General features: G+C 46.6%; 49 protein-coding genes and 1 other annotated feature. Of the genes, 14 read left to right on the forward strand and 35 right to left on the reverse strand.

Annotation, left to right across the window (positions count from 1 at the left end; translation table 11 throughout):
* Positions 1-158: 158 nt before the first annotated feature.
* Complete coding sequence (locus tag VN379_RS03575; protein ID WP_325530872.1) at positions 159-2,327, forward strand: HelD family protein; 2,169 nt, start codon at positions 159-161, stop codon at positions 2,325-2,327.
* 78 nt (positions 2,328-2,405) lie between these two features.
* Here the strand turns inward: VN379_RS03575 and VN379_RS03580 are convergent, their stop codons facing one another.
* The 4 genes from VN379_RS03580 to VN379_RS03595 all read right to left on the reverse strand — a co-directional run bounded on the left by VN379_RS03580 (position 2,406) and on the right by VN379_RS03595 (position 7,771).
* A complete protein-coding gene (locus VN379_RS03580) occupies positions 2,406-3,140 on the reverse strand; it encodes an HD domain-containing protein (protein WP_325530874.1) in 735 nt (244 codons plus the stop codon).
* Positions 3,141-3,219: 79 nt separating this feature from the next.
* Complete coding sequence (locus VN379_RS03585) at positions 3,220-4,590, reverse strand: sodium-dependent transporter (RefSeq protein ID WP_325530876.1); 1,371 nt, start codon at positions 4,588-4,590, stop codon at positions 3,220-3,222.
* A 95-nt stretch (positions 4,591-4,685) separates the two neighbouring features.
* Positions 4,686-6,257 carry a DUF3369 domain-containing protein gene (locus VN379_RS03590; protein ID WP_325530878.1) on the reverse strand — a complete coding sequence of 524 codons (1,572 nt, stop codon included), beginning with the start codon at positions 6,255-6,257 and terminating at the stop codon, positions 4,686-4,688.
* Entirely contained in the window at positions 6,254-7,771 is a 1,518-nt protein-coding gene (locus tag VN379_RS03595) for a HAMP domain-containing sensor histidine kinase (RefSeq protein WP_325530880.1), read from the reverse strand. Before VN379_RS03595 ends, VN379_RS03590 begins: the two co-directional genes overlap by 4 nt.
* Positions 7,772-8,006: 235 nt before the next feature.
* Here VN379_RS03595 and VN379_RS03600 point away from each other — a divergent pair, with 235 nt between their 5' ends.
* The 5 genes from VN379_RS03600 (at position 8,007) to VN379_RS03620 (ending at position 12,536) form a co-directional block, all read left to right on the forward strand.
* Complete coding sequence (locus VN379_RS03600; protein ID WP_325530882.1) at positions 8,007-8,762, forward strand: ABC transporter permease; 756 nt, start codon at positions 8,007-8,009, stop codon at positions 8,760-8,762.
* Positions 8,759-9,481, forward strand: a complete 723-nt coding sequence (locus VN379_RS03605; RefSeq protein WP_325530884.1) for an ABC transporter ATP-binding protein — start codon at positions 8,759-8,761, stop codon at positions 9,479-9,481. Before VN379_RS03600 ends, VN379_RS03605 begins: the two co-directional genes overlap by 4 nt.
* Before the next feature lie 33 nt (positions 9,482-9,514).
* A complete protein-coding gene (locus VN379_RS03610) occupies positions 9,515-10,486 on the forward strand; it encodes an NrtA/SsuA/CpmA family ABC transporter substrate-binding protein (protein WP_325530886.1) in 972 nt (323 codons plus the stop codon).
* A gap of 78 nt (positions 10,487-10,564) precedes the next feature.
* Positions 10,565-10,776, forward strand: a binding site (T-box leader).
* A 117-nt stretch (positions 10,777-10,893) separates the two neighbouring features.
* A complete protein-coding gene (locus VN379_RS03615) occupies positions 10,894-11,373 on the forward strand; it encodes an Lrp/AsnC family transcriptional regulator (protein WP_325530888.1) in 480 nt (159 codons plus the stop codon).
* The gene (locus VN379_RS03620; RefSeq protein ID WP_325530890.1) at positions 11,370-12,536 is read left to right on the forward strand and encodes an aminotransferase class I/II-fold pyridoxal phosphate-dependent enzyme; all 1,167 of its coding nucleotides are present in this window, start codon (positions 11,370-11,372) and stop codon (positions 12,534-12,536) included. Before VN379_RS03615 ends, VN379_RS03620 begins: the two co-directional genes overlap by 4 nt.
* 85 nt (positions 12,537-12,621) lie before the next feature.
* Here VN379_RS03620 and VN379_RS03625 read toward each other — a convergent pair whose 3' ends face one another.
* From VN379_RS03625 to VN379_RS03640, 4 genes are all read right to left on the reverse strand, one after another.
* The gene (locus tag VN379_RS03625; RefSeq protein WP_325530892.1) at positions 12,622-13,587 is read right to left on the reverse strand and encodes a P1 family peptidase; all 966 of its coding nucleotides are present in this window, start codon (positions 13,585-13,587) and stop codon (positions 12,622-12,624) included.
* On the reverse strand, positions 13,571-14,206 hold the full coding sequence (locus VN379_RS03630; RefSeq protein ID WP_325530894.1) for a purine/pyrimidine permease: 636 nt from the start codon (positions 14,204-14,206) through the stop codon (positions 13,571-13,573). The genes VN379_RS03625 and VN379_RS03630 overlap by 17 nt, the downstream gene beginning before the upstream one ends.
* 10 nt (positions 14,207-14,216) lie before the next feature.
* Complete coding sequence (locus tag VN379_RS03635; RefSeq protein WP_325530896.1) at positions 14,217-14,876, reverse strand: solute carrier family 23 protein; 660 nt, start codon at positions 14,874-14,876, stop codon at positions 14,217-14,219.
* 334 nt (positions 14,877-15,210) lie between these two features.
* Positions 15,211-17,118 (reverse strand): [Fe-Fe] hydrogenase large subunit C-terminal domain-containing protein, encoded by a 1,908-nt coding sequence (locus VN379_RS03640; RefSeq protein ID WP_325530898.1) that lies wholly within the window; start codon positions 17,116-17,118, stop codon positions 15,211-15,213.
* A gap of 322 nt (positions 17,119-17,440) precedes the next feature.
* On the opposite strand from VN379_RS03640, the gene VN379_RS03645 reads away from it, so the two are divergent.
* A complete protein-coding gene (locus VN379_RS03645; RefSeq protein ID WP_325530900.1) occupies positions 17,441-18,907 on the forward strand; it encodes a sigma-54 dependent transcriptional regulator in 1,467 nt (488 codons plus the stop codon).
* Positions 18,908-18,933: 26 nt separating this feature from the next.
* On the opposite strand, the gene VN379_RS03650 is transcribed toward VN379_RS03645, so the two are convergent.
* Positions 18,934-20,658, reverse strand: coding sequence for a HAMP domain-containing methyl-accepting chemotaxis protein (locus VN379_RS03650; RefSeq protein ID WP_325530902.1), 1,725 nt, complete (start codon positions 20,656-20,658; stop codon positions 18,934-18,936).
* Positions 20,659-21,106: 448 nt separating this feature from the next.
* Here VN379_RS03650 and VN379_RS03655 point away from each other — a divergent pair, with 448 nt between their 5' ends.
* Complete coding sequence (locus tag VN379_RS03655) at positions 21,107-22,534, forward strand: DEAD/DEAH box helicase (protein ID WP_325530904.1); 1,428 nt, start codon at positions 21,107-21,109, stop codon at positions 22,532-22,534.
* 73 nt (positions 22,535-22,607) lie between these two features.
* On the opposite strand, the gene VN379_RS03660 is transcribed toward VN379_RS03655, so the two are convergent.
* From VN379_RS03660 to VN379_RS03720, 13 genes are all read right to left on the reverse strand, one after another.
* Positions 22,608-23,033, reverse strand: coding sequence for an energy transducer TonB (locus VN379_RS03660; RefSeq protein WP_325530906.1), 426 nt, complete (start codon positions 23,031-23,033; stop codon positions 22,608-22,610).
* Between the two features lie 164 nt (positions 23,034-23,197).
* Positions 23,198-23,719, reverse strand: a complete 522-nt coding sequence (locus VN379_RS03665) for a surface-adhesin E family protein (RefSeq protein ID WP_325530908.1) — start codon at positions 23,717-23,719, stop codon at positions 23,198-23,200.
* A 246-nt stretch (positions 23,720-23,965) separates the two neighbouring features.
* Complete coding sequence (locus VN379_RS03670; RefSeq protein ID WP_325530910.1) at positions 23,966-24,301, reverse strand: hypothetical protein; 336 nt, start codon at positions 24,299-24,301, stop codon at positions 23,966-23,968.
* Positions 24,302-24,536: 235 nt separating this feature from the next.
* Positions 24,537-25,769, reverse strand: a complete 1,233-nt coding sequence (locus VN379_RS03675; RefSeq protein WP_325530912.1) for an aminopeptidase — start codon at positions 25,767-25,769, stop codon at positions 24,537-24,539.
* A 183-nt stretch (positions 25,770-25,952) separates the two neighbouring features.
* Positions 25,953-26,273: a cupin domain-containing protein gene (locus VN379_RS03680; RefSeq protein WP_325530914.1), complete on the reverse strand. Its 321-nt coding sequence runs from the start codon at positions 26,271-26,273 to the stop codon at positions 25,953-25,955.
* A gap of 198 nt (positions 26,274-26,471) precedes the next feature.
* The gene (locus tag VN379_RS03685) at positions 26,472-26,972 is read right to left on the reverse strand and encodes a DUF134 domain-containing protein (RefSeq protein WP_325530916.1); all 501 of its coding nucleotides are present in this window, start codon (positions 26,970-26,972) and stop codon (positions 26,472-26,474) included.
* A 124-nt stretch (positions 26,973-27,096) separates the two neighbouring features.
* Entirely contained in the window at positions 27,097-27,627 is a 531-nt protein-coding gene (locus VN379_RS03690; protein WP_325530918.1) for an ECF transporter S component, read from the reverse strand.
* Between the two features lie 19 nt (positions 27,628-27,646).
* On the reverse strand, positions 27,647-28,510 hold the full coding sequence (locus VN379_RS03695) for a pyridoxamine kinase (protein ID WP_325530920.1): 864 nt from the start codon (positions 28,508-28,510) through the stop codon (positions 27,647-27,649).
* Positions 28,511-28,635: 125 nt separating this feature from the next.
* Positions 28,636-29,604: a DMT family transporter gene (locus tag VN379_RS03700; RefSeq protein WP_325530922.1), complete on the reverse strand. Its 969-nt coding sequence runs from the start codon at positions 29,602-29,604 to the stop codon at positions 28,636-28,638.
* A gap of 71 nt (positions 29,605-29,675) precedes the next feature.
* Entirely contained in the window at positions 29,676-30,476 is an 801-nt protein-coding gene (locus VN379_RS03705) for an AraC family transcriptional regulator (protein ID WP_325530924.1), read from the reverse strand.
* A gap of 38 nt (positions 30,477-30,514) precedes the next feature.
* Entirely contained in the window at positions 30,515-31,429 is a 915-nt protein-coding gene (locus VN379_RS03710; protein WP_325530926.1) for a DMT family transporter, read from the reverse strand.
* An 81-nt stretch (positions 31,430-31,510) separates the two neighbouring features.
* Entirely contained in the window at positions 31,511-32,857 is a 1,347-nt protein-coding gene (locus VN379_RS03715) for an MATE family efflux transporter (protein WP_325530928.1), read from the reverse strand.
* 70 nt (positions 32,858-32,927) lie between these two features.
* Positions 32,928-33,647, reverse strand: coding sequence for a hypothetical protein (locus tag VN379_RS03720; protein WP_325530930.1), 720 nt, complete (start codon positions 33,645-33,647; stop codon positions 32,928-32,930).
* 274 nt (positions 33,648-33,921) lie between these two features.
* Between VN379_RS03720 and VN379_RS03725 the strand changes: the two genes are divergently transcribed.
* Complete coding sequence (locus tag VN379_RS03725; RefSeq protein WP_325530932.1) at positions 33,922-35,220, forward strand: MFS transporter; 1,299 nt, start codon at positions 33,922-33,924, stop codon at positions 35,218-35,220.
* Positions 35,221-35,294: 74 nt separating this feature from the next.
* The gene (gene larA / locus VN379_RS03730; protein ID WP_325530934.1) at positions 35,295-36,593 is read left to right on the forward strand and encodes a nickel-dependent lactate racemase; all 1,299 of its coding nucleotides are present in this window, start codon (positions 35,295-35,297) and stop codon (positions 36,591-36,593) included.
* A gap of 124 nt (positions 36,594-36,717) precedes the next feature.
* Here the strand turns inward: larA (VN379_RS03730) and VN379_RS03735 are convergent, their stop codons facing one another.
* The 9 genes from VN379_RS03735 to VN379_RS03775 all read right to left on the reverse strand — a co-directional run bounded on the left by VN379_RS03735 (position 36,718) and on the right by VN379_RS03775 (position 47,113).
* Positions 36,718-37,389, reverse strand: coding sequence for a DUF1847 domain-containing protein (locus tag VN379_RS03735; RefSeq protein WP_325530936.1), 672 nt, complete (start codon positions 37,387-37,389; stop codon positions 36,718-36,720).
* A 109-nt stretch (positions 37,390-37,498) separates the two neighbouring features.
* Entirely contained in the window at positions 37,499-38,722 is a 1,224-nt protein-coding gene (locus VN379_RS03740) for a CdaR family transcriptional regulator (protein ID WP_325530938.1), read from the reverse strand.
* Positions 38,723-38,917: 195 nt separating this feature from the next.
* Positions 38,918-40,108 (reverse strand): mandelate racemase/muconate lactonizing enzyme family protein, encoded by a 1,191-nt coding sequence (locus tag VN379_RS03745; RefSeq protein ID WP_325530940.1) that lies wholly within the window; start codon positions 40,106-40,108, stop codon positions 38,918-38,920.
* A gap of 79 nt (positions 40,109-40,187) precedes the next feature.
* On the reverse strand, positions 40,188-41,483 hold the full coding sequence (locus VN379_RS03750) for an MFS transporter (protein WP_325530942.1): 1,296 nt from the start codon (positions 41,481-41,483) through the stop codon (positions 40,188-40,190).
* A gap of 64 nt (positions 41,484-41,547) precedes the next feature.
* Complete coding sequence (locus VN379_RS03755) at positions 41,548-42,708, reverse strand: UxaA family hydrolase (protein WP_325530944.1); 1,161 nt, start codon at positions 42,706-42,708, stop codon at positions 41,548-41,550.
* Between the two features lie 2 nt (positions 42,709-42,710).
* Complete coding sequence (locus tag VN379_RS03760; RefSeq protein ID WP_325530945.1) at positions 42,711-43,010, reverse strand: UxaA family hydrolase; 300 nt, start codon at positions 43,008-43,010, stop codon at positions 42,711-42,713.
* A gap of 40 nt (positions 43,011-43,050) precedes the next feature.
* Positions 43,051-44,319 (reverse strand): nickel-dependent lactate racemase, encoded by a 1,269-nt coding sequence (gene larA, locus VN379_RS03765; protein ID WP_325530946.1) that lies wholly within the window; start codon positions 44,317-44,319, stop codon positions 43,051-43,053.
* Positions 44,320-44,514: 195 nt separating this feature from the next.
* Complete coding sequence (locus VN379_RS03770) at positions 44,515-45,348, reverse strand: methyl-accepting chemotaxis protein (RefSeq protein ID WP_325530948.1); 834 nt, start codon at positions 45,346-45,348, stop codon at positions 44,515-44,517.
* Positions 45,349-45,949: 601 nt separating this feature from the next.
* Positions 45,950-47,113 carry a metallophosphoesterase gene (locus VN379_RS03775; protein WP_325530950.1) on the reverse strand — a complete coding sequence of 388 codons (1,164 nt, stop codon included), beginning with the start codon at positions 47,111-47,113 and terminating at the stop codon, positions 45,950-45,952.
* Between the two features lie 235 nt (positions 47,114-47,348).
* Here VN379_RS03775 and rbr point away from each other — a divergent pair, with 235 nt between their 5' ends.
* Positions 47,349-47,933 (forward strand): rubrerythrin, encoded by a 585-nt coding sequence (gene rbr / locus VN379_RS03780; RefSeq protein ID WP_325530952.1) that lies wholly within the window; start codon positions 47,349-47,351, stop codon positions 47,931-47,933.
* Between the two features lie 93 nt (positions 47,934-48,026).
* Here rbr and VN379_RS03785 read toward each other — a convergent pair whose 3' ends face one another.
* From VN379_RS03785 to VN379_RS03795, 3 genes are all read right to left on the reverse strand, one after another.
* Positions 48,027-48,392: a VOC family protein gene (locus VN379_RS03785; protein ID WP_325530954.1), complete on the reverse strand. Its 366-nt coding sequence runs from the start codon at positions 48,390-48,392 to the stop codon at positions 48,027-48,029.
* 28 nt (positions 48,393-48,420) lie between these two features.
* Positions 48,421-49,155 carry an MBL fold metallo-hydrolase gene (locus tag VN379_RS03790; protein WP_325530956.1) on the reverse strand — a complete coding sequence of 245 codons (735 nt, stop codon included), beginning with the start codon at positions 49,153-49,155 and terminating at the stop codon, positions 48,421-48,423.
* Between the two features lie 109 nt (positions 49,156-49,264).
* Positions 49,265-49,951, reverse strand: coding sequence for a two-component system sensor histidine kinase NtrB (locus VN379_RS03795; protein ID WP_325530966.1), 687 nt, complete (start codon positions 49,949-49,951; stop codon positions 49,265-49,267).
* A gap of 170 nt (positions 49,952-50,121) precedes the next feature.
* Between VN379_RS03795 and VN379_RS03800 the strand changes: the two genes are divergently transcribed.
* The gene (locus tag VN379_RS03800) at positions 50,122-50,514 is read left to right on the forward strand and encodes a helix-turn-helix transcriptional regulator (protein ID WP_325530958.1); all 393 of its coding nucleotides are present in this window, start codon (positions 50,122-50,124) and stop codon (positions 50,512-50,514) included.
* A 163-nt stretch (positions 50,515-50,677) separates the two neighbouring features.
* Positions 50,678-51,889, forward strand: a complete 1,212-nt coding sequence (locus tag VN379_RS03805; RefSeq protein WP_325530960.1) for a DUF401 family protein — start codon at positions 50,678-50,680, stop codon at positions 51,887-51,889.
* On the opposite strand, the gene VN379_RS03810 is transcribed toward VN379_RS03805, so the two are convergent.
* Positions 51,855-52,952: an MBL fold metallo-hydrolase gene (locus tag VN379_RS03810; protein ID WP_325530962.1), complete on the reverse strand. Its 1,098-nt coding sequence runs from the start codon at positions 52,950-52,952 to the stop codon at positions 51,855-51,857. The genes VN379_RS03805 and VN379_RS03810 overlap by 35 nt on opposite strands.
* Positions 52,953-53,128: 176 nt before the next feature.
* Between VN379_RS03810 and VN379_RS03815 the strand changes: the two genes are divergently transcribed.
* Positions 53,129-54,298, forward strand: coding sequence for an ATP-binding protein (locus tag VN379_RS03815; RefSeq protein ID WP_325530964.1), 1,170 nt, complete (start codon positions 53,129-53,131; stop codon positions 54,296-54,298).
* The last annotated feature ends 72 nt before the right edge of the window (positions 54,299-54,370 follow it).

A 54,370-nucleotide genomic window follows, 5' to 3' on the forward strand; every position in this document is an offset into this window, starting at 1 on the left:
CTTCTGTTGAATGTCATGCAAAATCCTAGACCCTTTGCTAAACAATTACCAGAAATACTTGCCAAGCATTACATCATGGCTTGCTAAACATAATAATCTAGTCCTATAATATTCTAACAACCCTGGAAAACAATGCTAAGATACGCGAGGTAACCGCCATGAGCAATCATCCTGATTTTCCCCAAGAGCAGCAGCATTTAGCTGAAACCATCCAATCTATGAAACAAATTATCAGAGATTTAGAAAACGATATGGAAGATCGTGTTCATAAGATCAGTCAGTCCCGTTCCAAGAAAGATGAAGTAAGCGCTTATGTCCACTCACTGATGAAAAGTGACCATGCCCTTAAAGCATCTGACATTGCAAGAGCCCTTGACAGCCCTTATTTTGGCCGCGTTGATTTTCGTGAAGATGGCGCCGAAGAATTTGAACACTATTATATTGGCCGGACCAAAGTCGCCAAACTGGATATTGAAACCGTTAAGGATATCCTGGTGTTTGATTGGCGGGATCCGGTATCGACAATTTTCTATGAATGCCAGGACGGACGCGCCAGTTATGAGGTGTTAGATCGCTATACCTACACAGGCGATGTCAATCTTAAGCGTCAATATAAGATCGAAGACAGCCAGCTTATCTCGATGTCCGAGGACAATATCCTGAGCAAGCTGATGAACCGCCAGCAGGAGTCGCTAATTGCCGATCCTTTTCTTTTGGAGCGCCTGTTAAAGGGTGCCGGTGACCGCCTTAAGGATATTGTTACCTCCATCCGCTCAGAACAAAACCAGATTATCCGCGAACCAATCAACCAGGTTACTATCATCCAGGGGGTAGCCGGGTCAGGCAAAAGCACCATCGGCCTGCACCGCTTATCCTACCTCTTATACAATGAAAAGCTTAACCCGGAGAAACTTGTCATTATTGCCCCCAACAAAATCTTCCTGGACTATATCTCTGACCTGCTGCCTGAGATTGATGCCCAGGACGTTAAGCAAACGACTTTCACTGATTTAGCTGCAGCAATTATGCAGTTTGAGCCGGTTATCAGCCCTGCGGCTGCTGATTCTGAACCACTGGCCACAGTGGCCAGATGGAAAGGAACGCCCGAGTTTATTAAGGTCATGGAGGTCTTCTTAGACAAACGACTGGAAAAATTCTGTCTAAAACTCAAAGACATAAACCTATTTGATAACCTGCTTGTCATCAGCCGGGAACAGCAGCTGGAGAAAGTTGTCGAAGGCGCCGGCATCCCTTATAACGAGCGACTGCGTTCACTGCAGAAATATATCAGCTTCCGGGTAAGAAACTTTGTCGAGGTTTATGAAGCAAGATATAAACGGGGTGAAGCAAGGGCAGATGAGAAAACGGCAGCCCGTTATACTGCCGAAGGCAATGAATTTATTGAACGGCATGCTGCCAAATGGCCGTTTCTTGAGCTATTAACCGGCTATGCAGAGCTAATCCAGGATAAACAGGCCTGGCGCAAAGTAAAACCCCATGGTGTCGATATCGATGTACTTGCCACCCATACCCAGGCAATTCTTGAAACAGGTCAGATTGAACGGGATGACCTGGCAGGGTTGTGTTACCTCAAACTGCTTGTAGACGGCCTCACCCATGTCGGCAAGTTTGACCATATTGCCGTTGATGAAGGCCAGGATATCAATCTCCTGGAGTATATCGTACTCTCCCGCCTGTCCCGCAACACATCCTTTACCATAATGGGCGACATGTCGCAGGCCATTCATACCGACCGGGGACTTACAAGCTGGCAGGCGCTCCTTAAAGAGGTATTTGATGAAGCCAAATGCCGTTACTATGAGGTCAACTTCAGTTACCGCTCAGCCAAAGAAATTGTTGATTTATTCAACAAAGTCATCCCCTCCGGCCGGTCGAAAGCCATCCCAGTATACGAGATTGGCCGGCAGCCGGTCATCGAGCAAGCCCCCTCAGCGCTGGCGGCACTCAACCGCACCATCGCGACAATTGAGGAATTTCAGCAGCTAGGTTGTAAATCCATCGGCATACTTACTAAAACAGAGGATGACAGCCTGAAATTATATGAAGGCCTGCAGTCTGCCGCGCCCCATCTTACCAACCTCAATCTGATTACAGGCAGCGTACTGAGCTACCATGGCGGCATTACGGTAGCCCCGATCATCCTGGCTAAAGGTCTTGAATTTGACGGTGTTATTATCTGGAATGCCTCAGAGCATAAGTTCACCGGCGATTTTCATGACGCCAAGCTGCTATATGTGGCTTTATCCCGGGCAATGTATTATCTGCACATCCTGCACCAGGGGAAGCTTACCCCGTTGCTTAAATAGCCCCTTGGCTGACTCAAGAGAACCGTCCCCGTGAGTCAAAAACACCAGCCCATCCGTTACTGCGGATGGGCTGGTGTTTTATGGCAGGGAGGATAGACTGTTACTAATATATGCTTTCATTGTTTCCTTGATTACAACACAATCCCCGGTATCAGGCAGAGCGGCCAGCTGCCGCTCCAGATGGCCTTCCGCAACCAGCTTTGCCAGTGTCCAGTCAAAGTAGATATCGTAAAACCAGCTCAGCCTGATCAGCCGTTTGTCAGCCATTGTTTTAACATCAGTATAGGATAACACCCCGCCGGTCTTTAACTGACTGATCAGTTTGGGGGAATAGTCATGATTGGCCTGGATTGGCGGCAGAATCCTAAAGATATCCAGCTTATCGGCATCGCGGATGATCTTGGCAAACAGCTCATGCTGCGGGCCGGCAGGCGGAATCAGCATTTTATTATGATTGGTAATGGCAAAGCGAATCATCCCCAGTTCGTCGTCAGTAAATCCCGCCAGCATACCGCTGTGCGCAAATTCCTCAGCCCCGGCATCGCCATGATCAAAGGACTCGGCATCAACAAAAGTGCGGTATTCAGTAACCTGGCGGAAACGGGAAAGGTCATGGACCAGGCCGATAACCTCGGCTAGCAGCGTTTGCCTGTCATCCAGCCCTAAATAAGCAGCCAGGCTGGCTGAAATGGCCGCAACCCGTTTGCTGTGCGCCTCTTTGAGCAGCACCCTGTCCATGACAAACTTATCACCGGTATAATACGCCTTAACATAGCCCTGAAACCACTCATATAGATAATCAATCTCAGACAATGCAGTCGCCTCCTAATAGAGGGGGACGGTTTTGACCAACAATGGTCAAAAACCGTCCCCGTTGTGCATTCCAGCGGTATTACAATTTTATCACACCAATGGAGTTTAAGAAAACTAAAAGCAGCAGCGCTGGCGTAATATATCGAACAATAAAGAAAAACAGGTTAAACAAGCCGGCGGCGATTTTGCCATCATTGGTCAATTCCTGGCGCAGCTCAGAGGTTTTAACAACATAACCAACAAACAGAGCTACCAACAGGCCGCCTACCGGCATTAAAATATTCGAGGATATATAATCAAAGAGATCAAAAAAGCCTTTGCCAAAAACAGTATACTGGCCCAACAGCGCTGAACTATCTGCAGATAATGCGGCCAGCACACCGAAGGATATAATAATTACAGCATTTAGCGCTACCGCTTTTTTACGGCCATAGCCCTTTTCTTCCGCGAAATAGGCAACAGGCACTTCCACCAGCGACAGCATCGCAGTGGTGGCGGCAATTGATGCCAGGAAGAAAAAAGCAACTAACAGGACACCGCCCAGCGGCATCTGGGAGAATACGAGCGGAATGGTCATAAATAACAGACCCGGGCCAGCCCCTGGCTCCATACCAAATGAAAACACTGCCGGGAATATAGCAAGACCTGCCAACATTGAGACCAGGGTATCGGAAACCGCCACTTTGGCCGCTGTGCCAAACAGGTTATTATCATGGGTAAAATAGCTGCTATAAGTAACCATTGTCCCCATCCCCAGCGACAGTTTAAAGAATGAAAGCCCCAGCGCCGTCAAAATAACTGGCGGTGTAATCTTACTGAAATCGACATTAAAGAGAAAATCAATACCGGCGCCGGCCCCAGGCAGTGTCAAGGCGCGAATATCGCACAGCACAATTAACACAAAAAAAAGCGGCATCAGTGTTTTAGTGATGCGTTCTATCCCTTTTTTAACCCCCATGATGAGGATAGCGGAAACGGTAGCCATTACGATTACCTGCCAGATAATCGGGCTTAGCGGCCCAACCACGACACTGCCAAACTGGGCTTTAGCCGCTGCAGCGGTAATACCGGCAAAGTCACCGGAGATGGCTTTAAACAGATACAGGTAGACCCAGCCGGCAACACAGCTGTAAAAGAACATAATCAAATATACACCAAATACAGCCATCACACCGGTATAGCGCCAGGCCGTTCCCGGCTTGAGCTTTTCAAAAGCACCAACGGCATTTCTGCGGGTGCTGCGCCCCAGATAAAACTCACTTAACATGACCGGCAGGCCAACTAGCACAATACAGATAAAATATACCAGCAAAAATGCCCCGCCGCCAAACTGCCCGGTAAGATAGGGAAATTTCCAGATGTTCCCCAAACCAACGGCACTGCCTAATGTGGCAAAAAAAACGGCCAGGCCTGATGAAAAGCCCTCTCTCTTTTGCTGCGAATCCCCCACAATAATTCTCCCCTCAGTAAACATTATTCCATATTGTAGTTTACTGTGAAACAAAACTATCTGTCAATGTGCAAACTTTGCAAAATTTTCTCTGCTTACAGGTCTTTAAGCGTATCTCTGATATGCAGAAATTCATCCAGGTGTTCAAGAAAGAGATCCACCAGGGTGGGGTCGAAATGCCTGCCCCGCTCACCGGCAAAGTATTCGAGGATCTTATCCAGCGGCCAGGCGTCTTTGTAGACCCGTTTACTTCCTAAAGCATCAAAGACATCGGCAATGGCGGTGATTCTGCCATAAATATCGATAGCTTCCCCTTTTAGGCCGTCCGGATAGCCTGTGCCGTCATATTTTTCGTGGTGCTGTAACGCAATCAGGGCGGCCGCCTGCATAATCTTGCGGTTTGAACTGCGCAGTATCTCATAGCCGAGAACACCATGCGCTTTGATGACCTCAAATTCCTCCGGGGCCAATTTACCAGGCTTGTTAAGGATAGAATCTGTAATACCCAGTTTACCGACATCATGCATCGGTGAAGCCAGTTTAATCAGCTCAGCTTCTTCCTCTGCCAATCCATATTTTAAAGCAAGCAGCTTGGAGTATTCTGCCACTCGCCGTACATGGTTGCCGGTCTCTTTAGAGCGCACCTCCGAGAACTCACCAAGGGTAAAGATGATTTCTTTCTGGGTATCCTCTATCTCCTGGGCGAGAAAGCTGTTATCAAAAGTAGCTGCGACTGTCATTCCAAAAATATTGATCAGATTTTTTTCCCAATCGGATAAGCTATTTAAGCCTTCTAAGTAAATAAAGCTCTCATGTTGATTTTTCCCTTTAAAGTACTGAATAAAACAGTTATCCGCATGGACGCCTTTTTTACTCTGCCGTGCTTTATCAATGATCCCATCAAGATCACCAGCAGCCATTTGCCTGGCCGGGCAGCCAACTATACCACAATATTTTTCGGTACCATCCAATATATAAAATTCACCATTAGCCTCTTTAACCGCCACCAGTCCGGAGATGGCCTCTGCCCGGTGGTTGCCGTTAATACTCAAAATAGACAACAGCTGGGTAAGTACACAGGCGGCCAGACGTTTCAGCGACTGAGCCTCTAATAAAGCAGCCGCCGATTCCAGCGTTTTTTCCAGGCCTTTTCGATTATTATCAAGGTTGACGATATCCCGGTATGATCTAAGGGAGGCAATTATGGTTGTTGTTAATTTACGGGCGGTAAGCTCGGTCTTTTCTTTATAATCGTTAATATCGTAGTCACGGATCACCGTTTCCTCAGGTGCTTCCTGCGGCTGGCCGGTCCTTAGAATAATCCGGACCAGATGATTGCTCAGATCTTCCCTGATACACCTTGCTACCTCCAGCCCGGCCTTATCGCCATCCATCATAACATCCAGCAAAATTACAGCCACATCAGCGTTGTACCGCACTAACTCCCTGGCTTCGGCCGGTGAATAAGCACTCAAAAGTTGTAAAGGTTTGCCCTCAAAGGTAAATTCCCGAAGAATTTTTCTGGTTATCTCGTGAATCCCTCTGTCATCATCGACAATAATTATTTTCCATTTAGCGCTGCCATCTGCTGTGTGTTCGGGAGCAAAAGCCACCAGGCTGTCATTGTCTTCAATATCCAAAATTAATTTGTCTGCTTCATTAGTCATTGTTTCAACTCTCCTATGGGAAACCTTATTGTAAAAATGACGCCCTTACCCTCAGTGCTGTGGCAGTCAATCGTGCCACCAAACTTTGCTGTAATTATCTCCTTAACAATACTAAGTCCAAGTCCACTACTGCCTTGCTCCCGGTTAGTCGTAAAATAAGGATCAAATATATGGGCCAGGGTATCCTCGCAGATCCCTTTGCCATCATCTGAATACTCAAGTACTGCCACCTGTTCTTCTTTTGATATTTTTAACACGATACTGCCCTGATCCCCCTGGTCGTAACCATGAATCAGCGAGTTAAGCACCAGATTGGTAATGATCTGGGTAAACAAGCCGGGAAACCCGTTGATGCTAAAGTCAGCGCCGCATACAAGCTGTATTTGATGACCGGCCTGGGTAAGGCGGGGTTTTAACGCCAGCAATACCTGTTTAGCCTGGGCTTTAACGCTAAAGACCTGCCGCCGTTCTGATCCGGCTACTGACTTCCGGAAATCGCTAACTATCTCGGCGGCAGTTTGCAGATTGGCAAGTATACTATCGGCTGATTCGCTGTACAGGTTAAGATGTTTTTCAAGATCGGACTTTTTTACAGCCCCTTGTTTAAATAACAGGGTCAGACTCTCTACTTCCTGACCGAGATAAGAGGCTGCCATAATTCCTGTACCCAATGGGGAGTTTATTTCATGGGCAAAACGGGCAATTTTGTCAGGCGAAACAGCCACGCCTGACGACTGACAGGGTGAACCGGCGGCCGGCAGCGGTTCTACCGGCAATGCAGCCCCCGGGGCCTGAACAGCCAGAGATTCTTTGCCACCAATCCCCGGACCGCTTAAGGTTCGCCAGGTCCTTGCCAGTACCCGCCTGCTGCTTACATTCTCCTCATACAACTGGTGCCGCAACAACAGCAAAAATGTCAGTATCATAATACCAAAGCCCCAATGTACCGTGTATAGCATCGGCCAAACTACGCCCCCGCCTTTAAGGAGCAGGGAGGTACCTAATAAAACCGCAACTACTATAAGGCCTGTGACAATAGTTCTTGCGGCAGAATTCCCGTAAACAGCCTTGTAGACAACAACACCGCCGGCAACTAAACCAGTGCCGGCGGTTATACCGGCAAAAACAAGGTCAACCCCGCCAGTGGCAACGATATTTGCCGACAGGCCTAACAGTGCGGCTACTGCATACACAACATGCAGCCGGACAAAGCGCTCAAGCCAGATATGCCGATAATGGCACACACACTGTTCTAACAAACGATAAAACGCTGCCGGCAGTAAACAAGTGGCAAACAGCGTGACATTGTCCCAAAAGAGCGGTACGGCAATGAATACCTGCCTTATTTCCAGTTGTGCGAATAACTGGACGCCAGTACAAAAGGCCAGCCAACTAAGCGTAAAAAATACACTGCTATTTTGTTTACCAAACAGAAAACCGGACAGCGGCATAGCTACAGCAATAGCAAAAAAGAACAAAACCAGTATGGCTCCTTCCACATTGCCATGCCCCAACACTGCCGCCTCCTTCCTAAATCGAAAATACGATTATCAGTTATCCAAATGGATTCTATTCTAGTAAATTTCTGTATAATCCTGCTAATGCATAAATAAATCAGGTCATCTAATGTAGGATAATCCACTTATTTGCAGGAATTTATATGTAACTATGTCGAAATTATCCAAGGTATATTATACCAATAGATCTGCATCCTGCTATACTAACCGCCAAAAGGAGCTAGCCGCACCCATGACTTTCATTAAAGGTCTCCTTATTCCCACTATTGTACTCTTGCTTTGGTTGGTAGTCTCCAAACTTAAGCTTGTCAGTTTCTATATCCTGCCGCCACCGGAACAAGTATTGGCCACAGGGCTCTCCCTGCTGGATAAAGGTGTACTCCTGAAACACCTCTCAGTCAGTTTTTACCGGGTTATTTCCGGCTTTTGCTTTTCTTTGCTGTTGGCGTTCCCATTAGCGGTACTGCTTGGTATAAACAGGCAGTTTGCGCCGTTCATTAACCCACCGCTCGAATTTGTCCGCCATATCCCGCCTCTGGCCTGTATCCCGCTGTTGATTCTGTGGTTTGGTATCGGCGAAGCCTCAAAGCTTGCCGTAATTATCCTGGCCGCTTTTTTCCCGATCTTCTTAAATACGCTAAACGGCATTCGTCACTGTGACGAGAAATTGCTGGAAGTAGGCGATGCTTTTGGCTTGAGCGCCGGCGAAAAATTTCTCAGGATTACTTTTCCTGCGACCTTACCCTTTATCATTATCGGCATGCGCCTGGGGCTGGGTTACAGTTGGCGGGCACTTATCGGCGCCGAGCTTGTTGCCGCATCAGCCGGTATCGGCTATATGATCCTGGACGCCGAACAAATCTCCCGCTCAGATATTGTAATCATTGGTATTCTTACCATTGGCTCCATCGGCTACATTATTGACTATCTGTTTTTAAAGCTAACTCAATATGGCATGCCCTGGGTCAAAAGGACGGCAGACTTATGATCACGTTAACGCTAAGTGGTGTTGGCAAAACCTATACCCTCGAGACGAAGCAGGTCGCGGCAGTAGCAGATGTCAACCTTACCGTTGAAACCGGTAGGTTTATCACCATTGTCGGGCGCAGCGGCTGCGGTAAAACAACCCTGCTCCGGCTTATCGCCGGCCTGGAGCCCGCAAGTTCCGGCACAATGGTCTTTAACCCGGTGAATGCTAAAATCGGCCTGGTCTTTCAAGAGCCGCGGCTGATGCCATGGCTAACCGTGGAAAAGAATATGGCCTTTGCCCTCCTAAATGTGGAAGAACGTGATCAGGTACAGCAGACAGTAGCCCATTATTTAAAAATGCTGAATCTGGAAGATTTCAGTAAGGCTTATCCGTCTCAAATCTCCGGCGGTATGGCCCAACGGACAGCCCTGGGCCGTGCCCTCTGCTACAACCCTGACATCATTTTAATGGATGAACCCTTAGGGGCATTAGATGCTTTTACCAGAGCCAGTCTCCAGAAAGAGCTTATCAACATATTCTTACTCTCCCGGAAAACAATTCTGTTTGTTACCCATGATGTCGATGAGGCAGTACTGCTGGGCCAGCAGGTAATTGTCATGGGTAACGGGCGCATTCGCGAGAGTATCCCGGTAGCCCTTGCTTATCCCCGTAACCCAGCCTCCAGGGAGTTCTACGATATCAGAACGCAAGTGCTGCAAGCCATCATGCTGGATTAACTGGCAAAACAACTAATCAAAGGAGCGTGACCTATGAAAAAAGGTATTGCCCTGGCTCTCTTATGCCTCTTCGTGTTGACAATTACAGGCTGCGGAACAAGCCAAACGAGCCCGGCGACAGCAAAAAAACTTGAAACTATTAATATTTCCTATGTTAAACTGCCGCTCAATGTACCCTCGATTATCGAGAAAAAGCTTGAGCTCTTTGAGAAAGAATTCGCCAAAGACAATACCAAAGTTGTCTTTCCCGAGATTACCGAGGGACCAAAAATGACGGCAGCGTTAGCCTCCGGCTCCCTGGACTTCTGCAATGCCCTGGGTGGTACCTCAGCCATACTGGCGGCCGCAAACGGCCTTGACATTAAAATCATCGGGATGTATAGCCGCGCCCCCAAGGCTTTTGTCATTATGACTAAAGACCCGGCGATCATAACAATAGCCGACCTCAAAGACAAAACAGTGGCCGGTCCTAAAGGAACGATACTCCATCAACTGCTTTTAGCCGCACTCAAACAGCAGCATCTGACCGGCGATGCGGTCAAATTCGTCAACATGGGCATCCCTCAAGGTGTTACAGCCATGATGTCCGGCGATGTCGCGGCAGCACTTGTTGCTGGTCCGGCTGTTCCTAAAGCCATTGAAGCCGGCGGCCGCATTATCGCCACCGGTGAAGGCCTGCTGGATGCTACCATTGTAATTGCTGTGGAAGGCAAATTCCTGCAGGAAAACACCGGGATTGTTAAGCGGTATATGAAGGTACACCAGCAGAGCCTAACCTATATGAAAGAACATCCGGACGATGTATACCGCATGTCTGCAGAAGAGACAGGCTTATCGGTTGAAGATGTCAAGCAAATGTATAGCTGGTATGACTTTAATCCGGCGATCACTGACAACGATATAAGAGATTTGGAAAAGACCCAGGACTTTTTGCTGCAAAACGGTTTACTGTCAAAGCAGATAGAGATACGAGAGTTGATCAGGGATATGAGCAAAGAAATTTAATTTCTTTTAAAAACACAAAATAGCATTATGACTTGCCTTGAGCTTTTTTTTATGATACTATATTTACAAATTAACATGATTAATGTGATGACAGGGACAGTACCAAAACAATCTTACCCCTCAGAGAGCCGGCTAGGGTGAAAACCGGCGGAAGATGGTTTGGGAAAGCCACCCTTGAGCTGTAGGCTGAAATTTAGTAAGTGCTACCGTTGCCTGGCGTTAACAGGACAGAGCGAGCCCATGTTGGCTAATCTAGGTGGTACCGCGGGAACTATAATCCCGTCCTTTTTCTAAGGACGGGATTTTTTATTTTTTATACAACGCGTTAAATATTCAGGCGAACACACCACCTGCCTGCGCCTGCAACCTTCTTTACTCGGATATAATTTAGGGAGGATTTCAACTTTATGAAAGAGCTACTGGAATTATTAGAAAAAGATTGCACCCAACCCCGTGAGCAGCTTGCTGCCCTGCTTCACATCTCCAAAGAAGAGGTAGATGCACACATTAAACGCCTTGAAGCAGAGAAAGTCATTGTCAAATACCAGCCGATTATTAATTGGGACCAGGTGGGTGAAGACCGGGTCACCGCCGTTATTGACGTTAGAATTACACCGCAGCGGGAAGTAGGCTTTGACGCGATTGCTGAACGCATCTGCCGCTTTCCCGAGGTTGTCAGCCTATACCTGATGTCAGGAGCTTATGACTTGAGCGTCATGGTTGAAGGCCACACGCTCAAAGAGGTCTCCCAGTTTGTTGCCACAAAGCTATCAACAATTGATGGCGTGATTAGCACAACAACCCATTTTATGTTAAAACGGTATAAATACGCCGGTGTTATCATTGAAGACCGCGAAGACGATCACCGGCTGGTGGTATCGCCATGAGCTGGGCTGACCGCATATCGCCTGCTGTTAAAGCAGTCCCCCCCTCAGGGATCAGACGCTTCTTCGATATTGCTGCAGAAATGAAGGGGGTTATCTCACTCGGTGTTGGCGAACCCGATTTTATCACCCCCTGGCATATCCGGGAAAGCTGTGTTCACGGCCTGCACAAAGGCTATACAACCTACACCTCAAATTATGGCCTCTTAGAGCTCAGAGAAGAGATTGCCCGTACTATTTACACCAATTATAACGTAGCCTATGACCCCCGCACAGAGGTCTTAGTCACAGTTGGTGTCAGCGAAGCACTTGATTTGGCCATACGGGCCCTGCTCAGCCCCAGGGACGAGGTGCTCATCCCCGAGCCCTGTTATGTATCATATAAAGCCTGCGTTATGCTGGCAGGCGGTGTGCCGGTACCGGTGCCAACAACCATCGAGCATGAGTTCCGCGTCACGGTAGCGCAATTGGAAAAACTGATAACCCCGCGGACCAAGGCGCTGTTAATCGGCTATCCCAACAACCCGACAGGTGCCATTATGCCTAAAAAAGACCTGGAGGCTATTGCCCGGTTTGCCCAAAAACATGATCTGATTGTTATCTCTGATGAAATATATGCTGACCTCACTTATGATGGAACCCATACCTGTTTTGCCAGTTTACCGGAAATGCGCGACCGCACCATTCTTTTAAATGGCTTTTCCAAAGCCTACGCTATGACCGGCTGGCGGATTGGCTATGCACTGTCCAATCCGGATTTTATTGCCGCCATGAATAAAATCCATCAATATACCATGCTGTGCGCCCCGATTACTGCCCAGCTGGGCGCCATTGAAGCCCTCCGGCACGGTAAAGAGAAAATGGAGAAAATGGTCGCCGAGTATAACTGTCGCCGCCAGCTGATGCTTGAGGGTCTGCACAGTATCGGTCTAACCTGCTTTGAACCCAAAGGGGCCTTTTATATCTTCCCTGCTATCAAAGAAACCGGCCTAACCTCCATGCAGTTTGCGGAGGAACTCCTGAAGGCTGAAAAAGTAGCGGTAGTTCCTGGCGATGCGTTCGGTGAGAGTGGTGAGGGTTTTATCCGCTGCTCTTATGCCTCTTCAATCAGCAACCTCTCAGAAGCTCTGGAGCGGATCAGACGGTTTGTTAAACAACACCACTAAAAAAGAAAAATGAGATTGCTCTGGCAATCTCATTTTTCTTTGCTTAATTTATACAACCCATCAACCACCTGCGCCTGAAAACGCCTTATTGAGGCATATGTATATCGCGACAGCACTTAAATCCCGCTAACGGCGTTGCCTGGCTAACAGCCCGGATTACAGCCTGCTCAACAGCCCGTGCAGCCAGTATGCCAACTGCGCTCACATCGGCTGCTACCTGGCCGGTAGCCAGTGCAAAAATAGTGTCACCATCAAAGAGGGTGTGTGCCGGGCGGATTGTCCGGGCATAACCATTGTGAGCCATTGACGCCACCTTTTGAGCCTGGCTTTTGGTTAAAACTGCGTTGGTAACGACCGTACCAATCGTGGTATTGCCGGAAAACCGACTATCCTGTTGTTTATACTGAGCAATCATACCCTCCTCACAGTTGAGGAAGGTAAAAGGAGTTTCGCTAAATGCACCGGCCAGAATTCCTCCGTCAGCAGCATTAACAACATCGCCAAGGCAATTAACAGCAACCACTGCTCCCACCAGCAGCGGGCCGGCTGCCAGGCACCAAGTGCCTATCCCGCCTTTCATGGCATGCGCCATACCAAACACCTTGCCGACAGTAGCGCCGGTACCAGCCCCCACCGAACCCTCAGCCACTTCCGGACTCCCGGCCGCCAGACAGGCAGCATACCCCATGGCTTTATCCGGTCTTACCCGGTAGTCACCGCAAGCCAGGTCAAACAGTACCGCCCCGGACACAATCGGCACCTTGGCTACACCAACATCAAAACCTGCCCCCTGTTCCTCCAGGTACTGCATAACACCAGCTGCTGCGTCAAGACCGAAGGCACTGCCGCCAGCCAGCAGCACCGCATGCACCTTGTCAACATAGTTGACCGGATTCAGCAAATCAGTTTCACGCGTGCCTGGCGCGCCGCCCCGCACATCAACACCGGCCACTGCCCCGCCCTGGCAGATGATAACCGTACAGCCCGTGGCTGCAGTAAAATCTTGTGCATGTCCAACCTTAATTCCGGCAATATCAGTCAGGCTTGCCATCGCTCTTGACACCACCTTTTTTATAGACTAAATGTTCAAGGATTAACGCCGCCGACACACCGACAACAAAGCCATTTGTCAGCAGCGGTCTAACTAATGCGGGTATACCTGCGGTCACAGAAGCTGGTAAAAAGGCCACCATTGTTCCGAGCATCAGCGAAAAGCCAATTAACAGACCTGTCTCCATTCCTGACGTTTCAAAGGACTTGCCTAACATCAGCAGCCCGCCGGACACCTGCGAACACATGGTGTAAAAGAGCAAACTGCCGGTAACCACCGCAGGTATATACGAAAAGACACTGATAATACCTGGCGTAAATGCGAGCACGATCATGCCCACCGCTGCAGCCGCAAGCGGAAACCGCGACGCACAGCCTGAGGCAATAATCACCCCACTGCTGAACGAATAATTAACAGGGCCAATTACCCCCAGGCAGCCGGCAAGGATATTGCCCAGCCCGGTCACGACCAGACCCGCATTGGTGCGTTGTTCAACATCCCTGACAGCAAGCAGATTGGCCGTACTCTGGATCGATCCCAGATCATTGGCCGTTAGCGCAAAAAAACAAAATAAGAACGAAATAACAACAACAGGATCAAAACTCAGGTTTGCAGCCAAAAGCCCCCCCTCAGCCGCAGCCTGGGATAACACCGGGGCACGCGGTAAAACAACCGGCAGCTAACCCATAATAAGCCAGGCTGCCCAGGATCAGCGCCCAAATCACAATTGTTGACTTTAGTGCGTCAGGTAACAACCGCTGGCCAGCCATTAAAACCATGATCATGGTAAATGAAAATACCAGTCGCCCAAACGGATTACCCGCTCCGGCAAGGATTAGATTTAAAATAGCAGGAAGCATGGTAAAGGCAATTAACAACAACACCACCCCGACAACACGCGGGGTGAACAGGTCACTAATACGTCGGAGCAGCTTTAAACTACTTAAGCCGGCAAGCAGTATACCACAAACAATAATCGAGAAATACGCGGCACTGCCAGTGGGTTCACCCTGACTTGCCATCAGTCCGCTTAAAAGCACAGCCGCCGGCCCAACAATAAGTGGCAGGCGATGCCCCCTTAGAACCTGGACAAGCATTGTTATTCCTGTCACAAAGAAAACCTTCTGCAGATACTGTAGTTGTAAAGCAGTCGATTCCGAGTAATGAATACCTGCCGCAATTGTGCCAAGAATGATAATATAGGGAACAACCACCAAAAACCACTGCAAGGAAAAAAGCACTAATTCAGTAAGCGGGGGGCGCTCATCAAGCCGGTATTTAAACTCCAATTGTCCCACCCCTCTCTATAGTATTATTCTCCTTAGCTTCTTTATCCAGCAGAATATTTCCTCCAGGAGCAAAAACATCTTTAACCAAAACCTCCTCTGTAGCATACAATGCAACAAATCAGCGCTGTATAAGCGTAATAGATTAAGAGGGGGATTACTCAATGAGCTGTGGGTTTGGCAAAGGAAACAATTCGAGTTCGATTATAATTATTATTATTATTCTTTTATTTTTCTGCTTCTGCGATAACGATTCGCCAAGCTGTTAGGCCTTCAATACTTAACAACCGACCGCAGTCCCCTCCGGGACTGCGGTCGGTCAATTTAGTAATTAGTTCTATTTTACCAGGCTGTCAGCTGTTGCTGCGATCTCCTGACACTTTGCCGTAACCTCTTCGATAGTCGCTGAAATACTGGTTATTTCCGAACTTACTGCATCCATTTTTGTTTCAAGGATGTTTGATATATTAAGAATGGCTTCGATTTGCTTAGCGATCGAGTCCACACTGGCCTTAGTAGAAGCAACCGTATCCTTGGACTTATCGGCCAGCAGGCGAACCTCGTTGGCAACCACAGCAAACCCTTTGCCATGCTCCCCGGCCCGGGCAGCTTCAATGGTTGCATTAAGTGACAGCAGATTAGTTTGGCCGGCGATACCGACAATCTCATCAGAGGCAGAGGTAAAGTCCTGCAGCTTAGCTTCCACCTGACGCACACTATCCCTGAGCTCATTGGCAGTCTGGAGCAAGGACAGGACATCCAGGTTGATTGTTTCAATACTCTTGGCGTTATCACTGCTGCCGAGAGATACCTCCTGAATAGCGCTGTTTATGTCTTTAACCCGTTCTTCAAGCCTGTTGGCAGCCGCAGACCTCGCCTCACTTAACGCCTTCACTTCGGCCATCATGGCTTCGATCTCCTGGGTTTTTTCGACTGTGGCCTGGTGTTCCAAGGCTAATTCATGACGATTATAGTCAATACAGTTATCCGGATGGTTAAACCCGTTAACAACTGCCTGCGCGAAATTCCGGCAATTACCAAAACCACAGGCATAACAATTTATGTTGCGTGACTCCTCAGTCGTTTTATGCAGCTTTGTAAATACCGGCGCAAGAACCGCGTCTGATGAGTCCAGCACCTTGACAGTGCCTGATTCATCCTGATACCGCCGGGAAAAATCACTAAGCCTGAGCTCTTTATCAAATCTTGCAAATAATGCGTAAACCTTTTTATAAAACCCCTTTTTACTCTGTTCTTTAACCTTATCGGCTTTCAAATCATTCATAAGATAGTCAATATCATCAATAGAGAGAGCCTTTGTTGTACCTGTTCCCTTGTTGCAGCCATAGGAACAATTGAGGATGTCAACAAGTAATGGCAGCTTCTTGCCGGCCTTCATTCTTTCAGCATATTCCTCAAGATAGTGATAAGCATGCTGCGGCCCTTCGACCTGCCTGATCCAGACGCTGCTTCCACGGGTATGATGCTCAACATTTTCCCGTAATCCGCCGGGACGGCTGAAGGTAAGGCCTATTCCACAGCTGACGCCATCAAAATCCGTGTCTTGATACTGTGACAATACAATCTGGTTGCGCTTAAGATACTCACCTAATTTTTGATAGGTAACATTATAATCGATTAACCCCTGAGTAGTTGTTTCATTTATCTCATCAATCTTGCCAATACAGGGTGACAAAAAGGCAAGCTTATCTTCAACCCCGGCATATTTTTTGAGATATACCGCAGTACACATCACAGGGCTATGGATCGGGGCAAGCCGGGGGATTAATTCCGGTTTGTACTTTTCAACATAATTGACAATCGCCGGACAGGGTTGAGCAATAATCGAATCCAGACTATATTCTTTGATTGCCTTTAAATAAGCCCAGGTAGTAATATCGGCACCAAAAGACACGTCATATATTATGTTTACCCCGGCCGACTTTAGATAACCAAACAACCTCCTATACTCGAAGTTGAACCGAACGGCCGGCGCAGCGACTACCGAGATCCTGACACCCTGCTTAAGGTCTTGAAAAAACCTTTCTGTATCGTCAGCGAAATCCCGGGCATGATGATCACAGACATCAATACATTCCCCACAATGAATACACTTAGCTTGATCAACCTTTACCTTATTCTGCCCGCCAACAGCATAAGCAATATTGGCATTAACCGGGCATTTAGCGATACATTTGTTACAACCAGCGCATTTTTCTTCACAAGTCAGTAGTATCTCTGACATGCTTCTCCCCCCAATACAAAGCTAATTAATAATATAAATACATAAGTTCATCTTATCACATAGCCGATAGATTTCGCTAATTTATGTCAATTTCCTGCTTGATATCTACTAATATTACATAATCTGGTTATTTATTTCAGTGGAGCTACTGAGTATTTAGGATAACTGCTATCTTTCCAAGGATTCATAAGGAAAAATGTCGAATAAGGGAATCAAAGATTTTGTTAGAATTTTCTATATTATGTGCTAGTCAGTATTTTCAATAACTATCATTTGAGCTGGCAACATTTCGCATCAAATAAAACAGTAAGGAGGACAGTCTTTGAAAATTCTACTTGTCGATGACGATGCTGACAACCGTATCTCTGTTGGGAATTTTCTTTACAAACTAGGCTATCAGGTAACAGAATGCTGTAATGGCGAAGAAGCATTGTCCACCTATTCAGCAGGAAGCTTCCCTATGATTTTGACTGATATCCGCATGCCAAAGATGTCTGGTGTTGATTTATTAAAGCAGGTTAAGTCTTCACCAGGTGCAGCCTATACAGATGTTGTGTTGTTTACCGGGCACGGTACAATGGAATCAGCCATTGATGCCCTGCGCATGGGGGCCTTTGATTACTTATTAAAGCCCATAAACCTTCAGGAACTGGTAATTGTCACTGAAAAAGTAGCCGAGCACCAGGGCTTATTGCGGGAGAATCATCGCCTTACCGATTATTTTGAGCAAGAGGTACGTGCCGAAACCCTGGAAACAGCCAACGAAATTTGCCGGTTAAGAAAACTGGCCGCTAAAGCCGAAGGTATCGGCGAAATTGGTATCTTTAGCGAGGCAATGCAAGATATCTACAGGCAGGCTACACAGTATCATCAAGACCGATCTATCCCTGTTCTTATCCAGGGCGAAACAGGAACAGGCAAGGAACTGATCGCCAAACGTATCCATTACGCCGATTTTGCGGTAGCCGCACCGTTTATCGATATCAACTGCGCCGCCCTGACACCAATGTTATTTGAAAGTGAATTATTTGGCTACGAGGCCGGTTCCTTTACCGGCGGCCTCGTACGTGGTCAAAAGGGTAAGCTGGATATCGCTGCAGGAGGTACACTATTTTTAGATGAAATCAGCGAAATGCCCCCTGAAATACAGGCTAAGTTACTACGGGTGCTGCAGGAAAAGGAATTTTACCGGGTAGGCGGTCTAAAAAAAATCAAATCAGACGTCCGTGTTATTTGTGCCACGAACAGCAGCCTGAACAAAGCTGTCGAGGACGGGAGATTCCGCCGCGATCTATATTATCGCCTTAATGTGGGACAAATCTTCCTGCCACCATTACGCCATCAGCCGGAATGTATCATACCGCTGGCAGAAATGTTCTTACACCACTTTTCAACGCAGAAAGAAAAAAAATTTGTCAGCATATCAAATGAGGCCGCACGAAGATTGCTTAGGCACTCCTGGCCCGGGAATGTCCGTGAGTTGAAAAATGCAATTGAATGGTCTGTTTTTATGTTCAATCACCCTGAACTCCAAGCTGACCATCTCAACATTGCTTCAGACTGCAGTTACCCGGTACAACCACAGCAACAGCCGGTAATGCTAGCTCTAGATGCTCCGCTGGCATTACCGGCTGCTCCCTTTAGCTTAAATGCATATGTTGATAAAATTATATGTGCTGCCTTAAAAATGCACGGTGGCAATAAGTCGGCAACCGCCACCTATCTGGGGTTATCACGCAGATCATTATCCTACAGAGCCGGCAAGATCAGTGAAATTGTCCCACGCTGATTTTGCCGACCACTTCTTCATTTAAATTATAGCTTAAATCTGCTAATAGCCCCTTGAAGTCCTTCAGCAAGCTTGGCCAGACTCTGACTGGAAGCCGCAATCTCTTGCATAGATGCTGATTGCTCTTGTGTTGCTGCCGAGACTGTTTGCGTTTGTCCAGCCGTATTCTTACAGATCCCTTCAATATCCTTAACAGCACTTACAATCTGGGTGCTGCCGGCAGCCATCTGCTGAATTGACCCGGAAATCTCCCTGACCTCTGATGATACCGCTGTAATCAAAGCCATGATCTCGTTAAAACTCTCACCTGTAGTATTAACAATCTGGGACCCGGACCTTACTTCACGTGTTCCCTCACTCATAGCAAAAACGGCTTTATCTGTATCGCCTTGGATTTCCGCAATAAGGTCTGCGATTTGTTTGGCAGCAGTCTGCGATTGCTCGGCCAGCTTACGAACCTCTTCAGCAACGACAGCAAATCCCCGTCCTTGCTCACCGGCACGCGCCGCTTCGATTGCAGCATTAAGAGCCAGCAAGTTAGTCTGACCTGCAATCCCGGAGATTGTATCAACGATTTGACCAATCTCTTTTGATCGTTCTCCTAACTTGGTGACGACCCGCGCGGACTCATTTACAGTTTTTTCAATACTATCCATTTGCGTAACAGCGGTAGCAACCGACTTCTCACCACCGCTGGCAGCGGCTGCTGCCTTATCGGCCATTCCAACTACACCTACAGCACTAACCGCAATCTGTTTGATGCCTGCTGCCATCTGCTCAATAGCCAGTGTTGTTTCATTGCTAGCCCGGGCTTGATTCTCAGTGCCTTGCGCAATATCGGCAATAACACCGGCAACCTGTGTTGCAGCCAGCGCCGACTCCTCGGCGCTGGCTGTCAATTCCTCTGAGGCAGCCGCGACTTGTTCTGCTGAACGGGCAATATTGGTAACAATCGTGGTTAGGTTTTCCTTCATCTTACGCAGCGAACCGGCAAGTTCTCCCAATTCATCACTTGAAGTAACGTCAGCGACAGGTCTCAGATCACCCTGAGCGTATTTTTCGGTGACGGCAGCCAGTTGCACAACCGGCTTTTTAACCATTAGTGTTAAGACCACACTTAATACGCCCCCCAGTATCAGGGCTATGGCCCCTACAATCATAGATATTGATTTAGTATCGTGAGCTGAGGTTGAAGTATAATGCAGGTTATCAGCCACAATTTTCTCATTGTCATTGGCAACAGCTTTCAGGATTTTATCCACGTCTACCGACAACGGCACAACAACCTTGGCAACCTCGTTAAGCCGGGCCTTTTGTTCCTGTGCTTTACCATAATTACCTGCGGCAATCTCCTGGTGATACAGCCTGGCCAAAGGCATATAGTCATTAAGAATAATATTGCTGTACTTTTGGGAGTTGGCAAGCATTTGCTCGATTTCAGTTCGTTTATCCGTCTGGGTGATTTTTAGAAGTTCAGTTTCAAGACGAATCGTTTCTTTCAGCTCAGCTTCTACCTTATCTGCCACCGTAGGATCGCCAAAGGCAACATATGTACGGATCGTAACAACAGCCTTCTGATACTGGTATGCAATATTGCTACCGTACGAGAGCCGCTGATTTGCTGACTCAACAATCTCGGCATTACTGGCTATGCCTGACAGCACAGATACAGAATAGAGAACATTCACAGCAATAAGTACCATCACAATACCAAATCCGACGCCAATTTTAGTTCCAATTTTTAGTTTCATAATAACCTCCATAATAATTTCAACTGCACATGTTAACATTTATTAAGCAAGATCTATGCCAAAGATCACTGACGAGATTATGGCCTTTTTTTGCCTCAATTAACTTTGATCTGTTATTTCGTCGACAAAATTCTCCAACTAAGTATACAAAGATGCACATTATTGTCCAAATAATGCCATAAACCTACAATATTTGTTACTTATCCAGAGATAAATCCAGCCAGCCTGACAATAACTCATCAAATATAACTATACTTTTCTGGAATATAATGCTATAATTATTTTTCAGGGTATAGTTACTTAATCACAGGTAGGGCTTTACCCATTATAACATAGTAATGCCATCCTGTTTAAATAGACTATTTTAGCACGCCCCCCAGCGTATACAATATATAATCTAGTGGCGATACTATGTAAAAAGACAGGAACACAAAGGAGGCAACATTCATTGGAAAAATTCAAAGAGCTAGGAATTAGTGATTTGATAATTCGGGCTCTTAGTGATATGGGCTTTGAAGAACCGACCCCAATACAAGAACAGGCTATTCCCACATTGCTCGAAGGCAGGGATTTAGTCGGACAGGCACAGACAGGCACAGGTAAGACAGCCGCGTTTGGTATTCCCTTATTACAAAACCTAAAAGACAGCATTGGTGCCATTCAGGGCATCGTGTTGACCCCGACCCGCGAACTGGCCATTCAGGTTGCTGAAGAACTGAATAAACTTGGTCAATTCTCAAACATTCGTGCTCTGCCCATCTATGGCGGCCAGGATATTCAACGCCAGATGAAAGCATTGCAAAGAAGACCACACATTATTGTCGCAACACCAGGTCGCCTGATGGATCACATGGACCGTCGTACAATCAGGCTTAACGACATCAAAATGGTGGTTCTGGATGAGGCCGACGAAATGCTCAATATGGGCTTTGTCGAGGATATTGAGAAGATTCTGAGCACCACACCGGAGACACGCCAGACATTGCTCTTTTCGGCAACTATGCCCCGGCAAATTCAAAACCTGGCTCAGAAGTTCTTAAAAGACCCGGTCCTCATCAGTACCAAATCCAAGGAAGTTACCGTTCCCCTTATTGAACAGCATTATTATGAACTGCATGACCGGCAGAAGTTTGATGTTCTTTGCCGTCTCCTTGACATCCAGTCTCCCGAGCTGGCAATCGTTTTTGGCAGAACCAAACGCCGGGTAGATGAGCTGACAGAGGCATTAAAGAAACGTGGCTATTCGTCCGAAGGCATTCATGGTGACCTTACTCAGGCCAAGCGCGACGCTGTGCTCCGGCAATTCAGAGAGGGAATCATCGATATTCTGGTTGCCACAGATGTTGCAGCCAGAGGCCTGGATGTCAGCGGCGTTACCCATGTGTACAATTTCGATATTCCCCAGGACCCGGAAAGCTATGTGCATCGCGTTGGCCGTACCGGCCGGGCTGGACAAACCGGATTGGCTACCACCTTTGTCATTCCCCGCGAACTGGAGCAACTTCGCTCAATTGAGCGAATTACCAAGCGGAAAATTATCCGCATGACTGTACCTACGGTAAACGAGGCAATCGAAGGTCAGCAACGTCTAGCAGTCGAAAAACTGCTTAACCAGATCGAAGAAGGCAATCTTGAACACTATCGTGGCCGTGCCGAGGAATTACTCGCCGAAACCGACTCTGTTTCCCTGCTGTCAGCCGCGTTAAAGTTATTAACCAAAGAGCCTGATAACACCCCAATCAAAATTACTGAAGAGGCCCCCATGCGCACCCGCTCTTTCGGCAATAAACGTAGACCGCCGGATAATAGAGATAACAGAAAAGGTGCCCCTGCCGGCAAACCCCGTTATAAAACAGGCAGCAGTTACAAAAAATAGAAAACCAGCCGATGTGCTGAAACAAAAAACAGTTCCCTCATGGGGAACTGTTTTTTGACGTATCTAAAACCCATTATTGCTGTGTGGCGGGCTGGCCTTCATTGACCGCGGCTTCTTCCTGCGGAACATCATTTTTAACCTCGACCTGCAATGGCAGAATAATGGAACTTGAAATAGCCTTGCCGTCGCGGTAGGCAGGCAGGAAAGTTGAGTTCTTAACAGCACTGATAACAGCCTGATCAATCAAGTCCTCGCCTGAGCCCTCAATGATTTTCATTTCCTCCTGCACCGCGCCCCCATCAGATAAACTAATCCGCAGTGTGACCCGAAGAACCTGGCCGGCATATTTTTCATTTATTTCCGCTGCAAAAGTGATTGGTGCCATAGTAACCAGTTTCGGCGGAATACTATTGCCGTTCTCCTTGGCCACCCCAGTCAACGGCGTCCCCAGCATCAAGAACCAGACAAGCATAATTGTGCAAAAGCGAATCATCTTCATAACACTACACCTTCCATATGTCTTTATCAAACTCTGGATCATTATCCATTTCCCATATCCTAGAAAAAAGTTTCAATATTTATAATATCTTAGGACAGGCATGCTGTAAATACCTCAAAAGAGGTACTACAGTCAGAGAACTACTTCTTTTACTTTTTTATAATTTAAATGTTCCTCTCGTAGTTTTTAGCAATAGCATACATGGAATCAGCAAAAGAATTTGGTGAAACAACAATAAATTTGGCAGTTTTCTTAGTATCTTCCAATACAGTCCCCTGTTCACTAAATACCCTGGTTTCCGTCACGGCATACGTTTTATTCTTTATCTGAAAAACCATCTGCATCTCACTGTAGGCAACCTTGTCACTTGCTTGCAGTTTTTGTTTGTACTTTTCATTCAATTTGCCGATAATCTCCGGATCAGCAAAAACGGTTTTAACTAAAACATGGACCAACTTTTTATCTGCTTCATCCATCTGCAGCGATTTATTGTCAAAAGCATACATGCCAATGTCATTTTCAAAAACACGCGACCAGCGTTCCCGCTCGATTTCTTCCGCGGTTGGCTTTTGCCGGACACTGATCTCCCAGTCCAGCGGCGATGCCCCTGTCGGTTCTGCTGCCTGCACGGGACTACCCGGGAACAGGAAACAACACAAAACAAATAGCAATAATCGTTTTTTCATGTCAGAATTCTCCTCTCAGATTCCATAGATGGAAAGAACTGTTTAAAACCATCTTTCGCCGGAACAAAGCTTCATTCCTCTTAGGTTTAGACTGTAGTCTGCCAAAACCCAATATTTTGTTGAACATACTTATAATCAAACACTCATACAGCTACTGTAAGTACCATAAATAAATAAATTGGCCCCCTACCTGCCGTCAGCAGAGTTATGGGCCAATAAGAATTAATCTTAAGTTACATGAGTAAGTTACTTAGCGCGTTTCAGCAGATTAATGTCGGCTTCCTGCTCAAATACACGGCTATTCAAAACATCCAGTTTAGATTCGATACGCGGAATAGCCTCGGTCTTGTCACCCAGGAGATGAACCATACCAGTAAGCCCTTCAAAACCACTATCAACTTTGATCTCCAGACTATTTACCTTGGTCTCCAGGCTATTCACCTTAACCTCCAGGTTATCTACCTTGATCTCCAGACGGTCCATCCGCTGACACAACTCTTCTGTAATGGTATTATTGTGCCCTACCATGTGAATCAGTTGTTCCAGCATTTTTTCCTGGTGGTCAAACCTTTCCTGACTCATGTTGTCACCTCGCGTTATAATATTTCAGTACAAACAAAGAGCTCCGGTCAATTATTCTCTGTTAAATATATTATAAGCGATTATTATCAGACAAACAACACACAGTTCTGCTGTCAATAGAAGTAAAGGGAAATTAGCCTTGAAGACACAACCTCCGTCCCCTCGTCTTCATGTAAGACAAGATCCGGGCTGTGACATTAGCCACAACCCGGATCTTGTCTGTCTTTTCCCGGTTTTAGCCGAGACTGAAATTGCCGTTCTTAAATACCGTCAAGGACTCACCCGTTGCAGTAGTACCTGTGATTTCCAGATCGGCAGTACCGATCATAAAATCAACATGCACGATCGAGTCATTTACGCCGGCCTGTTCCAGCTCGCCGGCATTCATATCGACGCCTTTTTCGATACAAATCGGATAGGCTTTGCCAATAGCCAGATGGCAGGAGGCGTTTTCATCAAAGAGGGTATTATAGAACAGGATATTCGAGTTAGAAATCGGCGAGTCATAGGGAACAAGCGCTACCTCACCAAGATAGTGCGAGCCTTCATCTGTTTCCACAAGTTTTTTCAGAACCTCATAGCCCTTGTCAGCCTTACAATCAACAATACGCCCGTCTTTGAAAGTGATCGAGAACTTGTCAATCACCGTTCCATTGTAGTTTAAGGGTTTAGAACTGACGACAATACCATTAACCCCTGTTTTCTTAGGCAGTGTAAATACCTCTTCAGTCGGCATATTGGCGACAAATTCGATGCCTCCGGCCGTATGCTCCGGGCCGCCGAGCCAGATATGACCATCAGGCAGCTCTATCTGCAGATCTGTTCCCAACGAGCTCTTATAATGGAGTACTTTGATCTTGAGGTCGTTTAAGCGCTTCATATTTTTCTTCAGCGCCTTGCTATGTTCCTTCCAGGCGGCAACCGGGTCGTCTGTGTCAACCCGGACGGCTTTCAAGATGGCTTCCCATAATTTCTCAACAGCCTGAGCCTCAGATACCTCCGGAAACACCTTTTTGGCCCAGGAGTTAGTCGGAATCGATACAATGCACCAGGCGTTCTTGTTACTCATCATCCTCTCCCGGTACTCTTTAAGTGCTGTATTACTGGCTTTTTGCACCCGCACGACCCGGTCCGGGTTTACATCCTTTAAGAGTTCGGGATCTGAAGCGGCGATACTGACAAAAGCAGCCCCCTGACGTACGTAAGACAGATAAAACTCTTTCTGCCAATCCGGGAACTCGTCAAAGATCTCTTCAGGGGCCTGTAAAAACCTAATTTTGGAGGATAATTCATCTTTCCAATTCAGAACAACCTCTCTGGCACCAGCTTGATAAGCAACCTCAGTGATTGCCCTGGCAAATGGTGCACACTCAATAGGCGAGTTAATTACAAGCGTCTGGCCTTTTTGAATGTTTACACCGGTTTTAACAACAAGTTGTGCATACTTATTGAGGATTGTAGTGTTCATTATGTCTCCTTTCATGAGCTCATCTTGCCATTATTTATTCTTATCATATAGTATGCTCTTTATCATAATATCAGTAGACATGACAACTGTAATTATATTTCTTTGTAAGGCTATCCCTCTCACTGCTGAAAATAAGAAGAAGCGCTATTAACTTTCTCAAATAGCGCTTGCCCTGCTGAGTAATTACAGAAAATCGGCACGTATCGGCGTAAAGGCATCAATAATAACAGAGTTATCCTCAAGAGCAACAACACCATGCACAGTGTTGCGTGGAGCATAGTAGGTATCGCCACTCTTTATTATCCGCTTCTCTGCACCGACAGTCAACTCAAAACTTCCCTGAGTAATATAGCCAATCTGTTCATGCTCGGCATGACTGTGCGGCTGGCCGATACCGCCTTTTTGAAAAACAAACTCTACTAACATGAGGCCTTCACCGTAACTTAATACCCGGCGTGTTGTTTTGGCATCCAGTTGAACATAAGGTAACACAGTTTCACTCATAACTATTATTCTCCTAATCATATTTAAAAACTCGCTATGAACCCAAATAAAGATTTTCTCCTAGCACGATGTTAGTAACACTCCCACTCTACTGCTGGATCTGTGCCCATACTGACATCATGCCTGAAACCCTTACTGGATACTATAGACTTAATATTAAAGTAATTAAAAGGCTTTGTCCAGTTGGAATACGCGAAATCAGCCCTGCTTTTCGTGACCGCCGCCACAGCAGCAACCGCCATGATTGTGCTGATCCTGACCACCGCCACAGGCCTGCTTCGCGCCATTTTCCAGCCTCATTTTCTTCATGCTGCCGCATTTGGGACAGGCAAGCTCATAGCCATGCTTCCCCCCCTCAGTACAGGGAGGCGCTTCCCAGACCTGGTGACAATCGGTACACTCAAAAATCCTGTTTTTCATAATATAATTTCCTCCTTCAATAATAATAGCCCGGCCTTCTACCAGAGCCATTGCAACCTTATTTCTGGCAGATTGCAGAATCCTTTGATAAGTCGGCCTGGACAGGCCCATAACAGATGCACAGGTAGCCTGTTCCCAGCCTTTGTTGTCTTTCAGACGAATTGCTTCCAATTCTTCTAATTGTAAAATAACCGGTTTCTCACTGCCCTGCAAATGGGGGGAGAATTTCCGGCAAAGCGGCGCTTCGTCGACAATACCGCAACAGCGTTTTCTTGGCACTTATTATCAGCCTCTCATTCGGGCATATGCTCAAATTAATTATACCCCAGATTATTCCATTAAACAATAAGAAATAAAAAAAAGTCTGAACCCATTTCCTTAAGTTAGACTTTCGTTAGTCATACTACCAATTTACGCTCTTACGCAGCTTAGGTGATAAAATCATTGCAATCACCAGGCCTACCCCGGAGGTCATTAACGAACCCGGCATATTAGCAAATGCCGTTGCCAGGCTGCCTGTTACCTGCCACCAGGCGATAATATAGCCACCTAACGTCCAGGCCGCGGCCAGCACACAGCCTAAAACCGCTCGCCAGACCCAGCCATTACCGGCCCAGATTGATATACGTGCAGGCCATAGGCCCTTGGCGACTGTCCCGGCAATGAGCCCGGCTACTCCTTTAATGACAAATGACCACAGGGTATACGGTGAAAAACCCATAATAAGATCATAAAAAGCCGACCCAATGGCACCGGCTAACCCGGCATAGATACCGCCAAAGCAAATACCGACCGTAAAGAGAAAAGCTGTGCCAAGATGAACCATAGCCCCAACACCAAACGGAATTTTAAAGGAGGTTGCAATGGCGCACATGGCAGCCAATACCCCGATAAAGACAATATCTCTTACCGATAATCGACGTTTTCCAGTCATTATCCGACTCCCCCTTCATTCATAATACCTTGCGGCATTTAGCCCACTCCTCGCCCAGCCGGGGCAGCGCGCTTTCCAGCAGTACGCCTTCCCGGGCAGGCGTACCGGCCACAAAAGTCGCTTTAATCGCCGTTGCCACGAAATCAGCGGCCAATTTCATAGCAACCGGCAAACTGAGCTTATAGAGTAATGCTCCGGCTACCACACTGGCAAAAATATCGCCTGTTCCGGGATAGCGTGCCGGAATATGCTCACAAACCACCTCTTGGAAACTACCACTCTCCCGCTCATAACCAATATTCATGATTTGCTGATTGATTAGAGGAATTCCGGTCACGATCACAATTGACGGCCCGAAGTCAGCCAGCCGGATCAACCACTGCTTCAACCGCTCCGGTTCAACCACCTGTTCCTCATACCGTTCCCCTAATAGGAAACAGGCCTCAGTAAAATTAGGGGTTATAATGTCAGCCTTGCTAACAAGCCGCTTCATGTGTTCCTGCATTGTTGGCGTATAGACCGAATACAATCTGCCTTCATCGCCCATCACCGGATCAACCAGTACAAGCGGCCGGTTGCCCGAAAACTCATCAATAAAATGGGTTACTGTATCAATTTGTTGTTCAGACGCCAGGAAACCACTGTAAATACAATCAAAGGTAATCCCTTCCTGCTTCCAGTGGCGATAAAACGCAGGCATGCGGTCAGTAAAGTCACAAAAAGCGATATCCCTAAACCCCCCCAGATGTGTGCTGAATATGGCAGTAGGTAACGGACACACCTGAATTCCCATGCTTGATAGAATAGGGATAATTACAGTTAAAGAACAACGGCCAAAACAGGAAATATCATGCACAGCGGCCACCCGCGGAATTGGTCTCATCGCTTTCTCCCTTCGTAAATTGCATGTCTGGATATTCTTTTCCTTCGCTATATCATGCAGGATTTCGACTATTTCCCAGGAAATAGCAACAGTTTTTCGTCAATAAGTATTATTTTATCCGGTAGTTATGGATTATCTAGCGACACCCTTGACCCCGGTGCAGTGGTATTTTTACCTGTCCTGTCAAAATTCATGATTAAAATTGCCACAAGTGTTAATAGCCCGCCGCCAAGCTGGACCGGCAGCACACTTTCGCCTAGGATATAATAGCCGCCCAGCACGCCAACAACAGGAACCAGGTTAAGATATAATGTCGTAATGGCAACATCCAGGTATTTAAGCGCATACATGTATAGCAAATAACAAATCACAGAACAGCACACCGCCAGAAATAAGATATGCCAGAAGGCTGTTAACGAGAACATGCGCCACTCAGCCCATTCTGGCAATGACAACGGCAGCAAGAAAAATGTACCTATCACGGTTTGATAGGTAGTCATACAGAGGCCAGAGTACTTATTTTGCAGTGATTTATTCACAAGGGTATAGACGGTCCAGGCAAGCATTGACCCTATGATAAAAAGATTACCCACAAAGTGCACTGAGCTGAAATCAAGCGCACCATTGGCGGCAACTGACAGGTACATACCAATAGCAGCAATAAGCATGCCGGCTATTTTCAAAGGTGATAGCAGGGCATGAAAAAACAGCACATCCAGGCTTATTGCAATAATCGGGATGATTGTCACAATCAGCGAGGCATTGACAACCGTGGTTAGCTGCACCCCTATATTCTCAAAATAAAAGTACAAGGTAATCCCTAAACAGCCTGCCACTGTCATGCGGGGAATATCAGCCTTCGCTATTTTTGCAGCAGGTTCAATCTTTCTGAGCAGACCCCAGAGCAGCACAGAGGCAATGATAAACCGGATGAGCGCCAGCGTAACCGGCGGCACTTCGGCAACAGCAATTTTTATGCTTATAAAAGAAATGCCCCACAGGACAACTGTTACAAGCATCATTAGGTTTGCTATTAAATACTTGCGGTCCCGGGTCTTGATACCTTGTTGTGTTCCTAGCCTATTTGTGTCCATAATACCCTCCTGTTTTTTTCCTATCATATCGAAAAAACAAGCAGGCGTATTGTAAAAAATTGATTGGCCGCTTACCTCAGCTTCTGGTATTTCTCCGGAGTCACGCCGGTATGGCCTTTGAATACTTTAATAAAATGACTTTGATCATAGAAGCCGCTTTCATGGGCTACCTCAATAATATGCTTGTTCTGACGCAGCTGTCTTTTGGCATAATTGATTCGCAGCAGCGTTTGATAGGTGTGTGGCGGTATCGTAAATTCTTCTTTAAAAGAGCGAATAAGAGTAAACTTATTTAATCCGGAGACTTGCTCTAATTCTGCCAAGGTAACCTTTTTCAAAAAATTCTCCTGCAGGTAGTCTTTGATGGCAGTTAACTTGAATAATTCTTTAGGCTGCGTACCGTGAGGCAGCTGGCTCATATCTTTAACTACCTGCTCTAACAGAGCCATAATATTCGCCTCTTTTTCTAAAAGACTGGCAGGGCCTGTCAGGCTTTTAATCGCATTACCCATAACAACAAAGGCCTGAGCCTCTGACATATCTGTTACGACAGGGCCATCAGCCAGACTCAGTCCCTTATTCTCAAAGAATTTCCTGCTCCAGCCAGCATCAAGAAAAAGCATTTTATATCGCCACTGGCTTTCTGCCTGAGGGTTACAGGAATGCACCACACCGGGCGGAATCAGCACCATCGATTTAGGACAAACCTCAATGATTTTTCCATCATACCAGAAAGTGCTTGTGCCATAATCCACGATACCAAGCGAAAACTCCTCATGAGCATGCTTTTTATAGGAAAGCTGACCGACAGCACACAGTTTTAGTTCAAAAAACGGTAAATCAGCATCACGATAAAACTGTATTTCCTGCATTGCACACCTCTCCATTTATGAGTTGCCTGTTAGCGATATCAACCAGCCTGCCCATCGGCCTCTTCTGCTGCCACAGCTGTTGACGACCGCATACTCTGCAGTTGAGTTAACAGCATTCCTGCCAGCATTAAGGCACACCCGATTAATTCTTTAAAGCCTAAACGTTCATTAAGCAGCAGAAAACCGCCAATAGTGGCAAAAACGGTTTCCATGCTAAGAATAATGGCAGCATGAGAAGGGGGCGAGTATTTCTGCCCAACTACCTGCAGGGTATACGCAATTCCTACCGAAAAAATCCCGCCGTATAAGATGGGTAACAGGGCCCCGGTCAGCCCCTCGCTGGTTATTGTTTCCAAGCAGAAGGCAGTACCCAGACTTAGTAACCCACAGGTAATAAATTGAAAGAGCGATAACTTCAACACATCCACCCTGTTGGCATAATGGTCAATCAGCAGAATATGAACAGACCAAAACAAAGCCCCCACTAATTCCAGCAAGTCACCGTATGAAATGGAGAAATTCTCTTTTACACATAATAAATATAGACCTGCAAGGGCCAGCATTGAACTGAGCCAGGTAGTAATGCTGACATAATGTTTTAGAAAAATCCCTAAAATCGGAACAAGTACAATATAGAGGCAAGTAATAAATGCAGCCTTGCCTGCAGTAGTATAAATAAGACCAATCTGTTGCAAAGACGCCCCTGCAAACAGGATTAAACCGGCTAAAATACCCGCCCTCACTGCTTCTTTGGATCCGCTTCCCGGTACCCGCTGCGGCTTGTGGCGATAGTGAAGGATCAGCGGCAGAAGTGAAAGACTGCCCAACGCAAATCTTATCCCATTAAAAGCAAAAGGCCCGATATGTTCCATACCCACCCGCTGGGCCACAAAGGCCAGCCCCCAGATGGCTGCTGCCAGTAACAGCAGCAGATTTGATTTTAAAGCACTCATTGTCTACAAACCCCTTTATATTTTGTCATGTATACTATTGGCTTCCATTACACTAAATACTACAAAAGCTTGCTAATTCCTTCATTGTGTTACTTTTCGCTGCAGCCGGATCAGCCGCAATAACAACACAACCGCCCCTACGGCTAAGCCTGCAATAAACCCCACCCAGTAGCCATATGCTGTTAAGCTTGTAAACTTAGCCAGCAGATAGCCGACCGGCATCCCAATGACCCAATAGGACAAGACAGCCATCAGAAAGGTCACCCGCACATCTTTATAGCCGCGCAAAGCCCCCTGAATAGGAGCCGCAATGGCATCAGACAACTGGAAAAAGACAGCATACACCAGAAAGTTCCGGATTAGTTCCAGTACGCCGGGTTCCTGGGTGTACAGCCCGGCAATTTGGCGGTTAAGTGCCAATAGCCCAATCGCAAAAAAGCCGGCAATCGTTACCGCAATACCGAGGCCAAGCTTGCTATATTGCCTGGCGTCATGATACCGGCGGGCCCCAACTTCATAGCCGATGACAATTGTCAGGGTGATCCCAATGCTCAGGGGCACCATATACACTAAACCGGCAAAATTAATGGCTGCCTGATGGGCAGCGATCACAGCGGTTCCATACTCGGCCATCAGCAGGGCCACAACGCCAAAAATGCTGACTTCACAGAATATCGATAAACCAATGGGCAAACCAACTGTAAGCAGTTCCCGCCAGGTCTTAAGGGAAATGCCGGCAAGGCTGCCAAATACTTTGTACTCTCTAAATGGCTTCAGATAATGAACAACACCCATGCTAATTAAAGCCAGGCACCAGTAGGTTATGGCTGATGCATACCCGGCCCCCACCCCTCCAAGCCTGGGAAAGCCGCCGTAACCAAAAATAAGCAGATAATTGAGCACGATATTGATGGGCACTGCACAAAGAGTTATCATCATCGTAATGCGCGTATAGCCGAGAGCATCGATAAAATTCCGGAAAACCGCAGAAACAAACAAGGGCAGCACCCCTATCGCCAGCGCTGCCAGAAACCGATAAGCTATGTCATGGACAGCCGGTTCGAGCTTCATGGCATTCAGCAAAGGGCTAAGTACCGCTGAGCCGCCGGCTATTACAATAACCGCAAGGGTGATGGCTATATATACACTCTGAATCAACAGGAATGGCATATCCTTTTTCCGGCCGGCGCCATGGAGCTGGGCCAGGATTGGCGTTATTCCTGCCAGGACCCCGCCAATCCCGGTGAAAACAGGCATCCACAGGTTTGAACCAATAGCAACCCCGGCTAAATCATAATGGCTTACCTTGCCTGACATTACTGTATCAAAAAAGCCTGTAGCCATGAGCGAAAGCTGGGTAATAAATATTGGAAAAAAGATAATAAGAAATTGCCGCACTTTATCTTTAATCGAATGGGTTTGTCTCACTTGGCACCTCAAAATTAAGAAGCCAGACTAGAGCCTGGCTTCGTCTCCATATTCTGTAATTATATTATCACTAATCCACACACCGCGTCCAGCTAAACCCGGCAGGAAACACATTTGTCTTATTCTCTAAAACATGATAACGATAGCACGCACCCGGGCGTTCGGTTACACTGACCTGATCGCGGTTTATCAGGTCAACTGCATACAAACCCAGGTTCGCAATAAAGGCACATAGATGATGATGTATAAACTCCACACTTTTCAGCTCAGTTGCAAGTGCTCTGTCCATATATTGCGGGATATCGGCAGGTTGAAGAATACTGCTGACAGACTCGCCTTTTTCATCAATGTATTCTATCCATTCCCATTTGAGCGGCAGTGTCTGCTGATACCTTTTTTTTATAAAAGGCCGGGCCTGGCAAACCCAGGCAAACGGGCTATTGATCCCATATTGTTTAGCCCATTCCGCTGCTTGCGCTGTTTTTTCCCGGTATGATAGTGCTACCCCGAGATGTGCAGGCAATTCGGAATCAACGACCTCAACCCATATCGATTGAGCAAGCGGTAATAAGTTCCCATACTCCACCTCACGGGCAAATGAATTTAGTGAGGAAGACGCTTTAGAAAAAGAAGCCAGCAAAGTTGATGCATCAAAAATTTTAGCGTTCACATTATTGTAGTTAATACCCTGCCAGTAAGTGGTCATGGTATCTACTACCTTGAATTTTGCGCCCTGATGCTTATCTGGTGAGACTGTTGCCTGCTTTAAAATGTCTTGTAGTATTTTCATTGATTCACTTGCTCCTGTCACCTTTTCATCTAATTTTCCCACCCCTGTGTTTGTTTATGTAACAATGAGCCACTAACAGGGTTAAAAAATCCTTTCTTTTAGCCAGCAACAGGTAGATAATTGACTTCTTTAGCAAAAAAAGAATACTGGTTATGTTTAACTATTGTGTTTTTTGCAAAACCACCCCCCTATTGACGCTATATGAAACAATCTCTATAATAATTAGCAAGCACTTATATCTTTGTACAGCGAACATAAGAGGGGGAAATCTAAAATGCAAACAACACGAACAGCCTCTGGTGCAACGGCAGCGTCTGTGCAGCCGACAAGACAGCGGGTAGTGTTAGTGGCAATTCTGCTCCTAACCTTGCTCGTAGCTTACCTGGATAGGGTAAATGTGTCTGTTTTACTTGCCGACAATACCTTCCTTACTGAGATGGGGATTAAGGGTCAACCGGTTCAAATGGGACTGTTAATGACATTATTCTTAATTGCTTATGGTGTAGCTAACGTGGTACTCAGCCCGCTTGGTGATTACATAGGTCCCCGGAAAGCCATGTCGATTTCCATCCTGCTGTGGACCATCTCGGTTGTTATCGGCGGCTGGGCAATGACTTTTGGTACCATGCTTGTCGCCAGGATTATCCTGGGCATCGGCGAAGGCATGCACTGGCCGATGCAGAGTACTTTCGTCAAAAACTGGTTTCCCCCCAACGAGCGTGGCAAAGCCAACGGTGTCTGGCTGATCGGTCTGATGGGCGGTCCGGCTCTGGCAATGCCCTTCTTCACCTGGATTGTTTCGACATGGGGCTGGCGTCCCAGCTTTTTTGTCCTTGGTGCGCTAGGGCTTATCCCCTTATTGTTACTCTGGTTTTATGTAACTGATCATCCGCGTCAGCACAAACGGGTCAATGCAGCTGAATTAGAGCATATCGAAAGTGCGTTAAAGATTGAAGCCGAAGAAGAAGCCAAAATTAAAACAGAAAGCTTAGGCGAACGCCTTAAATCTTTTGTACTCAACTACCGTTTCTGGCTGTTGACAGTTAATTATTTCTGCATCGCCTGTATCTGGTGGGGCACCATGGCCTGGCTGCCCTCTTATCTCAAAGCCGCCCGCGGTTTCTCCTGGTCGGAAATGGGTGCACTGGCCTCGTTACCCTATATTCTTGGCAGCCTTAGCATCCTGTTCTTTGGCCATCTGGCTGACAAATACGGCCGCCGCGCCCCGTTTATTGCCATTGCGCATCTCGGCTCAGGTCTCGGGCTTTACTTTGGGGCCACAGCAACTGATAATCTGACAGCCGCCCTGCTTATCTCCGCAGGTATCGCGTCAGTGGCTATCGCGCTGCCTTCTTCCTGGGCGATTCTCCAGCGCATCGTACCAGGTAAAGCCATCGGTGCCGGTGCGGGCATGATGAACGGGCTTAGCAACGGCGGGTCAGCCTTTGCCCCTGTACTCATCGGCTTTTTTATCAGTGTAACCGGCAGCTATGTGGGCGGTCTGATGTTCCTGGTCGGCATTGCCGCTCTTGGCTGTGCGTGCATGACCATTCTCTCCCTGCAAAAATATTAATTTGGGTAATTTACCCCATTTCTTGCAGGAAATATGAAGTCAATCTAGTATATGCTTACCTGGAGGGATGAAACATGCTAAAAGAATTTAACTTAGGTCTTGGTGACAACCAAGTCAAACTCGAACTGCCTGAAGAACAAGTAATTCATGTTGTGGAAGGCAAACACGCTGATGCGATTACCGATGTACCTGCTGCGGTAAAAGCGGCACTAAATAATCCGATTGATTCACCACCCTTAAACGAGGTGGTAAAGACTGGTGATACAGTTGCGATCATCGCCAGTGATATTACCCGTCAATGGATTAAATATGATCAATTTCTGCCCAGTTTATTAAATGAACTGAATGCAGCAGGCGTGCCTGACAGCAATATCAAGCTGGTTGTCAGCCTGGGGGCACACCGCCACCACACGGACAAGGAGAACGTCCTTGTATATGGCCAGGAGGTTGTCAGCCGTATACAGATTGAACAAAGCTATGCACCGGCCAGCGAGGATTTCATTCACGTCGGCACCACCTCACGCGGTGTGGAAACCTATATCAATAAACATGTTGTTAACGCCGATAAGGTCATCCTGACAGGGGGGATTGTCTATCACCTCATGGCAGGTTTTGGCGGTGGCCGCAAGGCCATCATGCCCGGAGTTGCCGGTTATTCCAGCATTCAGGGCAATCACAGCTTCTGCCTGCACGATGTTGTCGGCCAGGGCATCAGCCCCAGCTGCATCTCCGGCAAGCTGGCAGGTAACAATATGCATGAGGATATGACCGAGATGGCTGCCATGGCCAAGCCGGCTTTCCTGCTTAATGCCGTTTTCACCCCGGAGGGGAAATTTGCCCGCTTTGTGGCCGGTCACTGGTATAACGCCTGGCTTGACGGCTGCAAAACGGTGGAAGAGATTTTCGGCGTACCCATCAGCGCTAAGGCTGATCTGGTTATTGCGTCTGCCGGCGGCTTCCCCAAAGATATTAACCTGTATCAAGGCTCCAAAACGACCGATAACGCCTATATGGCTGTTAAAGAGGACGGCGGCGTTATTATTATCCTGTTAGAATGCCGTGATATTATGGAACCGCCTGATTTCAGCGGCTGGTTTAACTACGAATCCCTCTACGACCGGGAAATAGCGCTGCGCAAAGCCTTTACTGTGCCTGGTTTTATCGCCCTTAAAACCGGTCTTATGGCCAGTAAAGTTCCGTTCATTATTGTCACCCTCCCGGAAAACAAGGATTTCATTGAAAAAGCCGGCTTGATTGCCGCTACTACCATTGAAGAAGCTATGGCAATTGCCGAACAAAAGCTAGGCCGCAAAGATTACACCATCACTGTTATGCCACATGCGGCTAATACTGTGCCGTTGCTGCAAGATTAAATTCCCGCAAGAGGACTAAAAACCCCGCTTAAAACTTATTGTTTAAGCGGGGTTTTTAGTCCTCTTGTATTGGGTACAGGAGATAGCGTAATATGCGCAGTCCCCCTTTAGCGAAATTACTTTTTCAGCTGTCTTTTTCTTCCTGAAGCAGACGTTTATAATAAAAGCCGCTGGTATACAGCGCCGCAGCCGGATTATGGCCGGTAACCCGGTCTTTGGTAATCAGTGTTGTCACCGGGGCTTTTGAATATTGAATAAACAACGAGTCATGCCCAACACATAAGCCGTTGATTACATTAAGATCAGTCTGTTCGTTATTTAAGAGTTTTGCCTGCATGACCGGATTACATAGTGATTCATGACAGCCTTTATTGATCTTTAACTCATCCGGTATTCCAATCCGGCTTTTATCAATCGAACCAACTTTACATAACACACTATAACTTTCCAAGCCTTTCGCTTCCAGTATTTGCGCGAAAATTTTAGTTTCATTGATTAATCCCGCACAGGTGGCAATGCCAATTTTCCTGGCGCCCAGCCGTTTGGCAAAAGCAATGATCTCTTCAACCCTGGTTAGCTTGCCATAATATAACCCTTCAATTTCCGCAGCGGAACGGGCAATCCTGGCCATTAAATTGTCGCCGCGATATAATTCGACAATGTTTTCCAGTTCGGCCTTATCGGCATTTGTCGTAAGGCAAAATTGCGGAAAACTCTTTGTTCTGGTATGGCAGTTCAATACCCCGCAATCACTGCAACTTAGCTTTTTATCCGTTTTTCCTTTTTGCTTGCTCATAAGACCCTCCCACTGCTGATGTTAAAGACTCGGACAGCTTATAAATAATTGATCAAACTTCCCCGATAAAACATCTGTTGTCACAGGTAAAACCATCTGGCTGCTAAGTCTATCCCTGTTTTTTATTAAATTCTTTTGCCATTAAAAGTCTGAGCTTTGTTGCTCTCTCATCACAACACAATAGAAATTTACACAGCATAGCATGATGGAAAGAATGGCAGGGTTCTAATCCCACAATTTTCTTTAGCTTTTCTAGCCTGAATTTTAAAGTATTACGATGTATAAATAATCGGCTGGCAGTTAAAGAAATATTTAGATTATTAGTAAGAAGACACTCTAAAACTTTGTGCATATCGTAGCGATCCCTGACTTCATCAAATTTATGCCCTAATTCTTGTAAGGCCAGGCAGGAATCATAGCTTGTACACTTGTTATCAAACAAATAGTTCAATAATATGTCAAATTCATAAATTGAGCAGACCGTGTTTGAGCTGGCGTAACCCAGCGCAAATAGCGCTTCACGGTAAGACTGCTGTAGTTGCAAATCCTTCAAAGCCCAGCCGCCAATTCCCACTTTGATTTTTAGTGGCGGCTGAACTGACTTTAATATATCAATAACACCTGACATAAAAGCATTGAATTTTCTGGCATCGAAGCCATCAGGTGCTGACTTAAGAATGCATAAGTCTTTCTTATAAAACAAAACCATATCTTTAGCAGTAAAAAAAGTTGCTTCTTTTACTGCTTTCAATACACACTCTCTTATGCGGTCGGAAAGCAAGTTTTGCAGAGTGACAAATGCACTATCGTTAATCTTGGGTTCCAGTTTAATCACAATGACCATACGAGGCGTGTTAAAGGTGTAATTTACCATCTCGGCCAGGTTATTAATGTCATCTGCAGCAATATCCCGGTTGTCGGCGAAAAGTAAGGTTACCAGTTGTTCTTTTATCCGGTTTTCCGATCCATAATCGGCCAGGAACATTTCCCGTTCCAGGATGAGTTCTGTAACCGTCTTGATTAAATTAGCCATAGGGCGGACATCTTGTGGGTTTCCGGTCACGCCAACTACCCCGACAACCCGCTCGGTCAGATCAATCGGCCACATTACGCCAGGCAAAGCCCCTGCATAACTGTCTATCTCATCCGGATAAATCTCTACGACACGATTTTCATCTACAGCCAACTTGCCGCCCTTATGGAACGTATTGATGCGGTCAGCTTGGCCGGAGGCAATGATCATTCCATTACAATCCATAATATTGACATTTCGGTTCACAATGCCCATAAGATGATCGACTATCTTTTGAGCCATCTCTGTAGAAATAATCATGTTAACATCTCCTAAGTATGGACAAAGGGTTAACTTAAACAACTGCATTTTCACGAAGAGAGACATAACCGCCCGGAAAGTGGGCGGTTATACTTGTTCTCCGACTGTCGTGTCATGCGGCTGTAGTTTGGCTGGGCAGCACAAGACGCCAGTTTCGGCGGCAACAGTACCTTTAGGCTCTTGTCTTTGAGATAATTATTTAACTGTTTCTACGATAGAAGCTTTTATTGTTTCGGGAGTCAGTTCCTGGCCCAGACCGGGAAGTTCAGGCACTTCGTACATTCCATTTTTAGGCATATAGTTGTAGGTGCAGGTTTGCGTGTTCGGTTTCAGCAAAGCGTATCTGTGCAACTCATGAATAATAAAGTTGGGAATGACAGCTTCAATGTGCAAAGCCGCAGCAGTAGAAATTGGTCCGCCGCAAACATGGATCTGTACGGTTACGTCATAGACATGGGCCATATCACATATCTTTTTCACTTCCGTAAATCCGCCGCAAGTACACATGTCCGGTTGGATAACATCAATTGATCCATCTTCAAAAAATGGCCGATAACCCCACCTTGTATAGATCCTTTCACCTGCTGCGATGGGAATATTGACATGATCTGCAACTTTTTTCATCTGTTTGGGATTTAACGGCATCACTGGCTCTTCCAAATAATAAATGCTTAAATCCTCAATCATTCTGCCAAATTGAATAGAAGAGGTGGTATCGGTAAAGGCATGCAACTCTGTAATGATATCGACATCGGTACCAACGGCTTCTCTTATTGCTTTAAGTCTATTATAACCGAGTCTTAGCACTTTGTCAGGCAGCACACCTAAAAGGTTCTGTTGATTCCAGTTGCCCCGGGAATCCATGGCAAGGGGATCCACTTTAATTGCATCATAACCCTCAGTAACGGCAATACGCGCAGCCTCGGCATAATGAGCAGGTTCTACCAGCATGGCTTTATCGGCGCCATCACCCCAGCCAAATTGGATTTGACTGGCATAGGTTCTGATTTTGTCCCGGGTTTTTCCGCCCAGCAGCTGATAAATGGGTGCATTCAGCACTTTTCCTTTAATATCCCACAAGGCGATATCAATTCCACTCATGGCGGCAGTGAATACCGTGCCACCGCCTTGGCCCCAGAATGTTTTTTTCTGCATTTTATCCCAGATAGCTTCATTTTTCATGGGGTCCATACCAATGATTATCTTCGCAAGATCCTTGGCCATCCCAAAGCCTACTGAAGCACCCACACCGTAAGCCAGGCCAACTTCGCCGAAACCTGAAATTCCCTCATCGGTATTAATCCTTACAACCACCGGGCGCCATTTGCTGGTAGCAGACGAAAAATCATTGGCTACATCAACAATATCAACACTGGTAATTTTCACTATACTACCTCCCTAATATATTGTTATATATTGAGACCAGCACCATGAAACGCTTCGTAGTGCTGGCTGTTACAACCTTTTAATACTTATGGGCGACCAGCACGGCTGCAATTACTGCTGCAAGAAATCCAACTCCCACCAGACAGAGCAACCCGGTGCTGTAACTGCCGGACAGGCTGATAAAGAAACCTATTACGACTGGCGATAGCGAGGAAAAACCGGTGGCTAAGCCGTTCATGGTTCCTGCAGCGGTCGACAGAGATTTCGCGGGCACCAAACCCTGAAGCAGTGTCCAGGCTGAGGAGGTCGCCATTGAGGTAAAACCAAAAGCACAGGAGAGCAGAATCGCGGATAAATATTTTCCCGGGACGGTGGCAGCCAAATAAATTGATGATGCTCCCAAAAGCATGGTCACGCAAAGGAGGGGCGCGCTTCTGCCGATCCGGTCATTAAGCCAGCCGTTAACGGCTTTGGTCATCACTGTTAAAATGAATGGCAGTGATGCCATCCAGCCCATTTCTGTCCAGGAAAAATTGCGGGCTGACTTCAGGTAAGTGGGCAGCCAGGATACCAGACCCCAGAACATAAATTGCAGACAGACATACCAAAACACCAACAGCCAGTAACGGTAATTGAGGGCAAACGGTTTTACCCTTTGCAGAAATGACTGTTTATCTCCGGCCGGAGCATTTTCCTTGGCCAGGCCTTCTTCAATATACTCGAGTTCTAGGGCATTGACTTTTTCACTTTCACGGGGTGTGTCTTTGGTATGAAACCACAGCAGATACAACGGGATCAAACCGAGTGCGATACAGATAAAAAAGGTGTCCCGCCAGCTATAGCTGCCAATAATATAGGTAAAGACCGGCATGGCTATCGCGGGCGCCAATGACTGACCAATAATCCAGGTGGCGTTGGCCCGCCCCCGTTCCTGTGGCGGAAACCAGTTCTTTATAAACAGGCTTTGCATGGGGTAGTAAAAACCTTCACCAATCCCCAGTAGTATCCGGGCAATAATAAACATAGAGAAGCTTATGGCAAAACCACCGATAAATAAGGATATCGTCCACAACACAATGCAAAAAACCATTGCTTTGCGCGGCCCCAAATAATCCCCTAACGGACTGAGGGTAACATTGGCCAGTCCGTAGGCTGCTAAAAATGCGGACATCATCATTCCGATTTGTACAGGCTGGCCTTTTATTCCCATATCCAACAGAAAGTTATCATTTGCAGCCAGAACAGTAACATTAACACGATCCAAATAAGCTACCATAATACCGATAAATAGTACCGCTACAATAAAAAAGCGGCGCCGTGTTGGCTGTAGTTCTGCGTTACTGGCAATTTTAGTGGGTATATTCTCAGTTGACATTTCATTCTCCTCTCAACATTAGTAAGGAATTCATAAATTGCTGGAATGCAGGGCTAATCCCCGCCTAAATTACCGGCCCCCGCATATAGATGTCCATAGAATTGGTATATCCCGAAATCTCGGCCTTGGTCATCGCACCTGACGCTACATGTATCAATTCTTCCAGTACGCGTTGCCCCGCGTCAGGAATATTATCGCCGCCATCAATCACCTCACTTAGATTTATATCAATGTGATCGCTCATTTTCTCCGCAGCGGTCCGGCTGCCGGTAATTTTTAGCACAGGCACGAACGGAAACCCCTGAGGTGCCCCCCTGCCGGTGGCAAAAGCAATGATATTGCAGCCTGCGGCGGCCAAACCGGTAAGGATTTCCGGCTCACGACCGGGGGAGTCCATGACTACCAGCCCTTTTACTGCCGGATGTTCGCCATACTCATAAACTGCCTGAATCGGCACCGTTCCCGCCTTGGCAATAGATCCGAGCGATTTTTCCTCAATCGTGGTAAGCCCGCCCTTAATGTTGCCACCTGTAGGTTGTCCACCGCGGATATCTTCGCCAACTGCCATGGCCCGCTTCTCCATGCGGGTCACCAGGTCAAGAATCTGTTGTCCCACCTCCTCAGTGGCGGCATGGCCGGCCAGAATATGTTCGGCACCAATAAATTCAGTGACTTCACCGAGGACAGAAGTACCACCAGCCTTAACCAGTAGATCGGATGCCACGCCGATAACCGGATTTGGTACCAAGCCTGAAGTTGTATCAGAACTTCCACATTTCATTCCCAGCACCAGCTTACTGACAGGCAGAGGCATTCTCGCCTGACGGGAGGCCACCGCTACCATTTCTTGCGCCAGCAGGATGCCTGCTGCTGCTGTACGCGCAGCACCGCCGATTTCCTGGACGACAAGATGCTCTACCCTTTTGCCGCAGGCTTTGATTCCTTCTATAACGCCGGTGAGACTGGTGCTTTCACAGCCTAGGCTGATAATAACCACCGAATGTAAATTGGGATTGCACCCTAACCCAATCAGGGTTTTATTGACAATTCCGATATCCAGCGGTGTCTGGCAGCATCCCTGATGATGCGTGAATCGCGTCGTGCCCTGTACTTGACTCACGATAGCCTCAACGACCTCATTGACGCACACTACCGCCGACAAAACTCCCACATAATTGCGTGTGCCTGCCGACCCGTCAGCGCGATGGTATCCCATAAAATCCATAATTAATCCTCCTTCCGTAAGTCACCGCGGCCGCGCAGGCTTTCAATATTTTGCACATGGGCGTGGCAGCCGGTAGGAATGGCAATTGTGGCCCGGCCGATGACCTCACCATACTTTATAATATTGTCTCCGAGTTTAATGGAGCGGCAGGCAAATTTATGTCCATATGGGATACTTTCCTGAATGACGACTGTAGATATATCACGATCCAGGCGAATCGCCGCCGTTTGACCTGCTTGCAAATCCTGTACGGCAGTCGCAACATTGTCTGCTGCCTTCAATAAAATTGCATCTATTGCCATAGTTTTTTTCTCAATCCTTTAGCTTTGAATATATGGATTATTATTTTACAATAACGGCCACGCCGTCGGGAATAACCGTAATCTGATAACATGGTCCGGCTTTTAACTTGGCCGCCGCCATTGCTTCTTCCAGGGTAAAGGCCGTTTCAAACCCCATATCCCGGATAAGTTGGTGATCACATTGGTCGGTTACAAAAATAACCGTGTATGCCAACAGAATACGGGCCATGATCTGCGTCGCCCACTGGTCAGGAATGGTGGCATTCTTGTCGGTCTGCATAATTATATCTATTGCCCGGCGGGCTCCGCCACGCAGCCATTCATACAGATCCTGACTGCCGTGACCGTCATTACAGGCGGCACAGGCGATGATCACACCGCCTGCCTTGCAGGCAGCCGCCGCGGAAGACAATGCTTTCACATGCTGATAAACGTTCTGATCAAGCGGGTAGCCACCGTTGGAAGTAATGACAATATCGGACTCTTTTCCCTCGACCTTTGCCAGTTCTTCGACGAACTTGCACCCTGCCAGATGGGCCTGCTCCGAATCGCCGGCAAAGGCACGTATGATTTTTTTATCAGCGTCGATAGCAACATTCAGGATAAATGCCAGCTTAGCCTGTTTCGCCGCATACACCATATCCTCATGCATTGGATTTCCCGCCAGAATCCCGGCTTTTGCCTTTTCATGGGCAATAAATTCGGCACAGTGGTTAGCCAGCACGGTTACATCACTGACGATGCCAGGTAAAACACTTTTACGGCCACCGGAAAATCCGGCAAACAAATGGGGCTCAATAAAGCCTTCGGCAATCAGTAAGTCGGCTTCCATCGCCAGTTTGTTAATTATCAGTTCTCCGCCGGACGGGAGTCTGCCGGCTTTAATCATAGTTTCTTTAGACCAGCAATTGTGTACAACAATCTTCTCATTCCGGAACATCTGTTCACCGAATTTATTCACCAGCTCCGCTTTGGTCGTCTCACGGTGAAAACCTGTAGCCACTAAAAAAGTAATTTCAGCCTCCGGATTACTGCTGCGGATTTCCTCAAGCAATAACGGCGCTATAATCTTAGTGGGTACAGGCCGGGTGTGGTCACTGGTGATGATGACTATTCTCCTACACCCTTTGGCCAGTTCACACAGGCGCGGCGAAGCGACCGGATTATCCAATGCCATGCGGACAAGGTCCTTTTCCCCGGCTTTCGCCTTATAATGATGTGACTTGGGTATTAAAACCCCCTGTAAATGATCGTCGGGAATTAGGGTCTCAATATAGGTTTTGCCATAGGGTATAGTAATAAGTGCCATAGGTTCTCCTTTCCGTAATATTTTTCAGAAGATGTTTACTTGTATTAATATTCGATCAATTCTAATCATTGACCTTGTATATCATGAACAATGATTGAAGGCAGCCCTATCTGCTTGTTGTCTACAGTGCACATTTTTTGTGCAGTGCAGCTGTTTTGGCAGTTAAACCGGTTAGGGTTGTCCCCAAGAGCATTTTTAAAGCTGGTCTGCTTTTTCATCCAGCAAATGCGCCATGGAACGCAATTCCTGTGTTGCCCCCGCCAGATGGGCAATAGCTTCTGAAACCTGACAAATCCCTTCTTCGACCTGACCAATCTGGTTATATGTCATGGCACTGCCGGTTTGAATCTTACTGATGGTTAAAGTGATTTTTGCAATTGATTCTGTACTGTTTGCCGCTAGCTTCCGGATTTCTTCAGCTACTACGCCAAAACCCCGCCCTTGCTCGCCGACCCGGGCAGCCTCAATGGCCGCATTAAGCCCCAGCAAATTTGTTTGTCCGGCAATCTCTTTAATAAAACTGATGACACGATAGGTCTCTGCTACCTGCTCCTGCGATTCTTTTGCAACCTGCGCCAAGGTCTGAGCAACGCTTGTTATTTCCTCGGACTGGGCAGTTACCTCTTCTGCAGTGCTGGCTAACGTACTGATGTTGTTTAGGAGCTGTCCTGCCATCTCCTTCAGTGTTTCATAATGGTCGGTTGACTGGGTAATTGCGACCGCGCCGATTATTTCCTGGCGCTTGTTGTAAATAGCGCCGACCCTTACCTGGTATTGAACACCATGCAGTTTTTTATCCATCCGTGCTGTTAAATAAGGCAATCTTTCGTTTACCAGACGGTAGATGGCAGATCCTGGTTTTAACGGTGAATTGATCTTAGTATGGAAATTAAGGTCCTTAGCAGGGCTGTACATCAGAATATCGTGCATGTCTGACAGGCAAACGCCGATTTCATGATCGAAAACCCGCTGTAAGATTGGTAAGACAGCGATTACTTTTTCTAGAATATTTTGATTCTCCTCAACCATTATTTTACTCCTTTCCTATTCTGCGGGAAGTGTGACTCCTCACTGTATAGTTTCATTTAAGCGGATTGATTACCTTTGTAAGCAGGGCACAATGATATACCGCCCAATACTCTTGTTATTGTCCACAGAGTACAGCTTACGGCTATCGCTGCTGATTAGGCCGATATATCATTTAGCCAGTACGGAATGCGCATTCTCAACTTTACTCATAGTAAACATCACAGATAACTTAACGGGAACGAAAATGCGCCCATGTCGGACGCATCACCGAAAACAGCCCGAACCTGAAAATCAGGCTCGGGCTGTTTTTTATATTTCTGCTATAACTATCAGTTCCGGATTTCCACTTCCATGATGATGCCGTTGGCTTGATCCAGGAACTTGCAGATACCGGCTACTTTGAATTGATAATATAATGGTATGGGTGAATCTTTATCTATCTTTTTCATGCACGTCACTCCAACTAAAGTCATTATGTCAATATGTTGTCATGTTGTATATACCACTGAATTTATTATAACATTAAACTTGGTTTAGACAATATTATTTTTGCAATATTTTATTTATTCTCATTTATCCGTACCCTGCTGAAAACAACACCTTACTTATATTGTTGTCCCTCAAACGTAATCAGGATCTCAACAATTTCAGGATAATTGCCAATCCGGATGGGCGGCCCCCAAGTGCCATAGCCACAGGAAACAATAGCCTGATAGGTGCCTTTACGCAAATACCCCCAATCCACTTCATAAATCCGCTCGGTCACCAGGCTATTAGGAAAAAACTGTCCATGGTGGGTATGTCCTGAGAGCTGTAAATCCACACCGTTTTGCTGACCCTCTGCCAGATTCTGCGGCTGGTGGTCCAGCAGGATGACCGGTGCCGACTGATCGACACCCTGCATAATTTCAGGCAGGGATACCCGGCCCTTACCGCTCATCCTGCCGGCCATGAGATCGTCCCGCCCCACTACGTAAAATTGCTCATTGATCTTCACATACCGATCACGCAAGACATGAACCCCGGCCTGCTGCAGGTACTCAACAGCCAGCTGACCATTACCGCCAAGATACTCGTGATTGCCCATGACAGCATAAACACCATACTTAGGGTTCAGCTTACTCAACGCTTCCGGCATTTTCTGCTCGACAAACCGGCTGACATCCTCATCAATGGTGTCCCCGGCGAAAAATACGATATCCGGTCCCAGCCCGTTAATCCGGTGCACCAGCGCCTCCAGACGGTTCTGATCGACAATGACGCCCAGATGAATATCTGAAACCATAACAGCCCGCAGGCCTGCCAGCCCGGCCACCGGTTTCTTAATTGTTACATCATAATGGTGAACTCTGGGGTTACGGGCATTCCAAACACCATAGACAAGCAGGCAGCCCACCATTACCATCACGCCAATGCCGACACCGGCGGCCGGCACCCTGTCGACTGCAGCCGCCGATAAAAACAGGCGCCCTGACAAACGAGCAAGATCGATAAACAACCAGATTAGGACTAAATAATACAGTGCCGCCAGCCAGTAATTGCCGATAACGGTAATCCAGTCATTCAGTACCCCCGGAAAATACGTTCTGCCGATCCTGGCAGCAAAGGGCGTAATAGCCATTAGCACATAGCAGCCCCAATAGAATACAGTGTAAGCCTCCAGCCCCTCGTAAAACGACTGAAGAATCCGCAGGCCAACATAATAGCTGGCTGCCGAATAGACTAAGAAAAACAAGCTTAACATACCGATAAAAAAAGAACTCATCGTTTGCTCCTAACTAAGTTTGAAGTCACTTTCCGGTTTTTTGTATACCTTTGGGATGTTGCTGCACGATCCTGCTACAGGTATACAAGGTGAAAATACAGTGATAAACAACTTTTTAACAGCCTGTGCAGGATTTTCCCCGTTTTTGTAGTAATTATTAAATCACTGCCGGAGAAAGACATTCCGGTCAATTTGTTAATCCGGTAAATTTTTTTATAAGCGGAGGAGAATTATCATGAAATCATTACAAGGTACAAAAACTGCCGAGAACCTAATGAAAGCATTTGCCGGCGAATCACAGGCCAGAACCCGTTATACCTATTATGCTGCCACAGCCAAAAAAGAAGGCTATGTGCAAATCTCCAACCTGTTTACCGAAACAGCTGACAATGAGAAGGAACACGCTAAGCGGTTCTATAAGTTTCTTATCGAAAGCTTAAACGGTGAGATGGTTAACATCCATGCTGATTACCCAGTTGCCTGGGGTGACACGAAGGCTAACCTGCTGGCTGCGGCTAACGGAGAAAATGAAGAGTGGGCAGAGCTGTACCCGCATTTTGCCGATGTTGCTGATCAAGAGGGCTTCCCCGCAGTCGCCGTTGTTTTTAGAAAAATAGCGGAAGTGGAAAAGCACCACGAAGCCAGATACAGAAAGTTGTACAATAACCTTGTCAACGAGACTGTACTCAAAAAAGACTGTTCAGTTGAATGGAAATGTAACAACTGTGGTTATATTCATACAGGCGACCAGGCACCCGAACTCTGTCCGGCCTGTATCCACCCCAAAGGCTTCTTTGAAGTATTTGTCGAAGCATATTAAGCACTGCTAAAGCAAAGCCGGAACCCTATCAAAACTAGGGTTCCGGCTTTCTATTATTCTATACAGGATTAAACTTACTACAGATCTCATCCTTTAGAATCGCTCAGGGAGAACCTCCAGCCAATAGCCGTCCGGATCGGAAATAAAGTAAATGCCCATTTCCTTATTTTCATAGCAAATACAGCCCATCTCCTTATGGAGCTGGTATGCTTTCTCAAAGTCACTGGTTATAAAGGCCAGATGAAACTCGTTTTCGCCGAGTTTATAGGCTTCCTGCCGGTCTTTGAGCCAGGTAAGCTCTAATTTGTGCGGTGTCTGGCCATCGCCCAGATAAACAATAGTAAAGCCCGGTTTCTCAATACGCCGTGTTTCTTTTAACTGCAGCGCCTCCTGGTAGAAGGCCATGCTTTTTTCCAGGTTTAGTACGTTAATATTATTGTGGGCAAATCTAAAATCCATGAGTTTTCTCTCCTTTTTAAACATAGTATTATCCTCGCCGGTTTTGGGTTCCACTCAGCCACAGCTGGTTAATAAAATCCTGAATATCATCACGTAAAACAACACCGTGACCTGTGCAAAAGAAATCAGGCTGGTAACCACGCAGTCTGCCTAACCCTGCGATAAACTGCTTAAAGTCTGCACCACCGGCAGCAGCCTGCGCCGCAACATATTGACAAGACCCCCGCCGGACGTAGTCACTATAAGTGACAAGTTCGCCTGCCGGCAAAGCTTCGCCAAAGTAACAGAAAAAGTCGCCAACAAACAATGCCCTGGAGATGTGATCATAGATTGCAACCGAACCAGGCGAGTGTGTATTGACAAATATGATTTCCAAATCGTCAATACCAGCTGGCGACAACTTGTATTCATCAGCCAATGGCGAATAAGCAACAAGCTGTGCCGCCAGCGGCGCTGCCAGGAACGGCAGGTCTGCAGGGTGCACAAATTTTTTGGCATGCCCAAATAGGCCAGCCCCCTCAACATGATCATGGTGCCCATGGGTGAGTAGAATATGGGTAACCTGATCAGGGGTCACACCAATTTCAGCAAGGGCCGCCACGATAGCCGGCTGATATTGCTTCAATCCTGTATCAATTAAGATGATTTGCCCGTTCCGTTGCAATACATATAAGTTAGTGTACGATGTAACGTCCCAGGTGTAAGTGTCTTCAACAGCTATTACATAAGCGCCGGCAACCATGCGAGACATTAAATAATTCATCTGTCCACCGTCCAAACTTTTTGTATTTTGGTTAATTTATATTACCACATTTTACAAGATCGAGCAACAAAGGCCCCTATCTCTTACCCGCAAGTTCCGGCAATTTATTTTATACTGGAAACCAAATTTTAAATATACTCCCTGCTCCAATCGTTGATATGATCTCAATCTGGCCTTGATGTCTTTCAACAATACTGAGGCTGAGCGCCAGTCCCAGGCCGGTGTTTGCTGGTTTGGTGGTGTAAAAGGGATCGAAGATTTGTTCTATTTGCTCTGGTGGGATGCCTCTCCCTTCATCTTGAACATACAAAATTATACCATTTGCTTCAGGGACAGCACCAAGTGTCAATCTGCCGTTTTTCCGCATCGCCTCAATGCCGTTGTAGGCCAGGTTCATGATCAGCTGTTCAATCTCTTCGGCATTTAGGTTCACCAGCGGTACATCCTCGCTTACCAGCAGTTCTGTCACAATACCACTCCTGGCAGCCGCCTGCTGAATAGCCGGATAAACCTTTTCAAGAATGTGACTAATGTTTTCAGGACTCTTTTGACTCGATTTATTGCGGGCCAATGATATAATATCTGTTACAAACGTCTCAATCTTATGTAATTCCTGCAAGATAATTGCTAACGAGTCACCTGAGCAATAGGCCGACTTTTTCTCCTGAAGCTGCAAATATCCCTTGATCACAGTCAGTGGATTTCTAATCTCATGGGCTACCCCAATAGCAATCCGCCCAATTAAGTCCCGACGTGAAATCCTGGCTGCTTCAACATCGTTTGCCTTTGGATACATACTATCCACCGAAAACACCCCCCCTATGCACAACACTTCTTCTCTCTAGTGTCTTTAAGACACTTAATTCGGCAGTTTTTTTAAAATCCCTTTCCAGTAAATGTCTTATGGACACAATAATTGAACCTGGGACATAAGCGCGTTATGGTAGTAGTAAGGAGTGTGGGCTTATGAAAACCCTGGGTACAAGAATCAAGCAATTGAGGACTCACCTAACGCAAGAAGAATTAGCTGCCATACTTAAAGTAGACCGATCAACCTTAGCCTCCTGGGAGGTTGACCGCCGGGAACCCGATATAGCAACACTGAGCCGCATCGCTTCCTATTTCCAGGTAAGTATTGATTGGCTTGTGGGTCATAAGCTTGATAAAGCCGCTAGTTCGTCAAAGTCAGTTTTGTTACACGAGGCTATTGGCAACTACCAGATAACGATTGATAAATCATGGGAGAAAGTAATTGCCACTGCCGAAGCCTATGGTATTGAACCGGAAGCGGTTCAACAACTACTGGAGATAAATGCTGATATAGCGTTAGCACTGAAACATGGCAAACCAAAGAAGTAGCCGCGCCTAAGCAAAACGGGATATTCAACGCCAGAAGCTGGCTGAATATCCCGTTCCCTGTTATATATAATGGTTATACCGATACTCAGTAGCAGGTATCGCGTCCTTCAGTTAGGAATACATCAGAGGATCCTATTAAAAAATACAGGAGTTGCTGCCATACATGCTTGCCATATTAAAAATTCTGATCACGCTTGCTATTATTGTAATCTTGCTGAATCGCAAAGTAAAAATGGGCAACGCTATGCTGACCGGTGCAGGCGTTTTATGGATACTGTCTGGTTTTAACCTGTTGCAGCTGCAATCGGCAGTACTAACGACGCTGAATAGCCCTAGTACCTGGGAGATCGTGTTCGCCTTATATTTTGTTATGTGCCTTGAATACCAGCTGCGCAACGGCGGCATTGTTGACGGGCTGATGGCAACTGCCCGCAGAATGCTGCGCAGCGAGCGCAGCCTGTTGGCTTTAATGCCTGCTTTTCTTGGCTTTTTACCCTCTTTGGGTGGTGCAATCTTCTCGGCACCCTTAGTAGAAAGTGCCAGCAAACCCTATCAGCTGACCGCTGAGGCTAAAACGGCGATTAACTACTGGTTTCGCCACATTTGGGAGTTTACTAACCCAATTTTTACCGGCATGCTCCTTGCCAGCCAGCTTTCCAGTATCCCGCTTAGTACGCTTATCGCCAATATGGCCTGGCTTACAGCACTGGCGACAATTATCGGCTGGCTGTTTTTCTTATCCACCTTAAAAAAGCAGCAGGGCACAACCGCAGCCGCCGATACCACTCATGACACCGGGCGCGGCTATTATTATGTCACACTGGCGGCAGGCCCCATACTTGTTAACTTTGTTCTTGTTGTTTTCTTTAAACTGGCAGCGTCTATTTCTATGGGCCTAGTTGTTGCTGCAATGGTACTTATCTTACGACAAAACCTGACCGATATTCGCGCTATGCTGGCTCACGCGCTGGACCGCAAGCTGCTGTGGGGCATAGTTGCCATCCTTTTCTTTCAAAACATTCTCCGTCAGACCGGCGCTATTGAAGATATTGCAGTACTGCTCAATAATCTCGCGATATCTAATGCTATCGTAATTGGCGTAATAGCCTTTATATCCGGGATTCTAACAGGTACCTCCCAGGGCTTTGTTGCGATAACCTTTCCCTTTATCGCTGTTTTATCTCCTGGCGATATTACTTTGGCCATGATTTGCTTTACGCTGGGAACAGCCGGACAGATGCTGTCGCCAGCCCATCTCTGCTTATTGGTAACGCTGGATTACTTTAAAGCCGATTTTTTAAAGACCCTGCGCCCCATTGCCTGTTTGGAGATCGTTATGATTATTGCTGTTTATGCTGTAACAACCCTTCACTAGCCTGGTTCCAGGAAATCATCCCGCCTTTAAGGACATATACGCTGGCAAAGCCCGCTTTTAGCAAGATCTGCGCACCGGTAGTCGCCCTGGCGCCTGAGCGGCATACTACCACAATCTTTTTATGTTTATGTTCTTGAAGCCCGGTAAGGCTGCCTGTCAACTGGCCGATCGGGATATGCAGTATACCTGTCATATGTCCAAGCGGCCCAGTCAGCTCAGCTTTTTCCCTTACATCAATGAGCAGAACCTCCGATCGATTGGTTTGAAGCCAGGTACGTAATTCCTCGGCCTCAATGTACTGGACCGCTATCTCATTTACACCCTTGTCCATTGTTCCCTTGATCTCACAGGCCGGTGTATCCAGGGGAATCCAGGCTGCACCCGGGTCTTTGGCACAGGCGTAATTAGCCTTAAGGACATCTCGCATCCAATCGGCCGGGCCAAGCCGCAAATCCTCAAGGTATTTGATAAATTCCTCTTTGCTGCGCTTTTGCAGGTGGGGATTGCTCTGACGCTGCCTGCCAAGCGTAGCCGGCTGCCGGTTTCTGTATTCGTGAGCCGGATAGATCATCAGCTGATCCGGCAGATCAGTGAGCTTGTTCAGGCTCTCCCAGTGGTCGGCCGGATTACCGCCCGGAAGATCATCCCTGCCTGCACCGGCATCATCCAGAAACAGGAAATCTCCGGTTAGCAGGTTGTCACCCACGATCAAACTGATCGAATCCTGTGTATGTCCGGGTGTGTGCAGCACTTTGAGTTCCAAGGTGTTGAAGTGCAAGACATCTCCATCCTGTACACGCATACTGACACACTGGGGCGGCGCAGCTTCGTGCATAACATATTCACACCCTGTCGCATCTTTTAATGCGGAGCCGGCAGAGATATGGTCTGCATGGATATGGGTATCAATCACATGGGTAAGTGTTAACCCCTCCTCTTTTAGTAAAGCAAGGTAGTCGCTAAAATGATCAATGACCGGATCCACGATAATTACCCGTTGATCATTCTCCTCACCGATAAGATACGTACGGCAAGAATGAGGGTTTAACTGCTTAAATATCATATAAATTACACTCCTTTAACCGAAGATGATTAATTTCAGCCTGTGACAGGCACGCATATAAGAAGTAATAACAAGTATTCAAGCCTAAGATATAGGTAAATTCTGACGGTATTGTTGATATTCTGCGAATATAAGGATATAATTGCGGTAATAATCATTATAAGAAGGTGATTGTAATGATAATAAATCCGTATACGCCCGGGGCCGGATTAGTACCCAATTATTTAGCCGGTCGTGATGATACTATTGAGCAGGCAAAAGAAATTATTGCTTATGTTGCGCATGGATTTCCGGCACGTTCGATTATTTATTATGGCTTGCGCGGGGTTGGAAAAACAGTCTTATTAAATAAAATCGAAGAGATCGCCGATGAATATAATGTCCTGTATGAGCACATCGAGGTATCTGAGCGTTCTTCATTCAAAATCTCGATTTCTCTGCATATCCAGAAGTTAATCAGGCAAATGAGTGTTAGAGCAAAGGCTGAGGGCTATTGGCAAAAAGCAATGTCTGTGCTGAAAGCGTTTCAGCTTACCTACTCTCCGGGTGGCGAGATCAGTATTGGTGTAAAGGACGATATCGCCGCAGCGGTAGGCGTATCAGATACCGGGAACTTTGCCAATGATTTGACCGAATTATTTGTGTCGATGGGTACGCTTGCGAAAAATTGCGGCAGCTCAGTATGTTTATTTATCGATGAAATCCAGTATTTAAAAGATGATGAATTTGAGGCATTGATTACTGCCTTACATCGAGCTAATCAAAAAGGTCTGCCGGTTACCTTATTTGCGGCAGGGTTGCCTAAAGTGACCAAGATTGCCGGTGATATTAAGTCCTATGCCGAAAGATTGTTTGGCTTTATTTCGATAGGCTCGTTAGAAGCAGAGGCCGCCAGGCTGGCATTGGTGGAACCGGCAAAGAAAATAGGTGTAACCTTCACAGCTGAGGCGATTGATGAAATCCTGAGGATTACGGAAGGCTATCCCTATTTTCTCCAGGAATATGGTAAACAGGTGTGGGCCTTTATCAAGAGTAATATTATTGATATTACCTCAGTACGGGAAGCGTATCCCTCCTTTGAGAAAAGTCTGGATGACAGTTTTTACAAGGTTCGTTACGACCGGGCAACACCTAAAGAAAAAGAATTTATGCACGCTATGGTAGAATGTGGCAGTTTGCCCTGTACAATTGCCCAAATAGCAACCAAAATGAATACCAGTGTCAATAGCATTTCACCGCTTAGGGGACAATTGATTTACAAAGGCTTTATCTATGCGCCGGGATATGGCGAAGTAGACTTTACTGTTCCTCAATTTAATCAATACTTAAAGCGCGTTCGTAATTAACCAGCCGTATTATTTTATGTGAGAGATAAATTAAAACCAAGTTGTCTATTTACTTATTGTATATCATTAATG

It is taken from the genome of Sporomusa sp. (assembly GCF_035561255.1).
Lineage (GTDB): Bacteria > Bacillota > Negativicutes > Sporomusales > Sporomusaceae > Sporomusa.

Bases quoted from the DNA above. Each gene is read 5' to 3' on its own strand.
- VN379_RS03720 (WP_325530930.1), bottom strand. From the start codon at position 33,647: ATGAAAATACTACAAGACATTTTAAAGCAGGCAACAGTCTCACCAGAT.
- VN379_RS03575 (WP_325530872.1), top strand. From the start codon at position 159: ATGAGCAATCATCCTGATTTTCCCCAAGAGCAGCAGCATTTAGCTGAA.
- VN379_RS03665 (WP_325530908.1), bottom strand. From the start codon at position 23,719: ATGAAAAAACGATTATTGCTATTTGTTTTGTGTTGTTTCCTGTTCCCG.
- VN379_RS03650 (WP_325530902.1), bottom strand. From the start codon at position 20,658: ATGAAACTAAAAATTGGAACTAAAATTGGCGTCGGATTTGGTATTGTG.
- VN379_RS03600 (WP_325530882.1), top strand. From the start codon at position 8,007: ATGACTTTCATTAAAGGTCTCCTTATTCCCACTATTGTACTCTTGCTT.
- VN379_RS03750 (WP_325530942.1), bottom strand. From the start codon at position 41,483: ATGTCAACTGAGAATATACCCACTAAAATTGCCAGTAACGCAGAACTA.
- VN379_RS03770 (WP_325530948.1), bottom strand. From the start codon at position 45,348: ATGGTTGAGGAGAATCAAAATATTCTAGAAAAAGTAATCGCTGTCTTA.
- VN379_RS03815 (WP_325530964.1), top strand. From the start codon at position 53,129: ATGATAATAAATCCGTATACGCCCGGGGCCGGATTAGTACCCAATTAT.
- VN379_RS03755 (WP_325530944.1), bottom strand. From the start codon at position 42,708: ATGGATTTTATGGGATACCATCGCGCTGACGGGTCGGCAGGCACACGC.
- VN379_RS03615 (WP_325530888.1), top strand. From the start codon at position 10,894: ATGAAAGAGCTACTGGAATTATTAGAAAAAGATTGCACCCAACCCCGT.
- rbr (WP_325530952.1), top strand. From the start codon at position 47,349: ATGAAATCATTACAAGGTACAAAAACTGCCGAGAACCTAATGAAAGCA.
- VN379_RS03640 (WP_325530898.1), bottom strand. From the start codon at position 17,118: ATGTCAGAGATACTACTGACTTGTGAAGAAAAATGCGCTGGTTGTAAC.
- VN379_RS03790 (WP_325530956.1), bottom strand. From the start codon at position 49,155: ATGAATTATTTAATGTCTCGCATGGTTGCCGGCGCTTATGTAATAGCT.
- VN379_RS03605 (WP_325530884.1), top strand. From the start codon at position 8,759: ATGATCACGTTAACGCTAAGTGGTGTTGGCAAAACCTATACCCTCGAG.
- VN379_RS03680 (WP_325530914.1), bottom strand. From the start codon at position 26,273: ATGAGTGAAACTGTGTTACCTTATGTTCAACTGGATGCCAAAACAACA.
- VN379_RS03675 (WP_325530912.1), bottom strand. From the start codon at position 25,769: ATGAACACTACAATCCTCAATAAGTATGCACAACTTGTTGTTAAAACC.
- VN379_RS03660 (WP_325530906.1), bottom strand. From the start codon at position 23,033: ATGAAGATGATTCGCTTTTGCACAATTATGCTTGTCTGGTTCTTGATG.
- larA (WP_325530946.1), bottom strand. From the start codon at position 44,319: ATGGCACTTATTACTATACCCTATGGCAAAACCTATATTGAGACCCTA.
- VN379_RS03690 (WP_325530918.1), bottom strand. From the start codon at position 27,627: ATGACTGGAAAACGTCGATTATCGGTAAGAGATATTGTCTTTATCGGG.
- VN379_RS03620 (WP_325530890.1), top strand. From the start codon at position 11,370: ATGAGCTGGGCTGACCGCATATCGCCTGCTGTTAAAGCAGTCCCCCCC.
- VN379_RS03610 (WP_325530886.1), top strand. From the start codon at position 9,515: ATGAAAAAAGGTATTGCCCTGGCTCTCTTATGCCTCTTCGTGTTGACA.
- VN379_RS03740 (WP_325530938.1), bottom strand. From the start codon at position 38,722: ATGATTATTTCTACAGAGATGGCTCAAAAGATAGTCGATCATCTTATG.
- VN379_RS03760 (WP_325530945.1), bottom strand. From the start codon at position 43,010: ATGGCAATAGATGCAATTTTATTGAAGGCAGCAGACAATGTTGCGACT.
- VN379_RS03625 (WP_325530892.1), bottom strand. From the start codon at position 13,587: ATGGCAAGCCTGACTGATATTGCCGGAATTAAGGTTGGACATGCACAA.
- VN379_RS03700 (WP_325530922.1), bottom strand. From the start codon at position 29,604: ATGGACACAAATAGGCTAGGAACACAACAAGGTATCAAGACCCGGGAC.
- VN379_RS03810 (WP_325530962.1), bottom strand. From the start codon at position 52,952: ATGATATTTAAGCAGTTAAACCCTCATTCTTGCCGTACGTATCTTATC.
- VN379_RS03670 (WP_325530910.1), bottom strand. From the start codon at position 24,301: ATGAGTCAGGAAAGGTTTGACCACCAGGAAAAAATGCTGGAACAACTG.
- VN379_RS03735 (WP_325530936.1), bottom strand. From the start codon at position 37,389: ATGAGCAAGCAAAAAGGAAAAACGGATAAAAAGCTAAGTTGCAGTGAT.
- VN379_RS03775 (WP_325530950.1), bottom strand. From the start codon at position 47,113: ATGAGTTCTTTTTTTATCGGTATGTTAAGCTTGTTTTTCTTAGTCTAT.
- VN379_RS03705 (WP_325530924.1), bottom strand. From the start codon at position 30,476: ATGCAGGAAATACAGTTTTATCGTGATGCTGATTTACCGTTTTTTGAA.
- VN379_RS03695 (WP_325530920.1), bottom strand. From the start codon at position 28,510: ATGAGACCAATTCCGCGGGTGGCCGCTGTGCATGATATTTCCTGTTTT.
- VN379_RS03785 (WP_325530954.1), bottom strand. From the start codon at position 48,392: ATGGATTTTAGATTTGCCCACAATAATATTAACGTACTAAACCTGGAA.
- VN379_RS03590 (WP_325530878.1), bottom strand. From the start codon at position 6,257: ATGACTAATGAAGCAGACAAATTAATTTTGGATATTGAAGACAATGAC.
- VN379_RS03710 (WP_325530926.1), bottom strand. From the start codon at position 31,429: ATGAGTGCTTTAAAATCAAATCTGCTGCTGTTACTGGCAGCAGCCATC.
- VN379_RS03800 (WP_325530958.1), top strand. From the start codon at position 50,122: ATGAAAACCCTGGGTACAAGAATCAAGCAATTGAGGACTCACCTAACG.
- VN379_RS03725 (WP_325530932.1), top strand. From the start codon at position 33,922: ATGCAAACAACACGAACAGCCTCTGGTGCAACGGCAGCGTCTGTGCAG.
- VN379_RS03795 (WP_325530966.1), bottom strand. From the start codon at position 49,951: ATGTATCCAAAGGCAAACGATGTTGAAGCAGCCAGGATTTCACGTCGG.
- VN379_RS03805 (WP_325530960.1), top strand. From the start codon at position 50,678: ATGCTTGCCATATTAAAAATTCTGATCACGCTTGCTATTATTGTAATC.
- larA (WP_325530934.1), top strand. From the start codon at position 35,295: ATGCTAAAAGAATTTAACTTAGGTCTTGGTGACAACCAAGTCAAACTC.